At 68.6% G+C, this 55973-nt stretch carries 53 protein-coding genes and 1 pseudogene (2 of these 54 cut by a window edge); 13 read left to right on the plus strand and 41 right to left on the minus strand.

Going from position 1 to position 55973, the window contains the following annotated elements; all coding sequences use genetic code 11:
• The 4 genes in view from M6I34_RS07820 to M6I34_RS07835 are tightly spaced (at most 29 nt apart) and all read right to left on the minus strand, a layout consistent with a single transcriptional unit that may run on beyond the window.
• Positions 1 to 285 carry the beginning of a 2-hydroxychromene-2-carboxylate isomerase gene (locus M6I34_RS07820; RefSeq protein ID WP_272485133.1) on the minus strand. The gene continues 357 nt to the left of window position 1, outside the view, so the window shows 285 of its 642 coding nt (coding positions 1-285); its start codon is at positions 283 to 285; the stop codon falls past the left edge of the window.
• A gap of 5 nt (positions 286 to 290) precedes the next feature.
• Entirely contained in the window at positions 291 to 1289 is a 999-nt protein-coding gene (locus M6I34_RS07825; protein WP_272485134.1) for a PfkB family carbohydrate kinase, read from the minus strand.
• Between the two features lie 29 nt (positions 1290 to 1318).
• A complete protein-coding gene (locus M6I34_RS07830; protein WP_272485135.1) occupies positions 1319 to 2137 on the minus strand; it encodes a MipA/OmpV family protein in 819 nt (272 codons plus the stop codon).
• On the minus strand, positions 2134 to 3303 hold the full coding sequence (locus M6I34_RS07835) for an MFS transporter (RefSeq protein WP_272485136.1): 1170 nt from the start codon (positions 3301 to 3303) through the stop codon (positions 2134 to 2136). Before M6I34_RS07835 ends, M6I34_RS07830 begins: the two co-directional genes overlap by 4 nt.
• 127 nt (positions 3304 to 3430) lie before the next feature.
• Between M6I34_RS07835 and M6I34_RS07840 the strand changes: the two genes are divergently transcribed.
• The 5 genes from M6I34_RS07840 (at position 3431) to M6I34_RS07860 (ending at position 6116) form a co-directional block, all read left to right on the plus strand.
• The gene (locus tag M6I34_RS07840; protein ID WP_272485137.1) at positions 3431 to 4036 is read left to right on the plus strand and encodes a flavin reductase family protein; all 606 of its coding nucleotides are present in this window, start codon (positions 3431 to 3433) and stop codon (positions 4034 to 4036) included.
• Between the two features lie 106 nt (positions 4037 to 4142).
• A complete protein-coding gene (locus M6I34_RS07845) occupies positions 4143 to 4385 on the plus strand; it encodes an AbrB/MazE/SpoVT family DNA-binding domain-containing protein (RefSeq protein ID WP_272485138.1) in 243 nt (80 codons plus the stop codon).
• Between the two features lie 34 nt (positions 4386 to 4419).
• Entirely contained in the window at positions 4420 to 4800 is a 381-nt protein-coding gene (locus M6I34_RS07850) for a PIN domain-containing protein (protein ID WP_272485139.1), read from the plus strand.
• Between the two features lie 28 nt (positions 4801 to 4828).
• On the plus strand, positions 4829 to 5296 hold the full coding sequence (locus tag M6I34_RS07855) for an MAPEG family protein (protein WP_272485140.1): 468 nt from the start codon (positions 4829 to 4831) through the stop codon (positions 5294 to 5296).
• 22 nt (positions 5297 to 5318) lie between these two features.
• A complete protein-coding gene (locus M6I34_RS07860; protein WP_272485141.1) occupies positions 5319 to 6116 on the plus strand; it encodes a 2-keto-4-pentenoate hydratase in 798 nt (265 codons plus the stop codon).
• A 19-nt stretch (positions 6117 to 6135) separates the two neighbouring features.
• Here M6I34_RS07860 and M6I34_RS07865 read toward each other — a convergent pair whose 3' ends face one another.
• The 8 genes from M6I34_RS07865 to M6I34_RS07900 form a co-directional block, all read right to left on the minus strand.
• Positions 6136 to 8655: a solute carrier family 23 protein gene (locus M6I34_RS07865; RefSeq protein ID WP_272485142.1), complete on the minus strand. Its 2520-nt coding sequence runs from the start codon at positions 8653 to 8655 to the stop codon at positions 6136 to 6138.
• An 8-nt stretch (positions 8656 to 8663) separates the two neighbouring features.
• Positions 8664 to 9047: a response regulator transcription factor gene (locus M6I34_RS07870; RefSeq protein WP_272485143.1), complete on the minus strand. Its 384-nt coding sequence runs from the start codon at positions 9045 to 9047 to the stop codon at positions 8664 to 8666.
• Positions 9044 to 10654, minus strand: a complete 1611-nt coding sequence (locus tag M6I34_RS07875) for a sensor histidine kinase (RefSeq protein ID WP_272485144.1) — start codon at positions 10652 to 10654, stop codon at positions 9044 to 9046. The genes M6I34_RS07870 and M6I34_RS07875 overlap by 4 nt, the downstream gene beginning before the upstream one ends.
• Positions 10655 to 10659: 5 nt before the next feature.
• A complete protein-coding gene (locus M6I34_RS07880; RefSeq protein WP_272485145.1) occupies positions 10660 to 11601 on the minus strand; it encodes a TAXI family TRAP transporter solute-binding subunit in 942 nt (313 codons plus the stop codon).
• Positions 11602 to 11771: 170 nt separating this feature from the next.
• Positions 11772 to 12161, minus strand: a complete 390-nt coding sequence (locus M6I34_RS07885; RefSeq protein WP_272485146.1) for a RidA family protein — start codon at positions 12159 to 12161, stop codon at positions 11772 to 11774.
• Between the two features lie 112 nt (positions 12162 to 12273).
• Positions 12274 to 12645 (minus strand): hypothetical protein, encoded by a 372-nt coding sequence (locus M6I34_RS07890; protein ID WP_272485147.1) that lies wholly within the window; start codon positions 12643 to 12645, stop codon positions 12274 to 12276.
• Positions 12646 to 12870: 225 nt separating this feature from the next.
• Positions 12871 to 13935, minus strand: a complete 1065-nt coding sequence (locus tag M6I34_RS07895) for an alpha/beta fold hydrolase (protein WP_272485148.1) — start codon at positions 13933 to 13935, stop codon at positions 12871 to 12873.
• 80 nt (positions 13936 to 14015) lie between these two features.
• Positions 14016 to 14645 (minus strand): hypothetical protein, encoded by a 630-nt coding sequence (locus M6I34_RS07900; protein WP_272485149.1) that lies wholly within the window; start codon positions 14643 to 14645, stop codon positions 14016 to 14018.
• Positions 14646 to 14722: 77 nt separating this feature from the next.
• Between M6I34_RS07900 and M6I34_RS07905 the strand changes: the two genes are divergently transcribed.
• Positions 14723 to 15394, plus strand: a complete 672-nt coding sequence (locus tag M6I34_RS07905; RefSeq protein ID WP_272485150.1) for a class I SAM-dependent methyltransferase — start codon at positions 14723 to 14725, stop codon at positions 15392 to 15394.
• Between the two features lie 45 nt (positions 15395 to 15439).
• Here M6I34_RS07905 and M6I34_RS07910 read toward each other — a convergent pair whose 3' ends face one another.
• Positions 15440 to 15886, minus strand: coding sequence for a type II 3-dehydroquinate dehydratase (locus M6I34_RS07910; protein ID WP_272485151.1), 447 nt, complete (start codon positions 15884 to 15886; stop codon positions 15440 to 15442).
• Between the two features lie 147 nt (positions 15887 to 16033).
• On the opposite strand from M6I34_RS07910, the gene M6I34_RS07915 reads away from it, so the two are divergent.
• A complete protein-coding gene (locus M6I34_RS07915; protein ID WP_272485152.1) occupies positions 16034 to 17065 on the plus strand; it encodes a zinc-binding dehydrogenase in 1032 nt (343 codons plus the stop codon).
• Positions 17066 to 17203: 138 nt separating this feature from the next.
• Here the strand turns inward: M6I34_RS07915 and M6I34_RS07920 are convergent, their stop codons facing one another.
• From M6I34_RS07920 to M6I34_RS07940, 5 genes are all read right to left on the minus strand, one after another.
• Positions 17204 to 17782 (minus strand): amino acid synthesis family protein, encoded by a 579-nt coding sequence (locus M6I34_RS07920; protein WP_272485153.1) that lies wholly within the window; start codon positions 17780 to 17782, stop codon positions 17204 to 17206.
• Between the two features lie 6 nt (positions 17783 to 17788).
• Positions 17789 to 18754 (minus strand): tripartite tricarboxylate transporter substrate binding protein, encoded by a 966-nt coding sequence (locus M6I34_RS07925; protein WP_272485154.1) that lies wholly within the window; start codon positions 18752 to 18754, stop codon positions 17789 to 17791.
• Positions 18755 to 18828: 74 nt separating this feature from the next.
• Complete coding sequence (locus tag M6I34_RS07930; protein WP_272485155.1) at positions 18829 to 19692, minus strand: fumarylacetoacetate hydrolase family protein; 864 nt, start codon at positions 19690 to 19692, stop codon at positions 18829 to 18831.
• 38 nt (positions 19693 to 19730) lie between these two features.
• Positions 19731 to 20288, minus strand: a complete 558-nt coding sequence (locus M6I34_RS07935) for a VOC family protein (RefSeq protein WP_272485156.1) — start codon at positions 20286 to 20288, stop codon at positions 19731 to 19733.
• 32 nt (positions 20289 to 20320) lie between these two features.
• Positions 20321 to 21409 carry an FCD domain-containing protein gene (locus M6I34_RS07940; protein WP_272485157.1) on the minus strand — a complete coding sequence of 363 codons (1089 nt, stop codon included), beginning with the start codon at positions 21407 to 21409 and terminating at the stop codon, positions 20321 to 20323.
• Between the two features lie 482 nt (positions 21410 to 21891).
• Here M6I34_RS07940 and M6I34_RS07945 point away from each other — a divergent pair, with 482 nt between their 5' ends.
• Positions 21892 to 23940, plus strand: coding sequence for a Kelch repeat-containing protein (locus tag M6I34_RS07945; protein ID WP_272485158.1), 2049 nt, complete (start codon positions 21892 to 21894; stop codon positions 23938 to 23940).
• Positions 23941 to 23957: 17 nt separating this feature from the next.
• On the opposite strand, the gene M6I34_RS07950 is transcribed toward M6I34_RS07945, so the two are convergent.
• Positions 23958 to 25703: a PHA/PHB synthase family protein gene (locus tag M6I34_RS07950; RefSeq protein WP_272485159.1), complete on the minus strand. Its 1746-nt coding sequence runs from the start codon at positions 25701 to 25703 to the stop codon at positions 23958 to 23960.
• A gap of 266 nt (positions 25704 to 25969) precedes the next feature.
• Here M6I34_RS07950 and M6I34_RS07955 point away from each other — a divergent pair, with 266 nt between their 5' ends.
• Positions 25970 to 27094, plus strand: coding sequence for a Fic family protein (locus M6I34_RS07955; protein ID WP_272485160.1), 1125 nt, complete (start codon positions 25970 to 25972; stop codon positions 27092 to 27094).
• A gap of 105 nt (positions 27095 to 27199) precedes the next feature.
• Positions 27200 to 29476 (plus strand): molybdopterin-dependent oxidoreductase, encoded by a 2277-nt coding sequence (locus tag M6I34_RS07960; RefSeq protein ID WP_272485161.1) that lies wholly within the window; start codon positions 27200 to 27202, stop codon positions 29474 to 29476.
• A 16-nt stretch (positions 29477 to 29492) separates the two neighbouring features.
• Here M6I34_RS07960 and M6I34_RS07965 read toward each other — a convergent pair whose 3' ends face one another.
• The 10 genes from M6I34_RS07965 to M6I34_RS08010 all read right to left on the minus strand — a co-directional run bounded on the left by M6I34_RS07965 (position 29493) and on the right by M6I34_RS08010 (position 40032).
• Entirely contained in the window at positions 29493 to 30632 is a 1140-nt protein-coding gene (locus M6I34_RS07965) for a mandelate racemase/muconate lactonizing enzyme family protein (protein WP_272485162.1), read from the minus strand.
• Positions 30633 to 30656: 24 nt separating this feature from the next.
• Positions 30657 to 31394, minus strand: a complete 738-nt coding sequence (locus M6I34_RS07970) for an ABC transporter ATP-binding protein (protein WP_272485163.1) — start codon at positions 31392 to 31394, stop codon at positions 30657 to 30659.
• Complete coding sequence (locus M6I34_RS07975) at positions 31381 to 32169, minus strand: ABC transporter ATP-binding protein (RefSeq protein ID WP_272485164.1); 789 nt, start codon at positions 32167 to 32169, stop codon at positions 31381 to 31383. Before M6I34_RS07975 ends, M6I34_RS07970 begins: the two co-directional genes overlap by 14 nt.
• Positions 32166 to 33128 carry a branched-chain amino acid ABC transporter permease gene (locus tag M6I34_RS07980; protein ID WP_272485165.1) on the minus strand — a complete coding sequence of 321 codons (963 nt, stop codon included), beginning with the start codon at positions 33126 to 33128 and terminating at the stop codon, positions 32166 to 32168. The genes M6I34_RS07975 and M6I34_RS07980 overlap by 4 nt, the downstream gene beginning before the upstream one ends.
• Positions 33125 to 33988 (minus strand): branched-chain amino acid ABC transporter permease, encoded by an 864-nt coding sequence (locus M6I34_RS07985; protein WP_272485166.1) that lies wholly within the window; start codon positions 33986 to 33988, stop codon positions 33125 to 33127. Before M6I34_RS07985 ends, M6I34_RS07980 begins: the two co-directional genes overlap by 4 nt.
• An 18-nt stretch (positions 33989 to 34006) precedes the next feature.
• Positions 34007 to 35137: an ABC transporter substrate-binding protein gene (locus M6I34_RS07990; RefSeq protein ID WP_272485167.1), complete on the minus strand. Its 1131-nt coding sequence runs from the start codon at positions 35135 to 35137 to the stop codon at positions 34007 to 34009.
• Between the two features lie 67 nt (positions 35138 to 35204).
• Positions 35205 to 36851, minus strand: a complete 1647-nt coding sequence (locus M6I34_RS07995; RefSeq protein WP_272485168.1) for a hydantoinase B/oxoprolinase family protein — start codon at positions 36849 to 36851, stop codon at positions 35205 to 35207.
• Positions 36852 to 36870: 19 nt separating this feature from the next.
• Positions 36871 to 38943: a hydantoinase/oxoprolinase family protein gene (locus M6I34_RS08000; protein WP_272485169.1), complete on the minus strand. Its 2073-nt coding sequence runs from the start codon at positions 38941 to 38943 to the stop codon at positions 36871 to 36873.
• A gap of 14 nt (positions 38944 to 38957) precedes the next feature.
• Positions 38958 to 39371, minus strand: a complete 414-nt coding sequence (locus M6I34_RS08005) for a RidA family protein (protein WP_272485170.1) — start codon at positions 39369 to 39371, stop codon at positions 38958 to 38960.
• Positions 39361 to 40032: a GntR family transcriptional regulator gene (locus M6I34_RS08010; protein WP_272485171.1), complete on the minus strand. Its 672-nt coding sequence runs from the start codon at positions 40030 to 40032 to the stop codon at positions 39361 to 39363. Before M6I34_RS08010 ends, M6I34_RS08005 begins: the two co-directional genes overlap by 11 nt.
• 110 nt (positions 40033 to 40142) lie before the next feature.
• Here M6I34_RS08010 and M6I34_RS08015 point away from each other — a divergent pair, with 110 nt between their 5' ends.
• Complete coding sequence (locus M6I34_RS08015) at positions 40143 to 41099, plus strand: hydroxyacid dehydrogenase (RefSeq protein WP_272485172.1); 957 nt, start codon at positions 40143 to 40145, stop codon at positions 41097 to 41099.
• Here the strand turns inward: M6I34_RS08015 and M6I34_RS08020 are convergent.
• Genes M6I34_RS08020 through M6I34_RS08030 form a run of 3 tightly spaced genes read right to left on the minus strand, consistent with a single transcriptional unit; the run spans position 41096 to position 44905 of the window.
• On the minus strand, positions 41096 to 42790 hold the full coding sequence (locus M6I34_RS08020; protein ID WP_272485173.1) for a GMC family oxidoreductase: 1695 nt from the start codon (positions 42788 to 42790) through the stop codon (positions 41096 to 41098). The two genes, M6I34_RS08015 and M6I34_RS08020, sit on opposite strands and share 4 nt — an antisense overlap.
• Before the next feature lie 10 nt (positions 42791 to 42800).
• Positions 42801 to 43166: a hydroxyisourate hydrolase gene (locus tag M6I34_RS08025; RefSeq protein ID WP_272485174.1), complete on the minus strand. Its 366-nt coding sequence runs from the start codon at positions 43164 to 43166 to the stop codon at positions 42801 to 42803.
• A gap of 8 nt (positions 43167 to 43174) precedes the next feature.
• Positions 43175 to 44905: a thiamine pyrophosphate-binding protein gene (locus tag M6I34_RS08030; RefSeq protein WP_272485175.1), complete on the minus strand. Its 1731-nt coding sequence runs from the start codon at positions 44903 to 44905 to the stop codon at positions 43175 to 43177.
• A gap of 206 nt (positions 44906 to 45111) precedes the next feature.
• On the opposite strand from M6I34_RS08030, the gene M6I34_RS08035 reads away from it, so the two are divergent.
• The gene (locus tag M6I34_RS08035; RefSeq protein WP_272485176.1) at positions 45112 to 46131 is read left to right on the plus strand and encodes a Bug family tripartite tricarboxylate transporter substrate binding protein; all 1020 of its coding nucleotides are present in this window, start codon (positions 45112 to 45114) and stop codon (positions 46129 to 46131) included.
• Positions 46132 to 46170: 39 nt separating this feature from the next.
• Here M6I34_RS08035 and M6I34_RS08040 read toward each other — a convergent pair whose 3' ends face one another.
• The 6 genes from M6I34_RS08040 to M6I34_RS08065 all read right to left on the minus strand — a co-directional run bounded on the left by M6I34_RS08040 (position 46171) and on the right by M6I34_RS08065 (position 51816).
• On the minus strand, positions 46171 to 46890 hold the full coding sequence (locus M6I34_RS08040) for a Crp/Fnr family transcriptional regulator (protein WP_272485177.1): 720 nt from the start codon (positions 46888 to 46890) through the stop codon (positions 46171 to 46173).
• Positions 46891 to 46918: 28 nt separating this feature from the next.
• Entirely contained in the window at positions 46919 to 47449 is a 531-nt protein-coding gene (locus M6I34_RS08045) for a GNAT family N-acetyltransferase (RefSeq protein WP_272485178.1), read from the minus strand.
• A gap of 128 nt (positions 47450 to 47577) precedes the next feature.
• Complete coding sequence (locus M6I34_RS08050; protein WP_272485179.1) at positions 47578 to 48108, minus strand: hypothetical protein; 531 nt, start codon at positions 48106 to 48108, stop codon at positions 47578 to 47580.
• Positions 48109 to 48161: 53 nt separating this feature from the next.
• Positions 48162 to 48956 (minus strand): hypothetical protein, encoded by a 795-nt coding sequence (locus M6I34_RS08055; RefSeq protein WP_272485180.1) that lies wholly within the window; start codon positions 48954 to 48956, stop codon positions 48162 to 48164.
• Between the two features lie 103 nt (positions 48957 to 49059).
• Entirely contained in the window at positions 49060 to 50115 is a 1056-nt protein-coding gene (locus M6I34_RS08060) for a hypothetical protein (RefSeq protein WP_272485181.1), read from the minus strand.
• 90 nt (positions 50116 to 50205) lie between these two features.
• Positions 50206 to 51816 carry a hypothetical protein gene (locus M6I34_RS08065; RefSeq protein ID WP_272485182.1) on the minus strand — a complete coding sequence of 537 codons (1611 nt, stop codon included), beginning with the start codon at positions 51814 to 51816 and terminating at the stop codon, positions 50206 to 50208.
• A gap of 403 nt (positions 51817 to 52219) precedes the next feature.
• Here M6I34_RS08065 and M6I34_RS08070 point away from each other — a divergent pair.
• Positions 52220 to 52342, plus strand: a pseudogene (locus M6I34_RS08070) (transposase); the annotation flags it as partial.
• A 337-nt stretch (positions 52343 to 52679) separates the two neighbouring features.
• Here M6I34_RS08070 and M6I34_RS08075 read toward each other — a convergent pair.
• From M6I34_RS08075 to M6I34_RS08085, 3 genes are all read right to left on the minus strand, one after another.
• Positions 52680 to 53732 carry a metal-dependent hydrolase gene (locus tag M6I34_RS08075; protein WP_272485183.1) on the minus strand — a complete coding sequence of 351 codons (1053 nt, stop codon included), beginning with the start codon at positions 53730 to 53732 and terminating at the stop codon, positions 52680 to 52682.
• A 300-nt stretch (positions 53733 to 54032) separates the two neighbouring features.
• Positions 54033 to 54383 (minus strand): hypothetical protein, encoded by a 351-nt coding sequence (locus M6I34_RS08080; RefSeq protein ID WP_272485184.1) that lies wholly within the window; start codon positions 54381 to 54383, stop codon positions 54033 to 54035.
• 323 nt (positions 54384 to 54706) lie between these two features.
• Positions 54707 to 55973: the 3' portion of a gamma-glutamyltransferase family protein gene (locus M6I34_RS08085; protein ID WP_272485185.1), read on the minus strand. The gene runs 308 nt beyond the window's last position; only the last 1267 of its 1575 coding nucleotides appear in the window; its start codon lies beyond the right edge, outside the window; it ends in the stop codon at positions 54707 to 54709.

A 55973-nucleotide genomic window follows, 5' to 3' on the forward strand; every position in this document is an offset into this window, starting at 1 on the left:
CAGCGCGAGGCGCAGCAGCGACACGGGGTTGAACGGATGCCGCGCTGGCATGCGCAGCGGCGTGCCCTGCCGGCGCCCCAGCCACAGCACCTGGCGGTAGGTCCAGTCGCGCTTGGGCGGTATCTCGGCCGGGCCCAGGCTGCCGAGCTCGCGCAGCAGCGCCCCGAGCAGCACCGGCCGGCGGACCACCTCGACCTCCATCCCATCGAGCGCGCGCGGCAGCGCGTCGAAGGCGAGCCAGGCATAGGGCGAAACGAAGTCGAGATGGAAGGTGATCGTCTTCATCGGGGTCAGGCCTCGAGTGAGGTTCGAGCTCGATCGGCGAGGAAGGCGCGAACCTCGTCCAGGACGGGGATGCCGTGCCGCCCCCAGGGCCGCGAGCACTTGATCGCCGCGGCAGCATGCGCCCAGCGCGCCCTTTCCGGCAACGGCAGTCCGCGCGCGAGCGCCCAGGCATAGGCGCCGTGCCAGACGTCGCCCGCGTTCAGCGTGTCGACGACCGGCACCTCGAATGCCGGCAGGTGCGATACGGCCTCGTCGGGCGCTTCGCGATCGACGAGCACCGCGCCGCGGGCGCCCAACGTGACGCCGAGCACCTTCGCGTCGGGCAGGTCGTCGGCCAGCTGCCGCAGCGCCTGGGCGTAGCCCCCGACCTCGCCGCTTCCGCCGCTCTCGCCGCTCTCGCCGCTTCCCCCGCTTCCGCCGCTCCCGGCCATCAGCCGCAGCGCGCCCTCCGACAGCAGCAGGTGGTCGGCCAGCGGCATCAGCCGCCGAAGCGCATCGGGCGGCGCGACGTCGGCGTCGAGCACGGTCGGCACGCCGAACTCGCGGGCCCGCTGCAGCAGCGCGTGCGCGCCGTCGACCCAGCGCATGTCCGCGAGCACCGCCGCGGCGCCGGTCACACGATCGAGCACCAGCCCGTCCGTTCCGTCGAAGAAGCCCGGCTCCACGCAGGGCACGACCAGGCGCTCGCCGCGCGCGTCGACCAGCACCGACGAGAACGGAGTGGCCCGGCCCGCGCGGACCTCCACGCCCGACATGTCGACACCGGCGGCGCGCAGATCGGCCTCCACGCTGCGCCCTGCCGGATCGTCGCCGACCCGGCTCAGCAGCGCGGCCCGTCCGCCGAGGCGCGCGACCGTTATCGCCGCCGCTGGCGCCATGCCGGACGCATGCTGGCGTCCCGCGCGCGGAACCAGCTTGACGCCGCCGGCAGGCAGCGCGTCGACCTGGAACAGCGACTCCCAGAAGACCGCGCCGATGCAGAGAATCCGGGGCGCGTCCGCCATCCCGCCTGCGCTCCCGGTCGGCGGCGCGCTCACCGCGACCCCGCGAAGATCCAGGCAACGCCGAGCCCGCCGGCCACGTAAGCGCGAGAGCGCACCAGCGGGCTGTCCTCGAGCGCGGAGGCACCGCGCAGCGAGTCCACCCGCAGGAATCCCCCGAACCAGAAGTCGCCGAAGCGGCGACCGAAGCTCAGCTGCGACTGGATTCCGGCGTAGCCGCCCGGCGCGTCGTAGGCCGGGCGCGCGGCGGTCGCGAACTGCGGCGCAACCGAGTACAGGTAGTCGTGGTATCGATCGTCGCCGTAGAGCAGGCCGAGCGTGAGGTTGAGGTCCGCCCCGGTGTCCATCGCGTTCGGCAGGTTCAGCCTCAGGTAGGGGCTCGCGGTCCAGCCCACGTGCTCGATGCGGCCGTCTCCGAACGCGAAGGCCGCGCGCACCGCGAGCCGCAGGTCCAGCCTCGGCGCGCCGCGGACGTCGCGCTCGCCGACCAGGTGCACGACCAGCTCGGGCCCCGCCTCGCCGGTCGGGTGCAATGTAGGCATGCCCTCGCGCGCCCGATTGCCGCCGCTGCGCAGCGCGATGCCGCCGGTGAAGCTCGCGTCGAGCTCGACCCGCTCGGAATCGAAGAGCCGCGCCACGATGCCGCTGCGATCGATCCGCAGCCGTTCGCTGGTGTAGGTGAAGTACGGAAACGGCAGCACGTAGGCGCTGCCCTCGTCCGATCCGCGATAGTCGGGCAGGTAGACGGCCGCGGCGCCGACGCCGGCCTCCCACTTCGACTGCGCGCCTGCGAGCGGCAGCCAGCAGATCGACGATGCGAGAAGCGCGGCCGCGCAGCGCCGCCCCGTCATCGCGCCGCCTCCCCCTGGCGCGGCAAGCCGAGCGCGAGCCACGCGCCGACCAGGTTGCCGCCCGCGGCGACCAGCACCGCCGCGCCGTAGCCGTCGGTGCGGTCGAACAGCCAGCCGGCCAGCACCGGCAGGCTGATCGCGGCGACGCACCACGCGATGTAGAGCTGGCCCGCGATCCGCCCGAACTCGTTGCGGTGCCAGTAGCGCGCGATCGCGCCGGCCACCGACCCGGACATGAAGCCGTAGCCCATGCCGATCATCGCCAGCGCCGGCACCGCGAGCAGCGGGCCCGGCCAGAACGTGAGCAGCATCGCGCCGGCCAGCGACCACAGGTGCGCGCCGGCGGCGACCCGCGGCATCGGGAAGCGGTCTACCAGCCAGCCGCCGCCGATCCGCGCCGCCGCGATCGCCGCGGTGATCAGCGTCGTCGCCCACAGCGCGAGCGCCGTGCGCCCGCCGTAGGCCTGGATGATCCCCGCAGCCTGGCTCATCACCGTGAGCCCGGCGGCCGCGGCCAGGAAGAACACGACGAACAGCCTCGCGAACAAGGGCCAGCGCCGGTCGATCGCGCCGCCGGCCTGGACGCCGGGATCGCGCATCCGGATGTCGGCCCGTTGCAGCAGCCACGCGGCGAACAGGCAGGCCACGAGCACGGTCGCGCCGAGCCCTGCCAGCGTGGCGCGCAAGCCGAAGGCCGCGATCGTGTAGCCGAACAGCGGCGCGCCGATCATCGCGCCCAGCGGATACAGCGCCACGACGAAGCCGTTGACCAGTCCGCCGCTCGTGGCCAGCGTCTGGTTGACGCCCTGCTGAACCAGGATGAAGCCGACGCCTCCGCCCAATCCGAACATCAGGCCGTAGCCCAGCGCGAGCTGCGCGATGCCGTTTGCGCTGGCCGCCAGCCACAGCCCGAGCGCGCTGCCCGAGCCGGCCAGCACCAGCACCGCCACCGGCGGCAGCCGCCGATAGAGCCAGGGCGACAGGTTCATGCCCGCGGTCAGGCAGATCGTGGCCAGCCCGAACACGAAGCTCATCTGCGCGCGGCCGATGCCGAGCATTTCCTCCATCGGCTTCAGGAACACGCTGAACGCGTAGATCGTTCCGAAGGGCAGGTTCACCGCGGTGGCCGCGGCAACCGCGGCGACGGCGCGCTGTCGGGAGCTCATCGGCTCGCGGGAAGTCATCGGGCTGCGCATGCCGCAACTTAGCTTTTCACCCGGCGAATGGCTATGCTCCGGCCCATCCTTTCCGGGATGACCATCCCGTTTTCCTGGCCGATTTGGCCCCTCCAGCATGAGAAAACCCGTCGCCCTCGCCCACGCCTCCCGCCTTCTCAACCACGGCCCCACCGTGCTGGTCAGCAGCGCGCACGCAGGACGGCGCAACCTGATGGCCGCCGCCTGGTCGATGCCGGTCGAGTTCACGCCGCCGCGAATCGCGGTGGTCATCGACAAGAGCACCTTCACGCGCGAGCTGGTCGCCGCGAGCGGCGCCTTCGCGATCAACCTTCCCTGCCGCGCGCAGGCCGACCTGGCCTTCACCGTGGGCAGCACCAGCGGACGGGATGCGGTCGCGCGCGGCACCGACAAGTTCGCCGAGTACGGCATCGAGGCCTTCGACGGCCCCGAGCTGGGCCTGCCGCTGGTCGCCGGCTGCATCGGCTGGCTGGAATGCCGGGTAATCGCCGAGCCGCACACCGAGCAGGCCTACGACACCTTCTTCGCCGAGGTGGTGTCGGCCCAGGCGGACGCGCGCGTGTTCGAGGGTGGCAAGTGGGCCTTCGGACCCGAGAACGCGGACCTTCACACGCTTCATCACCTGGGCAGCGGCGTGTTCGCGGTGGCTGCGGAGGTGGTGCGAGCGAAGCCGCTGCCCGGTCCGCCCAAGGGTCAATCGTAGTGCGCGCAAGCCGTAGGCCATCCGGCCGATTTCGTCGAGCCGGCGACGGTGCCATGCTTTCCGCGGTGGGCTTGCCCCCACCGGGCGTCCGCATTACTATTTTCAGATGCGTAAGGAGAGCGAGCTGGTCGAGTCCACCGTCACGGTCAAGGGCCAGACGACCGTGCCAGCGCGGGTCAGGGACAGGATAGGCGCCGGGCCCGGCACCCGCCTCGTATGGCACGTGATGCCCGACGGCAGGGTCATCGTCCGTGCCAAGACCCGATCGATCCTGGAGCTCTCCGGAATGCTCGAGCCCCAAAAGGGCAAGCACGTGACCGTGGAACAGATGAACGCCTGGGGCGATTAGGGTAGTCACGCCGGTGCCCGCGCTCGATACCAACGTGCTGGTCCGCTACCTGGTGCGAGACGATGCCACACAGCTCGCAGCGGCAAGGAGGCTGATACGGCGCTGCATTTCGGAAGGACAGGCGCTGCACGTTCCGGTCACCGTATTCCTCGAACTGGAGTGGGTGCTGCGTTCGAATTTCGGCTTCGGAAAGAGCGAAGTGCTTCGGGCTCTTTCCGCCCTGCTCTCCACTGCGGAGCTGAGCTTCGAGTCCGAAACCGCCCTGGAACTCGCGCTCGCCCGCTACACCGAGAGCTCGGCCGACTTCCCGGATTGCCTGCACGTGGCGTTGGCGATCCAGGCCGGCCATCCGCCGCTGTGGACTTTCGACAAGGCGGCAGCGCGGATCGACGGCGCAAGGCTGCTGCGCGGCTGAGCGCCAGTCACCTACCCGGGAGAAAAGCATGGACAAGCTGAGCCTGCACGACCCGCTGTTCGCCACCTACGCCATCGCCGCAACGCTGATGATCCTGAAGACGGTCGGCATGGCCTGGCTCACCGTTTACCGGATGATGGCCGAGAAGGGCGGTTACCGATCGCCCGAGGACCTGAAGAGGACCCCGCTGAACCCTTCGCCCGACCCGCAGCAGCTCGTACCGAACGAGCGGGTGGAACGGATCCGGCGCATCCACCAGAACGACCTGGAGAACATCCCGCTCTTCCTGGTGGCCGGATTCCTGTACGTGCTGACCGGCCCGCCGCTGCTGCTCGCGCAGGCGCTGCTTTACGGCTACGTGGTCTCGCGCCTGCTGCACTTCGCGGCCTACCTGAGCGCGCGCACCCACGACACGCGGGCGACGCTGTGGACGATCGGCTCGCTGATCCTGATCTTCATGACCGCGCGCACGCTGCTGGCGGCGCTCGGCTACTGACGCCCCCGCCCGCCAACCACCCATGACCATCACCACGAACCCCACCGCGGCAGGTGCCGCCTCGCTGGTCAGGCAGCGCCTCGACCTGCACCCGATTCTCGAAGTTCCCGACGCCCCTCGCGACCTGCGATCGGGCTACGCGCTGCAGGCCGAAGCGAATAGGCTCCTCGAGCGCGCCGGCATGGGCCCGCGGGTCGGCCACAAGATCGGCTGCACCACTCCGGTCATGCAGGCCTTCCTCGGCATCCCCAGCCCCTGCGCGGGCGAGGTCTTCGGCAAGACGGTCATGAGGAGCGGCGCGCGCATCCCCGCGAAGGGCTTCGTGCGCGTCGGCGTCGAGTGCGAGATCGCCGTGCGCCTGGGCAGGGACCTGCCCGCGCGGTCGACCGCCTGGGACCGCGAGACCGTCGCCGACGCGGTCGAGGGCGCGATGGCCGCGATCGAGATCGTCGACGACCGCTACGCCGACTACAAGTCGTTGGGCGTGCCGCTGCTGGTCGCCGACGACTTCTTCAACGCCGGCTGCGTGCTCGGGCCCTTGCGCAGGAACTGGCGCTCGCTCGACCTGGCCGCGCTGCAGGGCCGGATGTCGATCAACGGCACCGAGGTCGGGCGCGGCCGGGGCGAGCTCGTGATGGGCCATCCCCTTAACGCTCTGGCCTGGCTGGCCAACGCGCGCATCGAGCACAGCCTGCCGCCGCTCAGAAAGGGCGAGTTCGTGCTGCTCGGCAGCGTGGTGGCCACGCAGTGGCTGAAGGCCGGCGACCGGGTCGAGACGGAGGTCGAGGGCCTGGGCCGTCTCAGCCTGGCGATCGACTGAGCGATCGGCCCGCGCCCCTTCAGTGCTCGAACTCGAGGCCAACCGACCGCGAGTCCAGGATCCGCGCCTTGCACTCGTAACGACGCTCGATCGTTCGCAGCACGCGCTCGAGACTGGCCGAAGTCTCCAGTGGCTGCACACCGACCAGGTCTGCATCGGCCCGAGCGTCCCGCACCACCACCGAGAGCCGGAATTCGTCGAACTGGAGCTCCACCCGAAGCCTCGTGGCGCCCGACACGATCGCGACCTCCTCGCACCACTCCGTGACGGCCGGCGCCGCTCGGTGGATGACGTCGCCACGCGCCCCCCAGCTGGCACCCTGCCGCTCGAAGAATCGCGAGATCCTGTCCCTCGTCGCGGCGTCCACCGAAAGCTCCAGCCGCGCCCGACTCGACACCCCTGCGTTCAGGACCAGGTTCAGGCCGAGCGCCAGGATCGTCGAGATCGCCAGCGGGCTGCCCATCACGGTCACGGCCCAGGCAGGCGCGTCCGCAGCGATGCCCGGCATCACCATCATCCCGACCCCGGCAAGAAGAGGCAGCCCGACCACGTAGTTGCGTCGCGCGTCGAGCATGCGCGACGTGATCAGCTCGGCCCCGGAGGAAACCAGGTGGCAGGCGACGAACAGCAACCCGGCCCCCATCACCGGCGCCGGCATCATCGAGAGTAGCGTCGTGACCTTGGGCATGAAGGCCAGCGCAAGGAACATGCCGGCCACGACCAGGCCGATCGTGCGGGCGGTCGCGCCGGTCGCTGCCGCCAGGCCCACGCTGCCTCCCGAGATCCCGACGCCGGCGCCGCCCAGCGTTCCCGCGGCCAGGTTGCCCAGGCCGCTTGCCACGATGCCGCCGCTCGTCGAACGCACATCGAGCCGCTTCCATCGAGCGTCGTTCGTCTTCTGGCAGCTGGTCACCAGCCCGGCGTCCTTCACGACGGAGGCGAGCACCGCCGCGACGAATGCCATGGCCAGCGCCAGATCGAATCGCAGCGCCTCGGCGGGTAGCGCATGCACCCCGAACAGCGGCACCTCGCCGACCCGCTGGACTGCCGTCTCGTCCAGCATGCCCGCGGCGGCCCCGGCAAGGTAGCCGAGACCCATGCCGGCGGCCGTCGCGTAGAGACGGATCCTGCGGAACGGCAGCACTGAGAGGAGCACGATCGTGCCGAGGGTCAGGGCGCCGACCGCGATGCTGGCGGGCCGTCCGACCGGGCCCCCATCGCCGGCCCCGAAGACCTGCGGCAGCGCGACGGGCACGATCGACAGGCCGACCATCAGCACGACCACACCCGAGACCTCGGGCGGGAACAGCTTGCGAAAGCGCCGCACGAGTTGCGACAGGACGAGGGTGGCCAGGCCCGCGAAGATCGTCATTCCGAAGACGAGACCGAGCCCGCCGAGCCTCGCGGCCAGCAGGCTCGGTCCGAGATAGATCGCGGACGTGACGTACGGGGCGAGAAACCCGGAGCCCACCCACCGGGATCGCAGCGACTGCAGCACGGTCGCGAACGCCATCGCCACGAGCGACATGCTGACGACCGATGCGGCAGTTGCGCGCGATCCGCCGGCTTCGAGGGTGACCAGCACCGGGTAGGCGAGCGACATGACCGCGATCAGGACATGCTGGAATGCGAGCAACAGCGCGATTCCGCCCGGCGGCCGGTCATCGACCGCGTAGATCAGGTCGACCGGCTTCGCGGAGGTCGATTTCAGGGCGCGATCGAGCCGGGCCGCCTCGATGGCTGCCGCGGCATGCGCCGCCATCGAGTTGACCGCCTGCAGCTCGCCGGCGCTGAACTCGCGTCGCGCCCGCATCCCGGCCACCAGCACCCCGAACACCCGGTCGTGCGACCTCAGGGGGCTGCAGACGATCGACTGCAGCACGTTTCGCGCAGCCAGCGATCGCGAGTCGGCGGAAACGTCGTTGACGATCTCGCCGACCCCGGATCGCAGGACCGACGCAATGATGTCGTCCTCGATGTCCCGGGTCGCCCGGTCGTGGAAGGGGTCGCCGCGCCCGGCCACCGTCTCGAGCCGGTTCGTCTCGGGATTGAGCAGCAACACGGTCGTGCTGTCGCAGCGAAGGAAGCGCGCCACCTCCTCGCACAGCACCTGCGCGACCTCGCCCGGATCCGTGGCCCCGATGATCTTCTCCGAAAGGGAGTAGAGCATCGTGACTTCCTTGTAGCGGTCGAGCGACTCGCGGGCGAGCGCGCCTGCCTCGTCGTCCTGCGCAGCCAGCACGCGCAGCAGGCCTGCAAGCTCGCCCGAGCGCGGCCCGTGCACGCGCGCCACCAGGCGGCCACCGGCGCTGACCTCGTGGCACTCGGCAGCGAGCTCGCCGCGGTCGCCGACGACCACCTGTCCGCCGGGATCCGTCACGGCGTGTCCGGGGCCGAGGCGGGCGAGTTCGGCTTCGAGGTGCGCCGCGAGCCCGGGCTTTCTGAGCAGCCGACGCAGGAACCGGCCGGCGGGTCCCGGGCCGGCCGCGTCGCCGGTGCCGGCTTCCCGCACGCCCCCCGGCGCCTTCGGTTCGGGCACGTCGCCCCCTACTCGTCGACGAAGCCCAGCGCCTGGCGCACCGCCGCCAGCAGCGCGTCGGGGTCGAAGGGCTTGATCAGGTAGCCGTTCGCCCCGACCTCCCGGGCCCTGGCGCGGTCGTACTCCTGTCCCTTGGCAGTAAGGAAGATGACATGCGCGTGGCGGGCAGCCTCGTCGCGCCTGAGGCTCTCGCAGACTTCGAAGCCGTTCATGCCCGGCATCATCACGTCGAGCAGCACGACGTCCGGGCGCGCCTCGAGGATCGTCGACAGGGCGGTCGTGCCGTCCGGAGCGACGAGGATCTCCACCCCGTCGTCCTCCAGTTCCTCGATGCTGCGCTCGATCAGGGTCCGGATATGGGCCTGGTCCTCGGCGATCAACACCTTCTTCATGGGTCCGTGCTCTCCTGGGGCTTTTGCGCCTGCTCGTCGAATCCGGGAAGCACGAAGCGGAAGGTGCTGCCCTTGCCCGCCTCGCTCTCCACCCAGATCTCGCCGCCGAAGTCCTTGACGATCTCGCGGCAGATCGGCAGCCCGAGTCCGGTGCCGGTCGGCTTGTCGGTCAGCGTGTCGCCGACTTGCCGGAACTTCTCGAAGATCGCCTCCTGGTCCTCCGGCGCAATGCCGCGGCCGGTGTCGGCGACGCTGAATTCCACGAAGCCGTCGTGGCGCCGCCGCACCGCGCACCGGATCCCTCCCTGCGACGTGAACTTGACCGCGTTCGATATCAGGTTGACCAGCACCTGGATCAGGCCGTCCCGATCGGCGCGCACGGCGCCGACGTCCCCGTCCGCGTCGACCCTGCAGGACAGGCCCTTGGCCGCGAGCAGCGAACTCGTTGCGGCGACCGCTTGCGAAAGGACCTCCGAAGCGTCGACCGGACCGATTTCCCAGCGCATCTCCCCGGCCTCGATCTTCTCGAGATCGAGAAGATTGTTGATCAGCGAAGTGAGGCGCTCGCCCTCGGCCAGGATGATCCCGATGTGCTCGCTCACCTCCTCGACCGCCGGCCCGAGGCTCGCAGGGCCGGACTGGCTGGCCGGACGAATCGTCCGCTCGAGCCGGCGCTGGATCAGGCGCGTGAAGCCGAGGATCGAGGTCAGCGGCGTGCGCAGCTCGTGGCTGACGTTGGTGAGGAAGGCCGACTTCGCCAGGTTGGCCGCCTCGGCCGCCCTGCGCGCCTCGTCGAGGGACCGCTCGTGATCGCGGAGCTCCCGGGTCACCGCATCGAAAACGCCGACCGCCCGGGCCATCTCGCCGATCTCGTCGCGCCGGTCGCGGCCCGGCACCTCGGTCACGCGGTCTCCGGCCGCGATGGCCGAGAGAATGTCGATCATCTGGCTGATCGGCCGGGAGATCGCCCGGCCGACATAGATCGTGATCCCTATCGAAAGCAGGATCACGAGCGCCGCCCCGATCGCAAGCATCCGGGCCAGCCGGGACACCTCCCTCTCGGCGCGCTCGACGGTGGCGAGCGCGGAATCGAGCGATCGCTCGGCGAGCTCGGAGATATAGCCCTGCAGCTGCTGGTAATGCGCCATGATCGTGCTGATCGACATCGTGTCGACCGGCGCCCCGCCGAACATGCGCATGGAGACTGCCCTGTGGATCGTCAGGAAGTCCTCGATGTTCGCGACGACGTCGCCGTGTCCGGCCCCGACGGGACTCGCCTTCACGCTGTCGATCGCGCGCGCGATGTCCTCGTAGCGGTCGAGGATCGATTCGCGAAGATCGCCGAGCACGGGGTCGTCGGGGCCCAGCCGTTGCCGCAGCTGCGCATAGCGCAGCACTGCCGCCTGCACCTCCGAAACGGAAAGCAACAGACGCGTCGTGGTTGTCGTGGCGACCGTGAGGGGCCCCTGCACCACTTCGCGGTAGCTGGCCTGCTGCTTGCGAAGCGCAAGGTCGAACACCAGCATTGCACCGAGCATCAGCACGATGATGATCGATGGCGCGACGAACACGGTCGTCCTGATCGACCACCGGCTCCACGCGCTCACGCCGGTCAATTCGCGAGGCCCTTGGCCCGGAAGAAACTCAGTGCCCCGGGGTGGACCTCGATCGGACGAACCGCCAGTGCCTTCTCGGCACTGATCCCGCGGATCGCCTGGTGCGTTGCGCGGATCTCGTCGAGATTCCCGAAGATCGCCCGCGTGATCTCGAAGATCCGTGTCTCCGGAGCGTCGATCGTCGTGACGAAGTAGTTGTTCAGCGCCGCGGTCGGAACGGGCTCGCTTTGCCCCGGATAGGTGTTGGCGGGAATCTCGGTCGAGAAGAACATCCGCCCGTTCGTCTCGACGATCTCGCGCTCGATCGGCACGATCGCCACCTGCGCGCGAGTGCTCGCGTCGGTGACCGCCTTGACCCCGAGCCCCGCCGAAACGACGATCGCATCGAGCTCGCCCTTCACCAGCAGCTCGACGCTCTCGCCGTAGTGCAGGTACTCGACGTGGAGCAGGTCGGCGTAGCTGAGCTTGACGGCGCCGAGAAGCGCCCGCGCGTTGAGCTCGTTCCCGCTGCGCGCGGCGCCCACCGACACGCGCTTGCCGACCAGGTCGCGGATCGAGGAGATTCGCGCGTCGCGGCGGGCGACGACGTGGATGTAGTTGGGATACGCAGCGGCGACGAGGCGGATCTTGGTGCGGGAGCTCGGAAAGCCCGCCTCCGGGTTGCCCGCCATCGCCTCGGAGAGAATGTCGCCCTGGGCCAGGGCGAGCACGCCGACCCCGCGCTGCAACAGGTTCAGGTTCTCGACCGTGCCCTGCGTGGAGCGCACGGTCACCGTGACGCCCTTCAACTCGCGCTCGAGGATCTCCTTCAGCTTGAGGCCGACCGGATAGTAGACCCCCGCCTTGCCGCCGGTGAGGATCTCGAGCGATTGTGAAGCCGCCGGGCCCGACCAGCACGCGAGCACCAGCGCGACCCAGCACAGCAAGAGCCTGATCATGGCCTCCTCCCCAGGGACCACGATTTTCGGGGCACACCGCCCGCGCCAGGGCGCGCCCGTCACCGGCCGGACGCTCGGTCCCTCGATGCGCCGGCCTTCGGCATTTTTAACCGAGCCGGGAAGCTCTGTCCACGAGTTCCGGCTTCCGCCGGGAGGGCAGGCGTCGGGGACTACCCGACCACCGCGACCACCTCCACCTCGAGCATCAGGTCTTCGTGCACCAGCGCCGGCGTGGCCACCAGCGTGCTGGCCGGCTTGTGACCGCCCAGGTGACGGCCACGGACCTCGCGAAAGCAGCGCACCTTCTCCGAGGTCAGGTCGCGCACATAGACGTTCATCTTCACGATGTCGGAGAACTGCGCGCCGCCGGCGGCGAGTGCGATCTTCAGGTTGTGGAAGACGCGCTCGGCCTGCTCGGCGAAAGTGGCACCGACCACCTTGCCTGACTCGTCGAAGGCGACCTGGCCGGACACGTAGACGGTCCGGCCGCCGGTGACGACAGCGGTGTGCGAATAGCTGCCGGCGGCAAGGCCGGCAGGATTGTGGAACTCGACGGGCATCGGTACTCCTCCGGGGTGGCAGCCGGCTCGGTCGCCTGCCGCTCTGAACCGAAGTATCGCGCCTTTGCCCGGTGTCGAGACAGTGGACCGGACGTGCTGCGGCCCCGGCCCCTCAGGGCGAGCCGTCGGCGAGCCGAGCGGCGCCGGGGTACGACGGCGTCGCCCTCGACCATTCGTGCAACTTCAGGAAGTCGCCGCCGAAGGCCCGATTCTTCAGGGTCTCGTAGACCATCGAGCACCGCATGATCCCGACCGACGTCAGCAGGCCGGTCATCGCGGCCCGGTCGCACGCCAGGTAGGCATGCTTCAGCTCGGCGATCGGGGCCGAGGCGAGCCAGTCGTCGGGCGCTTGCTCCCGCGCCCAATGGGTCGCGGGCCACGCGAGCGCGAGCACGGCCAGGCCGGTCGCGAGCAAGCGGGCGCCGGGATGACAGGTCCGGCGGAACACGCCGCGGTTGAACGAGGGGCAGGTACGAGGGTTCATCGACGTCTCCTTCGGTCGGCGCCGGCGAGATGCCGGAGCCAGCGAAGGAATCGTCCCGATCTTCGGCAAGGGGCGCATGAGGCACCCGTCCCGACGCGGGCGAGCGCCGGGGCGACAGTCGCCCGGAAGGCGGGACCGATGTCCCGATGCCGGACAGCTCGCGCCCCCCGGGCGCCGCCGCGCGTCGGCGATCCGCGGGCCGCCCGGCCCGGCGCATCGCCCGGATCAGCGTCCCGTACCGAACCCGGCGTCGCGCGCCATCACGATCGCCTGCGCGCGCGACGCCACCTCCAGCTTCGCGAACACGTTCGACACGTGGTTGCGCACCGTCTTCTCGCTGATGCCGAGGTGCGCGCCGATCTGGTGGTTGTCGAGCCCGCGCGCGAGCAGCTCGAGCAACTCGCGCTCGCGCCCGGTGAGATCGCCGAACGGACCCGCCTGCGGGGCGGGCGCCGGCAGGAACTCGTGCAAGGCCTCGACCAAGCGCGGCCAGGCCGGTTCGCCGGCGAGCATGAAGTGGTTCGCGCTGTCGAGCAGCAGGAAGCGCGCGCCAGGGATGACCTGCGCGAGCAGGCGCCCCTCCTCGACCGGCACCGCCGCGTCGCGCTCGGCGTGGGCGACCAGTGTGGGGCACGCGACGCGAGACGCCGAGGGCTGCACGTCGACCTCGAACATCGCCTGGGTCAGCACCGCGGCATCGGCGGCGGTGGCCGCCGCGCACTGCAGCTCGTACCACGAACGCAGGTGCTCCGCCGTGCCCTCGGGCTGGAACTGCGTGGCGAACACGCTCATGAAGGCATGGTCCGGTTGCGCCCAACCGACCCTGATCATGTCGAGCATCACCTTCGCTTTCTCGGGCTCGAGCGGAACCGTGGAGCGCCGGTTGCGGCCCCGCGCGTAGGTGCCGTAGAGGACCAGCTTCTCGACCCGTTCCGGGTGGCGGGCCGCGAACTCGATCGCGATCGGCCCGCCCTGGCAGATGCCGATCAGCGAGAAACGATCGAGGCCCGCAGCGTCCACGACCGCGCCGAAATCGCGCACCCAGGACTCCAGCGAGGCCTTCTCCACGTTGCGATCGGAGAGCCCGCAGCCGCGCGGATCGTAGCGCAGCAGCCGGTGGCGCGAGGACAGCGCCTCGAGCCAGGGTCGCCATGCGACGCTGCGCCACTGGTACTCGAGATGCGTGAGCCAGCTCGGAAGCAGGACGACCGGCGGCCCCTCTCCCGAGACCGCCCACGCGATCTCGGCGCCGTCGAAACTCTTGCAGAAGCGGACCTGCTGGTTCGGCATCGTTGCAGCTCTCCGTCGAAGCGGGACCCAGGTCGAGGGTAATGCGGCACGCAGCGCCCGTCCACCCGCCCTCCCGGCAGTCACTGCATCGGGCGGAACCGGAGACTGTCGAGGGTCCGGGCGCATTCGCCGCGCAAGGCGTCGTCGAGCATCGAGGGACTGTCCGCCGCGCGCCGCTCGCTGCAGGTGAGCACCACGTAGTGCGCCGGCGAGGCCGGATGCCGGCAGGCCTTGCCCCAGCTCGTCATCAGCAGCAGCTTGCCGGGCTGGCGAGGGTTGTCGCGCTCCTCCATCCTCGTCTCGAAGCGGACGCAGTCGGTGCCGAGAGCCGCATCCGCATAGGACTCGGTCTTCGAGTCGAGCACCCGGATTCGCCCGGAGGTGGCACGGATCGATCCGTCGACCTCGGCACGAAGGCGCTCGGGGCTGCCGATGTCCGCGCGCGCCGCCGCCCGCATCGCGCTCACCACGAACGAGCTGCCCTGGCGGGCCCGCTCGACGTGGGCCTTGCCGAACACCACCGCGTCGCGTAGCGGCCCTGCGCCGCGCACCCAGTTCGATCCGCCCGGTGGCAGCACGCTGAAGCCGGCCCCCTCGACCGGAACTGCCGGATCGGCCACCGGCGAAAGCGGAGGCGCGGACGCGCAGCCGGCCATCCACGCGCACAGGACCGCGACCGGCCAACGCAGGAACGAGCGATCGGGCAGCATCTCGGGTCTCTCCTCGGATCACGACGGCCAGGGTGTAGGCTGATGCGATTCTGGACCCGATATCCGCGAATGCAAGCATGAAGCCCGTTGCGCTGCACCGTTCGATCCTCGTCGCCCTGGCTGCCGCGATCGGCCTGTCGGCCGGCCCGGCGCTGTCGCAGTCTCCGCACACCCACCAGCACAGCTTCAGCGGCGCCGAGCGCTGGGCCCACGTGTTCGACGACCCGGCCCGCGACGCGTGGCAGAAGCCGCACGAGGTCATCCAGGCGCTGGCGCTGCCGCCCGACGCCTTGGTCGCCGACGTGGGCGCCGGCACCGGCTACTTCGCCGCGCGGCTCGCGAACATGCTTCCCCGGGGCAAGGTCTACGCGGTCGACGTCGAGCCCGACATGGTCCGCTACCTGGGCGAGCGGGCGAAGCGCGAGGGCCGCCCGAACATGATCGCCGTGGCCGGAGCCCCGAGCGACCCGAAGATCCCGGAGAAGGTCGACCTGGTGCTGATGGTCGACGTGCACCACCACATCGACGAGCGGGTGCGTTACTTCCGCGAGATGCAGCGCTACCTGAAGCCCGGCGGCCGGGTCGCGATCATCGACTTCCGCCCCGATTCGCCGACCGGCCCGCCGCGCGCGGCCCGGCTCGAGGCCAGCGTGGTCGTGGACGAGCTCGCGCGCGCCGGCTACCGCCTGGCGCGGGAGCACGGCTTCCTGCCGAACCAGTACTTCCTGGTGTTCGAACCGAAGAGCTGAATCCGGCCCGGGAGCCCGGCCCCCGTCCACGCCCGACGACTTCGATCAGCCGCGCGCCTTCAGCGCGTCGGCCACTGCGCGAACCGCCAGCAGGTAGCCGCCCGGCCCCAGCCCGCAGATCACGCCGGTCACCCCGCGCGAGATCAGCGAGTGCGTGTGCGGCTCGGGCCGCGCGTGGATGTTCGAGATGTGCACCTCGATCACCGGCTGCTTGATCATTCGCACCGCATCGAGCACCGGCACCCGACCGAACGAGAAGCCGGCCGGGTTGATGATCAACGCCGCGTCCTTCTCGAAGGCTTCCTGGATCCACTCGACCAGCTCGCCCTCGTGGTTGGTCTGGCGAAAGTCGCAGTCCAGCCCCAGCTCGGCCGCGAGCTTCTCGGTCATCTCCTGGACTTCGGCGAGCGTGGTCGTGCCGTAGATGTGCGGCTCGCGCTTGCCGAGCATGTTCAGGTTGGCGCCGTTCAGGACGAACAGGGGAGTTGGCATGGCAGTGACGTCTCGCTCGTTGGAATTGGGGCGCCGGCCGCCGGGCGTGACCGCGGACGGCGTGGAAAGCATATAACGCGGGCGTCGCGATAACATCGCACGGAGGGCCCGAGCCGTCACGCTCGTCGCGCGACAGGAGGACAGCGAATGAAGGCGGTGTTCATCACCGGCCACGGCGGAAACGAAGTGGTCGAGGTCAGGGACTGCGAGCGCCCCGCGCGACAGCCGGGAGAGGCGCTGGTGCGGCTGCACGCGGCGACCCTCAACCAGGTCGACCTTTACATGCGCAACAGCGGCGCGGGCATCACCCACCGGCTGCCACAGATCATGGGGCTCGATGGCGCCGGCATCGTCGAGGAGATCGACCCCGACGAGAAGCTGCTGTCGCCCGGGCAACGAGTCGTCGTCTACCCGGGCATCACCTGCGGCCGGTGCGAGTTCTGCCAGCGCGGCGAAGGCGTGCTGTGCACGAAGATGCAGCTGCTGGGCGAGCACCGCGACGGCACCTTCGCGCAGTGGATCAGCGTGCCGGCCCGGAACCTGTTCCCGATGCCGCCGGGCCTGGGCTTCGTCCAGGCCGCCGCGCTGGGGGTCAATCACCTGACCGCGTGGCGAATGCTGTTCACGAAGGCCCGCCTCAGGCCCTGGGAGACCGTGCTGGTGTTCGGCATCGGGGGCGGGGTCTCGCTGGCCGCGATGCAGCTGGCCAAGGCCTATGGCGCCAGGGTGATCGTCACCTCGCGCGAGGACACCAAGCTCGAGCGCGCGCTGGCGATGGGAGCCGACCACGGGATCAACGGCAAGACGCAGGACGTGGCGAAGGCAGTCCTGTCGCACACCGGCGGCCGGGGCGTCGACGTAGTGATCGAGAACGTCGGCGAGGCGGTCTGGCCCTCGGCCATGAAGTCGCTTGTGCGCGGCGGACGGCTGGTCACCTGCGGCGCCACGACCGGCGACCAGCCCCCGGCGGACCTGCGCCGGATCTTCATCCGGCAGTTGCAGATCCTCGGATCCACGCTGGGCGACCTGTCGGAGTTCCGGGACCTGCTGGCCTTCGTCGAGCAGCGTGGCATCGTGCCGGTGATCGACAGCGAGTTCGCGATCGACCGCGTCCACGAGGCGCTGAGCCGGCTCGAGTCGGGCGTGCAGTTCGGGAAGATCGGGCTGGACCTTCGCTAGTGATCTTCACTTTCGGCCTGCTGCCGCTGAGCGGCGTCGCGTCACTGGCGCTCCTCGCTCGCGGGCGCGGGCACCCGCCCGGCAGGTGAAGCGCGCCGCGCCGGGCGAGCGCGCACGCGCACGCGACCGCGGCCGGGCTCAGCGCTGTCCGTCGTGGACGGAGACCTGCTCCTTGGTGAGGCCGCCGATCCGCGCATGGATCCGGCCACCGGTGCCCATCACCAATGCGAAGAGGATCTCGTTGGGGCGCGGCGCATCCTGGATGCCGACTTCCATGCTGTTGAAGTGACTGCGCACGTAGGCAGCGTGGATGTAGTGAAGCGGCACCATCAGCCGATAGCCGGTCGCGGCGACCGCCTTTGCCGCCGGGACGATCGCCTTTGGATCGCCCAGCACCGCGCGCATCGCCCAGCCACCGGCCTCGTGCCAGACGGCCCCGTGCTCCAGCTCGCCGTCCACCCCCACGATCGCGGCCTTGCTGTAGACCTCGACGTTCTCCTTTCCCAGCACGCCGACGAGCTCCTCGGCAAGCGAAGTGCCCAGCGAACGCAGCTCGGCCATGAAGGGCATCAGGTCGGGCTCGTAGCGGCCGGCATAGGGGTTCCGGATCACCGCGCAGGCCGCCGCAAGCTTCAGCGGCCTCTCGGCAACGGGACCGCCCTCGTGGTGGATGGTCTCGATCGTCAGGCTACGTTTTCGAACAGCGATGAGTGACATGGCGGCTCACTGTTTCGGAATGTTGGCGTCGGCCACGACCTGGGACCACTTCTGGACCTGCTCCGTCACCATGGCCTTCATCTCCGCGGGGCTGCTGCCGCGTGCCTCGCCCCCCATGTCCGCCAGCCGGGTCTTGATGGCCGGCACTTCGAGCGCCTTCAGGACCTCGGCGTTGAGTCGATCGACGATGGGCTGCGGCGTGCCGCGCGGTGCCATGAGCCCCGCCCAGGACCGGACGTCGTAGCCCGGCACGCCCTGCTCCGCGACCGTCGGCACATCCGGAAGCCCGGCCCAGCGCTGCGGCCCGGTCGCCGCCAGCGCCCGGAGTTTCCCGGCCTTGATGTTTCCGAGCACGGCAGTGGGCGGCGAGATGATGAATGGCACGTCCCCCGACAGCAGGCCTGCCTGCGAGGCGGCGTCGCCCCGATAGGGCACGTGATTCAGCTTCGCCTTGGCCATCCTCGCCAGCAGCTCGAGCCCCAGGTGATGCGTGCTGCCGATGCCAGCGGTGCCGTAGTTCACGCCACCGGCGGACGAACGGGCATCCGCCAGCAGGTCGCCGAGCCCCTTGTACTTCGAATCGGCGGTCGTGACGATCAGGAACGGGAAGTAGGTGATCGTCGAGATCATCTCGAAGTCTTCGACCGTCCGGTACTGAAGGCTGTTGTACATCGCGCCGGCCACCGCATGGCCACCGGTCGCGAGCAGCAGCGTGTAGCCGTCGGGATTCGAACGAGCGACCGTCGTGGAAGCGATCGTTCCACCCGCGCCGGTCTGCGACTCGACCACGAACGGTTGCCCCAGCCCCTTGCTCATCTCCGCACTGACCACGCGAGCGATCGTGTCGGCGTTGCCGCCGGGCGCGAAGCCCTGCAGGATCTTGATCGGCCGCTCCGGATAGCCCTGCGCAAGGGCCGGCAGCGCGGGCAACGCAAGCACGGCTCCCGCTGCGAGAAAGTTTCTGCGGTCCATCGTCGTCTCCTCGTTCTTGAACGCTTGTCTTCGTTGCGGCGCCCGGCAGGCGCCGCGGGTGCCTCATCTGCGATTCAGGTCTGCGCCACGATCGGATTGCGCAGCACGCCGATGCCCTCGATTTCGACCTCGCACACGTCGCCCGGCTTCATGAAACGGGGCGGCTTGCGGCTCCAGCCCACGCCGGCCGGCGTGCCGGTCGCGATCACGTCTCCCGGAACCAGCGTGAAGATCGCGGAAGCGTAGGCAATCAGCTTCGGAACGCTGAAGATCATGTGGCCGGTGTGGCTGGACTGCATGAGTTCGCCGTTCAGCCGCACCTCGAGCTTCAGGGGCTTGCCGGGCTCGATCTCGTCGGCCGTGACCATCCACGGGCCGAAGCCGCCGGTCGACTCGAAGTTCTTGCCGGACGCGATCTGCTTGGCGTGGAACTGCCATTCGCGGATGCTGCCGTCGTTGTAGCAGGAGTAGCCGGCCACGTGCTCGTAGGCGCGCTCCTCGGGAATGTTCCGGCCTTCCTTGCCGATGATCACCGCGAGCTCGCCTTCCCAGTCGAGCGACTCGGACACCTTTGGCAACACGATCGGCTGGTTGTGCGCGCACTGCGAGCGCCAGACGCGCAGGAAGATCGGCGGCTGCTCGGACAGTTCGCGCTGCATGCCCGCCGCGATCACCTCCTGGTGGTGGTCCATGTAGTTGCGCACTGCGCAGACGATCTTCTCCGGACGCGGAATCACCGGCAGGAAGGTGATGTCCGCGAGCTTCGCATCGGCAGCGCGCCCCGCCACGTGCTTTGCAGCCTCGAGGTACGCGCCGGAGCCGATGTAGTCGGCCAGCGTGGCGTACTGGGGAAAGACCTTCCCGAGGTCGACGACGCCGTCGCCGACGACGGCGCCCCAGGTCTCGCGACCACCATTGATGAAGGAAAGCAGTTTCATTGAGTCTCCGTTGAAAGTTCCTGGATCGGTTCGAGCGATCAGCCGCGCCGCGGGACCGAAGCGGCGGCCTCGAAATCCGCCTGCCACTGGTCGAGCGGCTTGAAGGTGGGATCGGCCCGGCAGATGGCTTCCGTTTCGCGCATCAGTTCGTCGTCGCTCTTGGACAGGTCGAGCGGGTCCCCGTGCGGCTGCGCAATGTAGAAAGGCATGTCGACGTAGACCTCTACCGTGTTGCCCTCGGGGTCATGCATGTAGACGGACAGGGCGTTGCCGTGGTTCAGCCCGCGCACGTTGGTTGCGCCCATCTCCGCCGCAAGGCGGGAAATATCCCGCAGGTGCTGGATGTCGGGCACGGCGAACGAGATCTGCATCACGGTGCTGAAAGTGGCCTCAGGGGGCCGACCCGATGCCAGCACCAGCTGGTGGTGCTGGTCGGGGCTCGCGCTCATGAACACCAGCGTGTTCTTGAAGGTCCGGCCGACCCCGCGATCCGTGATCGTCAGGCCGAAGACCTTGGTGTAGAACTCCACCATGCGCTCGACGTCGGTGACGTAGATGCCGAAGTGCGATGGTGTCGGACGGCTGACTTTCAGCATGAGGTCTCCTCGGGTGCCTGTCTTGCAGGGGCTCAGTGCGATCTCGATCCCGCGGCGGCACGCATCGCGAGATCTACATTGCGCCGCGTGCTCTCGATGTGATCGGCAAGCAGAGCGCAGGCCGTTCCGGCATCACGGCGCAGCGCCGCATCCATCAGCTTGCGGTGCTCCGTCGATTTCCGGCGTCGAACCTGGCGATGACGCGCCGAGTACCGCCGGTAGCGTTCCGCCTGGTCGAAGAGGCTCGCGCTCCATTGCTTCTGGCGCTCCGACGGGCAGGCGGAAAGAAGCGTCATGTGGAAGTCGCGATGAACCCGCGACCAGTCGTCGTCGAGCACGAGAGGGCCGTCACCGAAGCGCGACTCGATCCGCTCGAGCAGGTGGAAGGCCGCGACCACGGCCGCTTCCCAGGCATCGTCGCCGTGCGCGATCGCATCCGCCAGGGCCGGGACGTCGAGCATGAGGCGCATCCGGGTGATGTCCTCGAGATCGGCCAGCGAGATCGCTGCCACCCGGAAGCCGCGCCGCTCGTCCGCGCGCACCAGCCCTTCCTGGGACAGGCGGGTCAAGGCCTCGCGCAGCGGGCTGCTGGAGAAGCCGTAGAGGTGCTGAAGCTCCTCGAGCTTCAGTTTCGCGCTCGACTCGAACCGTCCTTTCAGGATGTCTCCGCGCAGGCGGGCGAAGGCCTGCTCTGCCAAGGTCGGTGCATGGTCGTCTTGTTTTTGCATGACGTTCATTTTATGCACAAAGTTGGGGTCATGACAAATTTCTTGCACAGCCGCCGACCGAACTTGCTCGTAACGGGTCGCCCATCGCTCGCCGGCCCTCACCGGCCAGGCGTCGGTCCAAGTGCCGGTGGTCACCATGTCGCCTGCCCTCAGGTCGGCCGCGCCAGCGCATGAGCGCAGCTCGGCAGCGGAGTGCCCGAGCGCGAGCAGCGGATCATCCAGCACGTTGGCGCCGATGCCCAGCTCCACGAACTCGCCGCTCCGGAACAACTCGACGCGAGCTGCGGCCAGCGCGGTTTCGTAGGCCGAGGCGAGGCCGCCGAAGTCGACGCTGCCAGCCGGCCACGGCTCGCTGCTAACGCTGTGATCGAGGATCTGGCGGGTCGTGAGCATCTTCGGCGGCGCGGTGAGTCCGCAGCCAGAGTCTGCTGGGCGCGGAGCGTCGCGCGCATCCGTATGGGACGTCGATCGACGTTTCGAGGCCCCTCACGCCGAAGCACGGCGGCGATCCTTGCGAGAGTCAGTGGTGCAGAAGGTCTTTCGCGAGGCATGCGGATGGGGGCCAGCACCGCCCGAGCATTTTCAGGTAGGTGCCGTTCAGGACGAATGGCGGGGGCATGGCGGGGACCTCGGGCGGTAGCAAGCGGTCTCCCCGGCTTGACGGGTGTCAAGGAGCCAATGAGTGCCCGAATGCTCTAATCGGTTCGCGTTGGCTTGTTCACCTTCGGGCTTGCGGGCCATGGCCTGCCTCTTGGCCAGGGCAGACACGTCTTTCAGGTCAGACTCGGGGGCGCCAAGTGATCGTCCGGTGGCTCGCAATCGGTTTCATGGCAATGCTTGCCGCATGCGGAGGCGGCGGAGGCGATGATTCCACCGTGATCGACGATCCCGACAAGGTCGGCGCCGGCTGGGTCACGATCGAGGTGCCAACCCCGCCCGCCTATTCGACCGACTCGCCGGGGGTATTTCTCTCGGGCGAGGCGTTCATCAGCCCGACGTGGTCGCGTTGCTGCAGCGGCAGCGCCACCGATACCGGGGTGACCGTCACCTGGTCCAACGCAGCGACAGGCGAGAGTGGCCAGGCCACCCAGCGGGTCAGCTACGTCTGGCTGTTCGGCACGGCGATCCTGGGCACCCACACGTGGTGGGAAGGTATCGACCTGGCGCTCGGCGACAACCCGATCACCGTGACCGCCACCGATCCCTCAGGCAACCTGGGGCGCGCGCGAATCACCGTGACGCGCACGCCGGACACCGTCGCGCCGACGATCACCTCCACGACGCCCGCGAACGGCGCAACCGGGGTGGCGGTCAACGGCTCGCTTCTCGTCGTCTTCAGCGAGCCGATGAACCCGGCGACGATGACTCCGTCGAACATATTGCTCCAGGACGAGTCGGGCGGCGCCGTTGCTGGAACCGTCAGCTACGCGGACCGGGTGGCAACCTACACCCCGGGCTCCCTGCTCGAGACGTCGAAGCGCCATACGGTGACCGTCACGACCGGCGTGAGGGACGAATCGGGCAATTCCCTCGCAGCGCCGTATACCTGGTCGTTCACGACCGGCACCCTGGACCTCGTTCCCCCTACCGTTGCGTCCACGTCCCCGGCGAATGGCGAGACATGCGTGCCGACCGAGGCTCCGGTGTCCGCTCGCTTCAGCGAAACGCTCTACAGGGAGTCGGTGAACGAAAGCAGTTTCCTGCTGAAGGACGCAACGAACCAGCTGGTCAGCGGCTCGGTCGGGGTTGACTACACTGGCACGCTCTACCTGTTCCCCAGGAATCCGCTGGCCAACGCAGCAACGTACACCGCGACGCTCACGACCGGCATCGAGGACCTCGCCCGCAATCCGCTGGCCACGGAGTATTCCTGGTCTTTCACGACGCAGCCCGCAGGCAGCGGCATGTGGGGCACGACATCGACGACCGGCGCGCCGACGCCGAGGACGGGCCACACCGCCGTCTGGACCGGCAGCCGGATGATCGTATGGGGCGGCGGCTACGCGGACGGCGCGAGCTACGAGCCGGCATCCGACGCCTGGTCCCCGATCAGCGGCGCGGCCGCGCCGGAATCGCGCACCGACCACGTCGCCGTCTGGACCGGCAGCCGGATGATCGTGTGGGGCGGCGTCAGGCCTGGCGCATACCTTGACTCGGGCGCGCTCTACGATCCGACGTCGGACACGTGGAGCCCGATGTCGGCATCCGGCGCGCCGTCGCCGCGTTCCTCGGCCACGGCGGTGTGGACTGGCGCCGAAATGATCGTCTGGGGAGGTTACGGCAGCGGCGGCGTGCCCCAGGGCGACGGCGCGCGCTACGACCCGTCGACGAACACCTGGTCGCCGATCTCCGCAGCCGGCTCGCCCAGCCCTCGCGTCTTCCACACGGCCGTGTGGACGGGCAGCGAGATGATCGTGTGGGGAGGGGGCAACACCAGCGGAAGCCTGGGCGATGGCGCACGGTACGACCCGGCTGCCGACGCGTGGTCGCCGATTCCCGCATCCGGCGCGCCGAGCCCGCGGGCAGCACACTCGGCGGTGTGGACCGGGAAGGAGATGCTGGTCTGGGGCGGCAGGAATGCGACGGATCCGCTGCGCTCCGGAGGCAGGTTCAGCCCGGCCTCCGGCTCCTGGGCGCCGATCGGCGAACTCTGCGCGCCCCTGGCCCGCTACGGCCACGTCAGCGTCTGGACCGGGACCGAAATGCTGGTCTGGGGAGGTGGCCAGGCGAACGGCCCGCACTACTCGGCGGGCGGACGCTATTTGCCTGGCACGGATACCTGGCAGGCGATCCCGGTGATCGGAGCGCCCGCCCCGCGAATGGGTCACACCGCGGTGTGGGACGGAGGCGGCATGATTCTCTGGGGCGGCTACGACGTATTCCTCACGAACCTGGACAGCGGAGGACGCTACCAGCCGCAGTGAACCCGGGAGATGCGGACCTAGCGCTGCCGCACGTAACTCCCCGGCGCGTCCTCGATCGGCGCGTAGCCCTTGCGCGGCGCGCCCATCGCGGGAGGCTTGACCCGCACGCCCGAACGGGCCGCGAGCCAGGCCTGCCAGGCCGGCCACCAGGAGCCCTCGTGCTTCGTGGCGGCCTCGACCCACTCGTCCGGCGCCATGTGCGGATCGGCCAGCCCGCGGGTGAGCATGCGGTAGTGCCGCTTAGGGTGCACCGGCCCGCTGATGATGCCCGCGTTGTGGCCACCCGAGGTGAGCAGGAAGGTGAAGTCGTCCGAGCGCACCAGGTTGTCGACCTTGTAGACCGATTTCCAGGGCGCCACGTGGTCGGTCTCGGTGCCCACGACGAACATCGGCACCCGGATGTCGGAGAGCCGTACCAGCCTGCCACCCACCGGGAACCGGTTCGTCGCGAGCTCGTTGTCCAGGTACAGGCGATACAGGTACTCGGTGTGCATGCGCCAGGGCATTCGCGTGCCGTCGGCGTTCCAGGCCATCAGGTCGACCATCGGCGCGCGCTGCCCCTTCAGGTACTGGTCGACAATCGGTTGCCAGAGCAGGTCCTGCGCGCGCAGCAGCACGAAGGCCCCGCTCATCTGGCGGCTCTCGAGCACCCCCTTGCGGTGCATCGTGGCCTCGAGCATCGCGAGCTGGCTCGGGTTGATGAAGAAGGCCAGCTCGCCAGGCTCGGTGAAATCGGTCTGCGCGGCGAACATCGTCACCGAGGCGAGCCGCTCGTCGCGGTCGCGCGCCAGCGCTGCCGCGCCGATCGACAGCAGCGTGCCGCCGATGCAGTAGCCCACCGCGTGGATGCGCCGCTTCGGCACGATCGCTGTCACCGCATCGATCGCGGCGCGCAGGCCCTTCTCGACGTAGTCGTCCATGCCCATCTCGCGGTCGCTCTCGTCGGGGTTCTTCCAGGAGATCATGAAGACGGTGTGCCCCTTGTCGACCAGGTACTTCACCATCGAGTTGCGCGGGCTCAGGTCGAGGATGTAGTACTTCATGATCCAGGCCGGCACGAACAGCACGGGCTCGGCGAACACGTCCTGCGTTGCCGGCGAGTACTGGATCAGCTCGATCAGCTCGTTGCGGAACACCACCTTGCCCGGCGTGACGGCCAGGGTCTCGCCGACCTCGAACGCTTCCACGCCCGCCGGCGCCGCGCCCCGCAGCGTGCGGTCGATGTCCTCGAAGAGGTGCTTCAGCCCGCGCGCCAGGTTCTGTCCCTGCTCGGCCTGGGTCAGCGCCAGCAGCTCCGGATTGGACGCAAGGAAGTTCGACGGCGAGCTCGCGTCGAGCAGCATCCGCAGGGCGAACTCCAGCAGCTGCGAGTGGTACTCGGTGACCCCACCCACGCCGCCGATCGCCGACTTCATCAGCGCCGCGTTGTTCTGGTAAGCGCGGGCATACACGTTGAAGGGAAAGCGCGTCCAGTCGCTGCCGCCGAAGCGGCGGTCGGCTTCGCCTTCGAAACCCTCGGCCGGCGACACGCTCTCGCCGCCCAGCGCCCGCAGCGCGAAGGCCCAGGTATCCTGCGCGCGCTCGAAGGCCTGCTTCTGCAGCGCGGCCTGGCGGCTCGGCGACTGCGCCAGGTGCATCGCCCAGTCGGCCCAGGCGGTGGTGAACGCGGTCGGCGCCATGCCGGCGGTCATCTGCGAGAGCTGCGCGCGAAACTCGCGGTCGAAATCGTGGGTCTCGGGAACGGGCTGGCCCGGCTTGCTCATCGGCGTCTCCCCCTGCTCTGCTCTTGGCTTTGCGGGCAGTCTACGGCAACCCGCACGTCCCGACGCCGGACCGCCACCGTTCGGCCTTCTCCGGAGGCTGCAGCGCGCTATCGGGGAACCTGCAGGCGCGCGAGTGTTCGGGTCATGATCGATAGCCACGCGGCTCGAGCAGGGTCAGGATCTGCCTCGAGACCAACCGGGTCCGGAGCCGCACGAACCACGAGCGCCGACTTGCCCCTGCGGAGAATGGACACCATAATCTCCGCATGAAACGCGGAGATTATCGCTACATCTGGCAGGCCCGCGACTGGCCGAACTGGCGATACGACCTGGCGGCGCTGGCCGACCCGATGGCCGAGGTCAGTCGCGCGCAGGGCTTGCTGATGGGCCGCCTGACAGACGCCGGAATGCCCTTGCGCGATCAGGCGAGCCTGGCTGCGCTCACCGAAGATGCGGTCAAGACCAGCGAGATCGAAGGCGAGCGGCTGGATGTCGAATCCGTGCGCTCCAGCATCGCCCGGCGCCTGGGCCTGGACATCGGCGCGCTGGCCCCGGTGGATCGCCACGTCGAAGGCATCGTCGACATGGTCCTCGATGCCACCGCCAACTGTCATGCGCCGGTATCGCGCAAGCGCCTGTTCGGCTGGCACGCCGCCCTCTTCCCCACCGGCTACTCGGGCCTTGACGAGATCAGGGTTGGCCGCTGGCGCGACGACGCCCGCGGCCCGATGCAGGTCGTGTCGGGCCCGGTCGGCAGGCAGCACGTGCACTTCGAGGCCCCCCCTGCAGATCACCTGGAGGCGGAGACACGGCAATTCCTCGACTGGATCAATGCCCCGCCCGGGGAACCGGCGCTGCTGAGGGCCGGCATCGGTCACTTGTGGTTCGTCACGCTACACCCGTTCGACGACGGCAACGGCCGGATCGCCCGGGCCATCGGCGACCTGCTGCTGGCACGCGCCGACGGCAGCCCCCAGCGCTTCTACAGCCTGTCGGCGCAGATCCAGCGCGAGCGCAAGGCCTACTACGACATCCTGGAGCGCACGCAGAAGGGAACGCTCGACGTTACCGAGTGGCTCGCCTGGTTCCTCGAAACCTTGCACCGGGCCATCGACCAGGCCCAGCATGACCTCGACACCGTACTTGCCAGGGCGCGCTTCTGGCAGCGATGGGGCGCGCAGCCCTTGAACGAAAGGCAGGTGAAATTGCTCAACCGCCTGCTCGACGGCTTCGAAGGCAAGCTCACCACCAGCAAGTGGGCGGCGATCACCAGATGCTCGCCCGATACGGCCCTGCGCGACATCAGCGACCTGCTTGCGCGGGGCCTGCTGCGGAAATCGGACGCGGGAGGACGCAGCACCAGCTACGAGCTGAACGAGCCGCCGCAATAGAAGCCGGCATGGCCCGCGCTGCGCCCGGCCCGGTCCGGCGCACGAGCGCCGCGCGCCAGCGTCGAGCCTTGGCTTAGACTGCCCCCGACACAACCGGAGACGCCGATGATCCAGCGAATTCCCCACTGCGCGCACTGGGGCGCATTCACGATCCTCGTGGACGGCGGGAAGATCGTCGGCATCGAGCCGTTCGACAAGGATCCCGCGCCCTCGCCGATCATCCAGGCGGTCAAGGACTGGATGGATCCGTCGCGCCGCATCGCCGGCCCGATGGTGCGGGAGGGCTGGCTGAGCAAACGCGAAGGCAGCGACCGCAGCGGGCGCGGGCGCGAGCGCTTCGTGCCGGTCGGCTGGGACGAGGCCGCCCGGCTGGTGGCGGGCGAGATCGACCGTGTGCGCCGCCAGCACGGCAACGATTCGATCTTCGCCGGATCGTACGGCTGGACCTCGGCCGGGCGCTTCCACCACGCGCAGAGCCAGATCAAGCGGCTGCTGAACCTGGTCGGCGGCTACACCGGGCACAAGGACACCTACAGCTACGGCGCGGGCGCGGTCATCGCGCGCCACGTGCTCGGCAGCGATGCCGACTACCTCGGCCTGGGCACCTCGCTCGAGGCGGTGTCGAATCACGCCGAGGTGGTGCTCGCCTTCGGCGGGCTCACGCCGCGAACCGCGCAGAACGAGGCCGGCGGCGTCGCGCGCCACACCCTGGAAACGCACCTCCGGCGGCTCGCTAGCCGCAAGGCCCGGGTGGTGCTGGTCTCGCCGCGCCGCGACGACACGCCCGACTGGCTGAACGCGGAATGGTGGCCGATCATTCCCGGCACCGACGCGGCGCTGCTGCTCGGCCTGGCCGGAGAGGTCGTCGCGCGCGGCCGGCAGGACGCGGACTTCCTGTCGCGCTGCTGCAGTGGCTCGGACGAGTTCCTCGCCTACCTGAGCGGGCGCACCGACGGCATCGCGAAGAACGCCGAATGGGCCGCGCCGATCACCGGGCTCGACGCCGACCGGATCCGCAAGCTTGCGGTATCGCTGGGCGGCCGCCGGACCTTCATCTCGCAGAGCTGGAGCCTGCAGCGCGCGGTGCACGGCGAACAGCCCTGGTGGGCCGCGGTGGGCCTGGCCTCGGTGCTCGGCCAGATCGGCCTGCCCGGCGGCGGCGTGGCCTTCGGCTTCGGCTCGACCGCCGGCACCGGCGCCGCGGTCACGCTCGGCCCGTCGCCCGCGCTGCCGCAAGGGCGCAAGCCGAACGCGAGCTTCATCCCGGTAGCGCGCATCGCGGACCTGCTGCTGAACCCCGGCGCGCCCTTCACCTACGAAGGCCGGGAGCACCGCTACCCAGACATCCGCCTGGTCTACTGGGCCGGCGGCAACCCGTTCCATCACCACCAGGACCTGAACCGGCTCGGCAAGGCCTGGCAGCGCCCCGAGACCATCGTCGTGCAGGAGCCGCTCTGGACGCCCACCGCGCAACGCGCGGACATCGTGCTGCCCGCGACGACCTCGATCGAGCGCAACGACATCGCAGGCAACCGGCGCTCCGAGTACGTGCTGGCGATGCGCAAGGCGGTCGAACCCTTCGGGCAGTCGCGCAGCGACTACGAGATCATGCGGCACGTGGCGAGCGAGCTGGGCGTGGAGCAGGCGTTCACCGAAGGCCGCGACGAGATGGGCTGGCTGCGCCACCTGTACGGCGAGATGTCCACCGTGCTGCGCGAGCGGCTAGGGCACGAGATGCCGGCGTTCGACGCGTTCTGGGAGCGCGGCCACGCGCAGCTTGCCTGCCGATCCGGCTACCAGCACATGGCCGACTTCCGCGCGGATCCGAAGGCGCACCCGATCCAGACCGAATCGGGGCGGATCGTGCTCCACAGCAAGACGCTGGAAAAGCTCGGCTATGCCGACTGCCCGCCGCACCCGAGCTGGCTCGAGCCGCCCGAGTGGCTGAACGGCCCGCTCGCCGAGCGCTTCCCCTTCCACCTGATCAGCCCTCAGCCGCCGCTGAAGCTGCACAGCCAGATCGACTACGGCGCGCTGAGCCAGTCGGGCAAGGTGGGCGGGCGCGAGGCGGTCACCCTCAACCCCGAAGACGCGCAGCGGCTCGAGCTGAGCGACGGCGACGTGGCCGAACTGTGGAACGACCGCGGCCGCTGCCTGGCGGGCGTGAGGATCTCGGATTCGATCCGGCAAGGCGTGGCGTCGCTGCCGACGGGCGCCTGGTTCTCGCCGAGCTCGGATGCCCAGGGGGCGATCGAAGACTCGGGCAACCCGAACGTGCTGACGCTGGATCGCGGGAGCTCGGCCTTTTCGGGCGGATGCAGCGCGCACACTTGCCTGGTGGGGATTCGGCGGTACGAACTTGGGGCGTTGCGGGGAAAGTGAGGCGGTCCTTCGTTGGCTAGACGTAACCCGGCCCCTCGATGACGGGATGGGCGCGAATGAACTCCTCATCGATCTCGACACCCAGTCCGGGAGCCTCGGGAGGAAGCACGAACCCCTCCGGATCGACCTCGCAAGCCTTGCTGGTCAGCCGATCGCGAAAGAGGTTTTCCGTCGAGGCATCGGCCTCGTAGTAGCCGCCATTGTCGATGCTGGCCAGGAAGTGCAGCGTCGCCGCCATGTTCAGCCCGGTTGCCGAGGTGTGCGGGTTGATGCGCAGCTTCCAGGCCGAGGCGAGCGCAGCGATGCGCAGCCCCTCGGTCAGCCCGCCGGTCTTCGACAAGTCGGGCTGAATGACCGAGATGACGCCGTCCTCGATTACCCGCTGAAACTCGAACCGGGTGTAGTGATTCTCGCCCGCTGCCAGGGGCGTGGAGCCGAACCCCGCTGCAGCGCGGTAGCTGCGCGCGTCGTGCGGCGGGAACGGCTCCTCGAGCCAGCCGACCCGGAGCGCGTCGAAGGCAGGCATCGCGTGCCGCGCATCGTCCACCGTGTAGTTGGTGTTCGCATCGACGAGGATCTCGATGGACTCCCCGAGAGCCTTGCGGACCGCCTCGACCCGTTCAACGTCCGCCCGCCAGGAGTCACCGACGCGCAGCTTCAGCGCGCGGTAGCCCCGCTCGACCAGTCCGCGCGCCTCGTCGACCAATTGGGCGGGCGGCTGGTAGCCGAGGGAGATCCCCCCTGCATAGGCCGGGATCGGCTTAGAGCGCCCGCCCAGAAGGCGATACAGGGGCCAGCCGACCGCCTTGGCGCGCAGGTCCCAGAGGGCCATGTCGACGCCGCTCAGCGCGATTGCCGATGCCGCACCCATGCCGTGGCTCGAGAGCTGCATCTTGTACACACGCTCCCAGACGCCGACAACGTCGGTGGCCTCCATGCCCATCACCAGATTGGCGAGCGTCGTGTTGATGAGGTGCGCGACGCTTCCGGGCGCCCTTCCATGATGCGCCTCCCCCCAGCCGACCAGACCCTCGTCCGTGCCGATCTTGACGATCACCGTATCGCGCTTGACGGTTCGCCCGATCCCCAGCCGGACGGCGCCGGCACTGGAAACCCGGAAGGACAGAGGGTAGGCCTTGATTTCGCTGATCTTCATCTCAGGAGAACAGTTGATGGTGGGTCATGCGCCGAGGTACGACTCGCGAAGCGCCGGGTCGTTCCGGAGATCCGCAGCCCGGCCGGAAAAGGCGACTCGGCCGTTCTCGAGCACGTATGCCCGATCCGCGATCCGCAGTGCGATGTGCGCGCTCTGCTCGGAAAGCAAGAGGGTCATGCCGCGCTCGCGGATCAGCCTGAGCGTCTCGTAGATTACCTTCACCATGACGGGCGCCAGCCCGAGGGAGGGCTCGTCGAGCAGCATGACGTCCGGCTCGCGAACCATCGCCCGCCCGATCGCGAGCATCTGCTGCTCGCCGCCCGACAAGGTGGCCGCGACCTGGTCGCTCCGCTCACGTAGCCGTGGAAACAATCCGTAGATCTCCTCGATCCGTTTCCCGACCTGGCCCCCGTCACGAACAACGTAGGCCCCCATCAGAAGGTTCTCGTGCACGGTCAGGTCGCCGAAGACCCGGCGCCCTTCCGGAGCGTATGCCATGCCGTGCGCTACCCGGACATCGCTCCTGGCCGCGCCGATTTGCTGACCGCGCAGCAGCACCTCGCCGCGCGGCGCCGGCACCAGCCCCATCAGGGCCCGCATGACGGAACTCTTTCCCGCGCCGTTCGCGCCGAGGATGGCGACGACCTCGCCCTGCCTCACCTCGATGGAAACCCCCTGGACCGCGTGAACCTTCCCATAGAAGACGTGCAGGTCGCGCGTCTCCAGGACCGGGGTCCCGCCATTGGCATCAGCGTTCGGCACTCGTCGCCTCCTCGGTTTCAGCCTCGCCGAAATAGGCGGCCAGGACACGGGGATCGTTGATGACTTCGGCCGAGGGGCCGTCGGCGATCTTCTCGCCGTGATCGAGGGCGATCACTCGCTGGCAAAGCCCGGTGACCATTCGCACGTCATGCTCGACCAGCGCAATCGTCACGCCTTCCTCGTGAACCGATTGGATCAACTCGCGCAACTCGCCGCGCTCGGCGGGATTCAAGCCGGCCGCCGGTTCATCGAGGAGCAGGAGACGAGGCTGCAAGGCGAGCGCCCTCGCAATCTCGAGCCGATTCTGTGCGCCGTACGGCAGGTCCTTGGCAGCAACATCTCCCCAATCGGAGAGTTGGACCCGCTCGAGGCACTCCCGTGCCAGCTCCAGGGCAGCAGCCGAGGCCGCGCGCGAAGAGGAAAGCCCGAAGACGTCGCCGGCGGCCGATCCTCCGCGGCCCTTCATCGCGGCGACCAGGACGTTTTCCAGCACGGTCATCGACCCGAAAAGCCGCTTGTTCTGGAATGTCCGAACGAGGCCGTGTCGAACGATGCCGGCGGCGCCCAGTCTCTCGATCCTCGCGCCGCCGAACGCGATGCGCCCCTGGTCACAGCGATAGATGCCGGACAGGACATTGAACAGCGTGCTCTTTCCGGAGCCGTTCGGGCCGATGATGCCAACGAGCTCGCCCTCGGCGATCTCGAGGTCGACATCCACCAACGCGCGCACGCCCCGGAAAGCCAGGCTCAACTTCGAAGCCTCGAGAAGCTTCATTGCGTCCCCTCCCCGGCCTGCGCCTTCGTACCCCGCCGCTGAACGAGCGTCAGAATGCCTTTCGGGAAGTACATCATCCCGAGCAGCAGGATCAGGCCGTAGACGATCATCCGGAACTCGCCGAAGGGCCTGAGGTATTCCGTCGCGGACTCGAGCACGGCGGTGGCGAAGATCATGCCTTCGAGCGAACGATAGCCGCCGAACATGCTCATCACGAGGAAGAGGACGGACGGCTCGAGGCCGAACATGTCCGGATGGATGTAGCGGACGTAGTGGGCATAGAGGAATCCTCCCGCCCCCGCCCATGCCGCGGACAAGGCCAAGGCCGTGACCTTGGCCCGGTTGACGTCGACCGCGACGGACGAGGCGGCCAGCTGGTCGTCGCTCAGGGCGCGCAGGAACAGCCCGAGCCGGCTGGCGATGATCCGCTTGGCCAGCACGTAGGAAACGGCGGCGAACGCCAGCGCCAGGAAGTAGAACTGATGAGTCGTCTCGAAAGCGTGGCCGCCGATGCTCACTGGCGGGATCGACCTGACCCCCTGCGGGCCGTTCGTCAGATCGATCCAGTTCATCAGGACGATCCAGACGATCTGCTGGATTCCGATCGTGGCCATCACGAAGTAGAGGCCCGCGAGGCGGACCGCAGCCCCGCCGAGCGTAACTGCGAGCAGCACAGTCACCAGGATCGCCGGCGCGAGTGTCGCGATCGGGCTCCAGCCAAAGCCCGTCGTGAGGAGCGCCGTCGTGTACGCGCCGACCCCGAAGAGCGCCCCCTGTGCAAGAGACACCCGCCCGGTGAATCCGGTGAGGAAGCCGAGCCCGATCACCGGCAGCGTGTAGATGAAGACGAAGTTGACGATGTGGACGACGTACTGCGGCGCAAAGGCCGGCAACACGGCAAGAGCCAGCAGCGCGAGCAGCGCCAACGACCAGCGCTTGTACGGTCTTTTCACCTTCACACCTTGATCGGAGTCTCGCGCCCGAGGAGCCCCGTGGGCCGCCAGACGAGCATGATCAGCAGAATGACGAAGGCGACCAGATCCTTGTATGCGGACGAGACATAGCCCCCCGCGAGATTCTCCAGGACGCCGATCACGACTCCGCCGAGGATCGTCCCGGCAACGCTGTTGATTCCACCGAAGACGGCCGCGGAGAAGGCCTTCAGGCCGACCATGTCCCCCATGTCGAAGGCGACGAAGTAGAGCGGTCCGATCAGGACTCCAGCCATGGCCGCGACAGCGAAGCTCAGGCCGAAGGTCGCCCCGATCGCCCGCGTCACGTTCACGCCCACCGCTCCGGCGATTTCGGCGTCGGAGGCAACCGAGCGCAGCGCCCGGCCGGCGCGGGTGTAGCTGAACATGACGTGCAGCAGCGCAACGAAGACAACAGTGCACCCGACGACCCAGAGACTGGCCTCCGGGACGCGGGCCGTCCCGATCTCCACGATCGCCGTCCCGAACACCTTCGGAAAGGGCACCGGCTCGGGGAAGAAGACGCGCACCCCGTTCATCAGGATGATCCCCAAGCCGATCGAGCCGACGATGAACACCTCGTGGTTGTGATAGAGGCGCCGGAACACGACGCGCTCCAGGATCATCCCGAGAACGAAGGCCACCGCCCCGACCGCGACCAGCAGCAACGGGGCGGGCAGCGGCACACGCTCGGCGATCACCAGCCCCAGGAATGCCCCGGCCATGAAGACGTGGCCCTGCGCGAAGTTCACCATCCGCAGCGTGCGGTAGACGAGCGTGAACCCCAGGCCGACGACCGCATAAATGCAGCCGGTGGCGAATCCGCCGATGACGAGTTGCTCGAACATGGCCGCCCCTTGCCAGGCTCACTGACCCTTGAAGGCCTGGAAGGCGCCGCCGCGCACCTCGACCAGGACCGACTGCTGGATCAGCTGACCGGTCTTGTCGAAATGGGCCTCACCGGGCACGCTGAAGATCTTGCCCTTCCAGCCCGAGAAGCACTGGCGCAGCTTCTCCTTGTCGGTGCCGGCGGCTTCCAGGCAGGGAACCGCGATGAACTTGATGGCCCGGTACTCCCATGCCGCCAGCACGGGGCGCGGCGGCTGGGAGCCGCCGCTGAACTCCTTGACATATCGCTCGGCCCAGGCCTTGGCTTCGGGATCGACGTCCTCGTGGAAGTAGGTCGTGAACACGGTCCCTTCCGAGGCCTTCGGCGCCAGCGTCATCAGGTTCTCGTTGGCGAGTCCGCCCGTGCCGATGAAGCGCGCCTTGATGCCGAGGTCGCGCGCCTGGTTCATGATCGCCGGCGCCGCGGGGATGGTCCCGAACACCGCGACGCCATCCGGGTTCGCCTCGCGGATGCGGCTCAGCTGTGCGGTGAAGTCCTTGTCGGCGCTCTGGTAGGAAACCACGCTGACCGGATCGACGCCGAGCTTCTTGAGGTTCTCGACGAAGACGTCGCGATTCCCGACTCCATAGTCGTTGGCGTCGTGGATGATCGCTATCCGCTTCATGCCGAGTCGCTTGACCGCGGCGTCGGCGATCTGCTCGGCCTGCACTGCGTCGGTGAAGATCACGCGGAACGTCCACTTGTTCTTCTCGGTCGTGATCTTCGGGTTGGTCGCTCCGACGACGATGTACGGGATTCCCGCGCGCTCGGCGACTTCCATGTTCGCGAGCACCTGAGAGCTGCCCCAGCCGCCGACGATCAGGTCGACTCCCTCGCTCGAGAGCCGCTGCATGGCGGTGACCGACTGCGCCGGATTGCTCGCGTCGTCGACGACGACCAGCGAGATCTTGCGACCCTTGACCCCGCCGGCGGCGTTGATCTCCTTGACCGCCATCTCGGCGCCCTGGCGGATGCCGATGCCGTAGGACGTCCCCGGCCCGGACATTCCCGCGATGACGCCCATCTTGATGTCCTGGGCCTGGGCGGACGTCGCGCTCGCAAGGACTGCGGCCGCCGACAAGGTGGTGAGTAGTGTTCCGATCTTCATCTCTCGCTCCCTTTGTGCCGAGACGGCACGCTCAAAAAACGGCCCTTCCCGGGGCCACGAGCGCAACTCATGCGGACGTTGCGGTTCCGTAGTCCCGGGCAGCCTCCTCCTTCGATACGTAGCCTTCCGCGACGTCCGCTTCGATCGCCTCGATCGGGCGATCGCGCGGATCACCGAAGCCTCCACCCCCCGGCAACTCGAGCGTGATCTGCTCGCCAGGCCGGATGGTGGTCCTGCCCTTCGAAGGCAGGGGACGCCCGTCCTCGCCGCGCACGGCCCCGGGAGCGCCATCACGCCCGCCCTGGGTGCCGCGAGGCGCGAATCGCACCCGGTCGTACATGCCGGAGAGCGTTGCCGGGCCTTCCGACCTGACCTCGAAGCGGATCACCTGCCCGAGACCGCCCCGATGTCGTCCGGCCCCTCCAGAGTCCGGCCGCAACTCGCGCTGGCGAAGCACGACAGGCGACTCGGACTCGATCACTTCGGTGGCCACGTTCTGGATGCCGCTCGGGAACGAGGTCACCGACAGCCCGTCTTTCGTCCGGCGGGCCCCCATCCCTCCGCAGGAAAAGAACGCGAAGGAGAACGGCTCCTGCCCCGCCTTCATCCCCGATACCTGCGTGACCCACAGGCCGGCGGCGCTGTCGGCCGGAACCTTCTCCGGCAGCGCCTGCTCGAGGGCGCCGAATACCACGGTCGGCAGGAAGTGGCCGACGATGTGGCGGGCTGCGGTGGGCGCTGGATGAACGGGATTCAGCAGCGAGCCTCGCGGCGCCCGGACCTCGATCGGAAGGAAGCTTCCCTCGTTGTTCGGCACATCCGGCGCGACGACGCACTTCACCGCATACGACGAATAGGCGGTCGTGTAGGCCAGCGGCACGTTGATCCCGCGATCGACGCTCGGATCGGTCCCGTCGAAATCGACGACCAGGCGGTCGCCGTCCCGGAACACCGCCACCTGGATATGAAGCGGCTTCTCGAATCCGTCGTTCTCGCAGCCATAGTCGAACCGTCCGGCCGGGAAATCCCGGACGGCGGCCCGCACGGCCGCCTCCGACCTCGACACGATCTCGTCGGAAAGCGCCTCGATGTCGGCGAGTGCGAACTCGCCGAGCAGTTGGGCCAGTCTGCGGGCGGCCACCTCGCCGGCGGCCACCTGCGCGTAGAGATCGCCGATGACCTCCTTGGGCGTTCGCACGTTGGCCCGGATGAACCGGAAGACGTCCCGGTTCTCCTGCCCCCGCACCAGGAACTTGCAGAAGGGAACCTGAAGCCCCTCCTCGAACACGTTCCGCGCGTCGGCGGTCAGGCCGACGCCCCCCACGTCGACCATGTGGCAGCAACTCGCGAAGAAGCCGACGCACCGGCCCTCGTGGAAGGCGGGCGTGACGATGCACATGTCGTTGAGCTGTCCTGCGAGCTTGTAGGGATCGTTCGACAGCAGCACGTCGCCCGGCTCGATCGTGTCGAGCGGGAACTCCTCGAGGAAGAAGCGCATCCCCCTGGCCATCGTGTTCACGTGGCCGGGCGTGCCGGTTCTCGCCTGGGCGACCATGCGGCCCCTGCGGTCGAAGATCGCGGCCGACAAGTCGCCCGCCTCGCGCACGATCGTCGAGAAAGCCGTGCGCATCAGCACCTGCGCCTGCTCTTCCGCGAGCGCGAGAAGCCGATTCCAGAGGATCTCCAGAAGGTACGGAGGGAAGTTGCTTGCCATGGCCCGTTGCCCCTTTCCGTCAATGAACCAGGGTCACCTGGATGAGCCCGTCTTCACGCATCAGCGCGGTGGCATCCGGGCCGACCGTGACGGTCGCGTCGCCCAGCTCGATCAGCGCCGGCCCATGGATCGATTCCCCCGGCTCCATCGAAGGCCGGGGCACGACGAGCGTGTCCATGAACCCTCTGTCCGCGCCGAAGTAGACCAGCCGGCGCGACCGCGAGGCCGCCTTACCCGCCGCGGCGCCGGCTCTCAAGGGCAGATCCGGAACGGGTCCGCGCGCGCTGGCGCGCCAGGTCACGAAGTCGATCGGGGCGTCCGGGCCCTTGACCGCGTTCAGGCGCTCGTACTCGGCACGGAAGCGATCGAGCACCTCTTCGGCCGACACGTCCGGCCAGTCGAGCCCTTCCAGATCCACCTGGACCTCGTGGCCCTGCCCGCGATAGCGCATGTCCACGGAGCGAACCGCAACGATCGCTTCCGGCGGCACCCCGGCGTCGCGCACCTTGCGGCGGCAGTCCTCGATCATCTCGTCGAGGAAGGCGGCGATCTCGTCCCAGCGGGCCTCCGAGACGGGCACGCTCAGGCTTCGGGCCAGATCGAACGAAACCGGCGCGCACAGCATCCCGAACGCGGAGCCCACGCCCGCCTGCCACGGCACGACCAGCTCGCGAAGCCTCAGCGCCTTCGCGACCCCATAGGCGTGAGTGGGCCCGGCGCCGCCGAACGCGACCATCGCGTAGTCGGCCGGGGTGCGGCCGTGCTCCAGCAGGTGAACGCGCGCCGCCGAGGCCATGTTCTCGTTCACGACCTGATGCATGCCCCACGCGGCCTCCTCGACGCTCAGCCCGAGGGGTTCGGCGAGGTGCTGCGCGATGGCCCGCCGCGCCGCCTCCCGGTCGAGGCGCATCTTGCCGCCGAGGAAGCTCTCGGTCCCGATGTAGCCGAGCACCACGTCGGCGTCCGTGACGGTGGGAAGCGATCCCCCCAGGCCGTAGCAGGCCGGGCCGGGCTCGGACTCCGCGCTGTCCGGGCCCACCTTCAGGAGGCCCAGGCGGTCGATTCGCGCGATGCTTCCGCCCCCCGCCCCGATCTCGATCATGTCCACGGCGGGTATCTGGACGGGCAGCCCGCTGCCGTGCTTGAACCGGTAGACGTGCGCCACCTCGAGCTTCCGAGCAACGATCGGAGCGCCGTCGTCGACGATGAACGCCTTCGCCGTCGTGCCGCCCATGTCGAAGAAGAGCACCTTCTGCCGCTCGATCGCCCGCGCGATGTAGGCCGCTCCGATGGCCCCTGCCGCCGGGCCCGACTCGAGCAGCCGCACCGGGAACTGCGAGGCGGTCTCGGGAACCGCCGTCCCTCCGTTGGACTGCATCACGAGCAGGGCCCCGCGGACCTCCATCCGCTCGAGCTTCTCCCGCAGGGCCCGCAGGTAGGGCTCGACGATCGGCGCCACGTAGGCGTTGATCGCCGTCGTGGACGCGCGCTCGTACTCACGGATCTCCGGCGCGACCTCGGACGACAGCGACACGTGCATGCCTGGGGCCATCTCCAGGATGAGGTCGCGAAGCGCGCGCTCGTGCACCGGGTTCCGGAAGGCGTGAAGCAGGCAGATCGCGATCGCGTCCACCCCGTCGGCGAGAAGCGCGGCAATCTCGGCCCGCGCTTGCGCGAGGTCGATCGGCGTCTCCACCGTTCCGTCGGCGAGCACGCGTTCCCGGACCGGACGGCGGAGATGCCGGGGTATGACCGGCTGCGGCTTATCGATGTCGAGATCGTAGAGATCGAACCGGTGTTCGGTGCCGATCTCGATCGCGTCGCGAAAGCCTTCCGTGACGAGCAGCGCCGCGCGCGCGCCGCGGCGCTGGATGAGCGCATTGGTGACGAGCGTGGTGCCGTGCAGGACGCGCGCGATCTGCTCCGCCCGCACCTCGCCAGTGGCTATGAGCTGCTCGATTCCACGCGAGACGCTGCTCGTCGGGTCGTCGTGATTCGTGAGGACCTTCGCGGTCAGCGAACGCCCGGTCTCGACTTCGACCGCGAACAGGTCGGTGAAGGTGCCGCCGATATCGGTGCCGACGAAATACATTGCAGGCCCGTCCGCTATGCGAGGGAGATCGCGCCGAGGCGCTGGGGATCGGCGGCGATGAGGTCGATCTCGACGTCGATGCCCCGAAGCCCTGCCTGGACCAGGGTCCGCGCGGGCAGCGGCGAAGGCACCAGTCGCTCGTAGATCCGATTGAATTCGGGGATGTTCGCGAGGTCGGTCAGGTAGACGGTGACCTTCACGATGTGCTCCAGGCCGAGCCCGGCAGCTCGCAGGATGGCCTGCGCGTTCGCGAAGGTCTGCTCGACCTGCGCGACGAAGCCGGCGTCGATCGGCTGGTTCGTGACGGGCGAGAGGGGCCCCTGACCGGACACGAAGACCAGCGGGCCGACGATCACCGCCTGGGGAAAGGGCCCGCGCCCCTTGGGCGCCTGGTCGGTGCTGACCGTTCGCTTGAGTTCAGGCCGCATCTGCGACACCCTCGTCATCGGCCGGGACGGCCTCATAGGAGACGGCGATGTTCCCGATGTGCTGCCGCATCGCCTCGGCAGCCGCGTCGGGATCTCGCCGCTCCATCGCATCGAGCACGCGATCCATCTCGTGCAGCGACGCATCGACCCGGCCGGGCAGGACCGCGGTCGTGACCCGGACCCAGTGGATCTGGTCGCGCAGGTTCTGGAGGATCTGCGTGATCAGCGGGTTTCCCGCCACCCGGTAGACCAGACCGTGGAACAGGTCGTCGAGGTCGAGGAACTCGTCGAAATGCCCATCGACGCCCGAAGCCTTCAGGGATTCGAACTTCGCCCGCAGCAGCGCCAGTTCGTCGGGCGACACCCGCAGCGCCGCCACGCTTGCGGCGTGCGACTCCAGCAGGAGCCGCAACTCGCTCATGGCGGCGATCTCCTCCAGGGACAGTTTCCGGACGAAGGTCCCGCTCTGCGGCAGCACCCGCACCCAGCCATCCCGCTCGAGGCGCGCCAGCGCGCCCCGGATCGGCGACCGGCCGAGCCGGAGCTCTGCCGCAAGCTTCGTTTCGGAGAGCTTCTGTCCCGGTCGATACCGCAGTTCGAGGATCCCCTCCTTGATCTTGCGGTACGCCTCGGCGAGCCCCGTATGGGAGTGAGTCGTCATCTGAGTGACTAGTTAACTAGTTACTCAGACTCTAGTATCCTTCGACAAACCGGTCAAGCAACATTTCTCCCCGAGAAACCCATCGCCGACCCACGCCGAGGCCCGACCCCATGCGCAAGACAGTCCTCATCACGCACGCGATTCATCCGGACGCCATGAAGCTGCTGCAGAGCGAAGCCGAGGTCCAGGTGTTGTCCGACCCGTCGCCTGCAGGCCTCCTGAAGGAAATCCCTTCCGCCGACGCGCTGCTCGTGCGCATGCCGATCGCTCCCGATGCAATCCGCGCCGGCTCCCGCCTGCGCGTCGTCGCCAGGCACGGGGTCGGCCTCGACTACATTCCCGTGGACACCTGCACTGAACTCGGCATCCCGGTCGTGTTCACGCCGGACGCCAATACCGAATCGGTGGCCGAGCACGTGGTCGGCACGATGATCGCGCTCGGTCACCACATCGCCCGTGCCGACCGGGCAGTGCGGGCGGGCCGCTGGAGCGAGCGCGACACGCTTATGGGCATCGACCTTCGCGGACGCACCATCGGCATCGTCGGTATCGGCCGGATCGGGGCACGGGTCGCGGAAATCTGCCGCCTCGCATTCGGCATGCGCGTCCTCGGTCACGACCCGCACCTCGACGCCGAGACGATCCGGTCACGCGGCGCCGAGCCCCGCTCGCTCGGCGCCTTGCTGGCCGAATCCGACTTCGTGACCCTGCATACCCCGTCGACCAAGGAAACCAGGCACCTCCTGGATCGGCGCGCCATCGGGGCGATGAAGCACGGCGCCTTTCTGATCAATCACGCTCGAGGCGCGCTGGTCGACACCGCCGCGCTCACCGATGCGCTGAAGAGCGGTCACCTTGCAGGCGCCGCGGTGGACGTACTCGAAGTCGAGCCGCCTCCGTCCGACCTCGAGCTGCTGTCGCTGCCCAACGTGATCGTGACGCCGCACAGCGCCGCCCTGACCGACGAGGCGATGCGGCGGATGGGATGCGACGCCGGGGAGGACATCCTGCGGGTCCTGCGCGGGGAAAAGCCGCGCGCATGCGCGAACCCGAAGGTTCTGGGCTAGCAGCCCGGCGACGAATCCCGGATCAGGTCCGCCGCCCTCTCCGCCACCATCATCACCGGCAGGTACATGCCGGCGCGCACGATGACCGGGAAGGACGACGCGTCGACCACCCGGAGTCCCTCGACGCCGCGCACCCGACAAGCCTCGTCGAGCACCGCCATCGGATTTTCCGCCCGGCCCATACGGCAGGTGCAGCTCACGTGATGCGAGAGCCCGGTGTGCCGGCGCACGACCTGCCGCAGCGCGGCCTCGTCGTTCGCGAGTTCCACCACATCAACGATCGAGGCGCCCAGCCCGAATCGCCGAACCGACGGGATGTCCAGCAGGCACCTGGCGAGCCATGCCCGCCACCAGTTGGCGGCGGAACGGCGCGCCAGGCGACGCACCATTTTCCCGTCGGGCAGGAAGACCTGATTGCGCTCACGCGCCACCTCCGGGTCGGCCAGCACGTCGAGCGCGAAGCGCAATCCCGTCACCATCCGCTCGAAATCGCGCGGATCGTCGAGCAGCCCGAAGCGGATGCGCGGCATACCTGCCGGATCCGCGTCGTCGAGCTCCACGCTGCCGCGAGACAGCGGCTGGTAGAGCGCGACGCCCACCGCCCCGATGCGCTCGCCCAGCGGATGCCAGGCGGCCTTGCTGATCGAGACCAGCCCCATGTCGTGCGGCGCGCAGCCGGCCAGCCCCGACGAGAAGCGCAGGCAGTTCTGGCCGAGATCGCGCTGGCGCCGCGACTGCGCGCTCGATGCCGGCAGATGCACGGCGAGCTCGATCTTCGGGTGATTCTGCAGGCCCTGCCCGACGCCCGGAAGGTCGTGCACGACCGCGATGCCCATGGCCTGCAGGCGACGCCCCGGGCCGATGCCGGAACGCATCAGCAGCGCCGGGCTGAAGATTCCCCCGCAGGACACGATCGTTTCGCGAGCGCGCACGGTCGACACGCCGGACGCGTTCCGCGCCACCACGCCCCCGACACGGCGACCGTCGACGAGCAGCCGCTCGACCAGGGTGTCCGGAAGGATGCTCAGGTTCGGGCGGCGCCGCACCGCCTCGGTCAGGTAGGCGCTCGACGCCGACACCCGACGGTCGGGCAGGTTGGTCATCGGCAGCGCGCTCAGGCCGTCGCCGAAGTCGCCGTTGTAGTCGTCGATCCGAGGGTGCCCGCGGCGCAGCAGCGCGGCCCCGACCGCGCGGCTGAACGGCGCCCACTCCCGCTCCGGGTTGCGCCGGACCGCGACCGGACCCGCGTCGCCGTGGAGCGGTCCGTCGAAGTCGAGGTCCGTTTCGAGCTTCCTGAAGTACGGGAGGACGTCGCGCCATCCCCAGCCCGCCGCGCCCTGCTCGACCCAGGCGTCGTAGTCGCCGGGCTGGCCCCGGAATGCGATCGAACCGTTGATGTTGGTGCCGCCGCCCACGCCGAATCCCTGCAGGAAGTGCCGGGCGGCGCGCGGCTGGCCGTTGCCCGGATCGGCGCAAACCTCGGCCACCAGCGCCGGCCACGAGAAGGTCGGATTGCCGAAGGACACCGGCAGCGGATCGCGGATGTCCGGGTGCTCGCGGCCGGCCGGCGCATCGGGTCCGGCCTCGATCAGCAGCACCTTCGACTCGGGGTCCTCCGACAGCCGGCTCGCCAGCACGCAGCCGGCAGCGCCAGCGCCCACCACGACGAAGTCCCAGACGATGTCGCTCATCGGGGCAGCGTCAGAGTCCCGGCGCGATCGCCAGCACCGAGCAGCTCGCGGGCGTGATGCTGATCGGGAAGTGGTAGCGCGCGTCGGGGTCGGGCATCGCGAATCGCACGACCAGCGCCCGCATCACCGACGGCGCATCCGGAATCGGCCCCTGGCGCGCCAGGAATGCCGCGGTGGCGAACGCCAGTTCGTACTCGGCCTCGCGGTGCCCGGCGGCGACGCTCACGGTCTCGCTCAGGCGTCCGCCCTCGTCGGTGACGGTGCGGAACAGCGTGACGGCCTCCCCGGAAGGCAGGATCCGTCGCAGGACGACCTCGAGCCCGCCGGCGTGCCCGCCGCGCACCGCGTCGAGCGCATGACTTGAAATGACGGCCATGGCGTGCCTCACTCGATCGACGACTTGTCGCGCTTGCTGGTGACCGCGCCGATGATCGGCGTGATCACCCCCTTGGCCTTCACGTTCACGCAGGCAGGCTTTCCGCTCGCGAGCGCGCGCTCGATCGCGGGCCTCAGGTCCTCGAGCCGCTCGACGAGTTCGCCGTGCCCGCCCATCCCCTGCACCATGCTGTGGAAGGGGATGTCCCGGAAGTCGGTCGCGTAGTGCGAGCCGTCGGGGAACAGGCGCTCCTGCTGCTGCGAGATGCAGTCGAGCCCGCCGTTGTTGTCGATCACGACCACGATTGGCAGCCTCTCCTGGAACGCCAGCTCGAGCGACATGCCGCCGCACATGAAGGCGCCGTCGCCGCTGACCAGAACGACCCGCGCCTCCTGTTGCGTGTTCTTCACCGCCAGCGCCATCGACACGCCGACCCCCAGGATGCTGAAGCTGCCGGGGTGCAGGATTCCCGCCAGCCGCTTGCCCTGCGCCCCGTGGACCTTCACACCGATCTCGGCCCAGAAGTGGGTGTTGCCACCGTCGTAGACCAGCCAGTCCTTCTCGCCGAGGACCGACTGCACCGCCAGCGACAGCTGCAGCGGATGGATCCGGCCGTCGTCGCGGCTGTCGAGGTCCAGCTCCACGAGCGTCTTCTCGACCCACTCGTCGCGCCATCGCCGGTTCTGGTCGAGCCACTCGGTGCCGAGCGACCACCGCCCCCGCGACTTCAGGCCGGCGAGCGCCTCGAGGAAGGCGGCCGGATCGCTCAGCAGGGCTTCGTCGGCCGAGCGGTTGTACTCGAGCTCCTCGTGCGAGCCGTTCACGCACACCAGCTTCGTGGACTTCGGGAACAGCCCCGTGTTGCCGAAGTCCATCTGGTTGTCCAGCCGTCCTCCGACCAGGATCGCCACGTCGCAGGCCTGCAGGGCCGGCGCGGAAGGCGGGTACTGGTGGACGTCGGCCAGGCCCATGTACGCGCTCGCGTTCTCCGGGATCATCTTGCGGTGGCCCGGCATGTTCAGGATCGGAATGTTCAGCTCGCGGCCGGCGGCCTCGAGCAGGGACTCGGCGCCCGACCACCACACGCCGTGGCCGCCGATCAGGACCGGCCGCTTCGCACCGGCGATCAGCGCGAGCAGCGACTCGAGCCTCGCGGGCTCCGGCCAGGCACGGGGCACGGGCCTGGCGCCGCGGTCGAACGGACGCTCCTCGCGCCCGGCGTCCTCGGCGAACGACGAGAACATCACGTCGACCGGCACGCTCAGATGCACCGGCCCCGGATAGCCGCTCAGGGCGATCTGCCACGCCCGGTCGACGAACTCGCCGATGCGGTTGCCGTCGTCGACGCTCGCGCTGTACTTGGTGAAGGGCAGGGCCATGGCCACCGTGTCCACTTCCTTGAAGCCGCCTGCGCCGCGGCGCCGGAACGTGCTCGCCGAGGTCACGAAGATCACCGGCACGCGCTCGCCCCAGGCCTCCATCATCGCGCCGGCCGTGTTGGGGCTCTCGGGGCCCGCCAGGCAGACCGCCGGCTTGCGCGTGATGCGGGTGTGGGCGTCCGCCAGGAAACCGGCGACCTGCTCGTGCGGGCAGTTGACGACGCGCATCCCGCACTCCTTGAAGCCCTCGAGCGCGGGATTGCAGAAGCCTCCCGACAGCGTGAAGACGTGCTCGACCCCCTTCTCGCACAGCGCGCGGGCGAGCAGCTTGCCCCCCCTGATCTTTCTTTGCTCGGACACCGGCTCCCCTCCGTTGCGATCGATCGGCGGAACCGGCAGGCGCACTGCCCGCCGATCCGCTGGCCATTGTTCGCAAGGCCATGGCCGGCCGCCATCGCCGATCGGCCCGAAGTGTCCAAACCCTGACAGAGTCGCCGCGCTTCGCCGATCGGCCGCGGCCCGGCTCGCGCATAGTGAAGCCTCCCAAGCAGAACGCAGGAGACAGCATGAAACGCCCCATCTCCCCTCGCCGGAGCCGCGCGCGGCCCGACCTCTCGCGGCGCAGCCTGCTGGTGGCCGGCGCCGCCGGCCTGTCAGGGTTGCCGAGCGCGTGGGCCGCCGGCCAGCCGGACTTCCCGAGCAAGCCGGTGAACGTGATCGTGCCCTTCACGCCAGGCGGCGGCGCGGACATCGACGTGCGCCTGCTGACCCCGGGCATGGGCAAGTCGCTCGGGCAGCCGATCGTGGTGGAGAACGTCAGCGGCGCCGGCGGGACGATCGGCGTCCACAAGGGCACGCGCGCGCCCGCGGACGGCCACACGCTGTTCTACGGCTCGCCGAGCGAGACCGTGCTGATGCCGATGATCAAGCCGGAGCTGCCGTACCGGACCGAGGACCTGCTCGCGGTCGCGCTGTCGGGCTTCACGCCACTGGCCTTCTTCACCCGCCCAGACCATCCGGCGCGGGACATGGACCAGCTCGTCGACTACGCGGGACGCAACCCGGGCAAGGTCACCTTCGGCACCTCGGGCATCGGGTCCTTCCAGCACCTAGCCACCGAGCTGGTCAAGAGCAGGACGGGCACCTTCATGCTGCACATTCCCTACCGCGGCGGCGCGGGGGTGGTCGCCGACGTGATGGGCGGGCAGCTGGACTTCGGCGTGGTGGTCGTGCCGGTCGTTGCAGGACTGTCAGCGCAGGGGCGGGTCAAGGTGCTGGGCGTCTCGTCGCCCGAGCGCTCGGCGGTCGTGCCGAACGCGCCGGCCTTTGGGGAGAGCAAGGCCCTCGCGGGCCTGGACCTGCAGACCTGGGGCATGTTCTTCGCGCCCAAGGGCGTGCCGGAGCCGGCGCTGCGCCGGCTCAACGCCGCGATCGCGGCAGCGGCCCAGGCGCCCGCAGTGATCGAGCAGCGCAGGAAGATGGGCACCGTGGCGGCAAGGCCGATGGACCCCGAGCAGGCGCAGGCCTTCCTGCTGGCCCAGCGGGACCTGTACCGGCCGGTCGTCGGCCGCATCAAGTTCGAATGAGGCAACGCCCCGGCGCCCGCGAGGGCGAGGCCGCGCGGCTCAGCCGTTCGCGCAGGCCTTCAGGGCGTCCAGGTCCGTGATCGTGATCCGCGAGTAGGACATCCTGATGCAGTCGCGCGCCTGCAGTTCACCGATCGCCGCGTTGGCCCGCTGCCTGCTGATGCCAAGCATGTCGGCCAGGTCGGCCTGCGAGATCCTGACGTCGAGCAGCACCTCGCTCGCGCGCGGCAGGCCGTAGAGTCCGGTCCAGCTCAGCAGCAGCCTGGCCAGCCGCGCCTCGACCGGCAGCGAAGGGTCGGCGGCCAGGCGGTCGTAGAGAACGCGGCTTCGGAACGCGAGCTGGCTCTCGCAGGCGCGCACGATCTCGGGGTGCCGGGCCCGCATGGTCATCACCACGGCGCGCGGGATCATCATCACCCTGCAGGCCTCGCGCGCCTTCAGGTCGGTGACGTGGCCGCCGCCGTCGAGCAGCCCGATGAAGCCCACCAGGTCGCCCACCTGCAGGTAGCTCACCAGCAGCCGATTGCCGTCGTGGCGCGTGATGCTCGACTCGAGCGAGCCCTCGATCAGGATGCCGAGCGCGTCGAACGAGCCGCCCCGCCGGGTCAGGTACTCGCCCTTGTCCAGCGTTCGCACCTGGCCGGCCTCGATCAGCGCGTCGAGCACGCCGGGCGGACAGTCCCGGAAACCCAGCGCGCGGCCGAGCAGGGCGCGCGACAGGGTGATCAGCGAAGAAGAAGATTCGCTCGGGGCCGCCATGGAGCGGCAGTGTACAGCGCGGGTAGCACTAGCCGATGTCCTTGGTGAAGTAGTGCAGGTAGGGCCGGAGCATCGGTTGATCGATGTACGTCGTCGTTTCGATCGGCCCCTTCACCTCAACGAAGCCGAGCTTCGGATAGAGGCTGCGCATCTCGACATTGGGCGTCAGCGTATCCGCGACCAAGCGCTTCAGGCCCATCTTCCGCGCCGCTGCCTCGCGAGCCTCGATCAGGCGACGGCCGGTGCCGGTGCCCCGCGCGAGGTCGGTCACGAAGACCCGCTTCAACTCCCCCGTGTCCTGGTCGAGACGCTTCAGCATCCCGCAGCCGACGATCCGGCCGGCGTCGTCGCGCGCCACGACCAGACAGCCATTCGGGGGCAGATAGTCGCTCGAATTCGCCCAGAACTCCGCGAGAGCGCTTTGCGGCGCGGCAAGATCGATCTCGAAACCCATGGCCCGCATCCGCTGGACGATGAGTTCGTAGTACTGGGCCAGGATGTCGTTGAGCTCATCTCTTGGCGGCAGGCGGTCGCACAAGACGATGTCGATGTTCTTCATCGTTTCCCGCTCCTTTCGACATTGGGTTGACGGGCACATCCGAGTCGGTGTGAGCAGGCGGTCGTCAGGCTCCCTGGCTGTTGACTGCCGGCAGCGGAGGTCATCCGACGACTGTCAGTGCAGGGCCGTCACGGTTTTTCGATTTGCCCACCGAGAGCGGCGAACGCAGTGCCGATGCGGTTGATTTCCCCCAATGCGCGACGGTGGGTGGCCACATTTTCAGAGTCCCAGCCGAAGCCGCCGAACCTGCACCAGGTCCAGGTGCTTTCGGCGACGGTGAAATTCACCGATCGGTAGCGGCCGCCCGTACCGGTGACGAGAAGCCTCAGCTTGCCATAGGGAAAGGTCTGGCCGTTGCGGAGCGTCATCGAACCGTTGTTGATTGCGCCGCACCTCTCTCCTGCGTCCACAGGCGTCGCGACCAGCCCGGCAGGCGCCTTCCAGTTCTGCAGAAAGGACAAGGCCACTTCAGTCGGCATTTCACCGATCGCACTCGTGTCCGGTCTGACGGGGAGTGTGGGGTCACACCCAGCGAGCAGGCTGCAAAACAGGGCGGCGGTGGCAATCGTATGTTTCATGGCTGAGTCTTCGAGTTTCTCGCGGGTGAAGGCACGCTGGTGATGGGCGTGGAGAGCAAGACGACGGTTGCGGCCCGACATGTCCTTTCGAGGGGTATCGTCGCATTCCAGTCTCCGGCAAGGCCATGCATCCATCAACCCCGAGGGCCGCCGGCCTGCGGCACGCGTTGCGGCTCGAGATACCGGCGGCAGTCGTCACCTTCATTGCTCTTGGCGGCGCAGCGTTGCCGGTTTTCGCGTTCGATTTCGTCAGCGTGCTGCCGGAGCTTGCCTTTCATCTGTGGAACGGCGCCCGCTTCCGGCATGGTCCCGGGGAATCCTGAACACAGTCGTCGCACCAGAAGGGCGGGAGGCTGTCCGTCAGGCTTCCTCTCGAAAGCGCGATATTCCTCGCGCGGAATCTGCACGGCACCGTCTTGCAACTGAAGCACCGCAACGCGCTCGTTCTCCCCCTTCAGCTGCCAGTCGAAATCGATGTTGCGCCCATCGGCACACTGTGCGCGACCGCGCCGCGGCCCCTGGCCTTCAATGCCGCTGCCGTCGGATGGGCAACGATAGCTGCCATCCGGACCGAATTCGATGCGCGTATACGGGCCCGTGCAGGCGCCAAGGTCGATGTCGACATTATCCGGAACGGTATAACTGTTGACGTAACGCTCTCCTGGAGAAAAGTGCCTCCCCTGGCGGAAATGCTTGGGCGGCTTGCAGGGATAGGCCGTCCCGCCGCGGTGACACCAGAAGACATAAGTGCGCACCGCGCAGTTGTTCACCAGGACCTTGCGTGTCTTGCCTTGCCGGGCAGGATCGCTTTCGGAGACGAGCCGTATGCAATCCTTCATGTCGCCGGCGAATGCGTCCGAAGACGTCGCCGCATATACAGTCGCCAATGTCATCAGGGCCAACAGGGCAGTCGATACGCTGCGGTTCATGGCGCGGCGCCGGCTTGAGCGGTGCGTGGATGGAGCAGACGAAGGCATTTGATGATGATATCCACGCAAGACAATGTTTCTCTTGCGGCAGAAGATAGACGGCTCATTTGCGACTGGAAAGTGCCGCGGTCGATACGTCCTGAAGCTCGACACCATCGATATTCAGGCCGTTGATCCGAATCCGGTTTCCGTTCCTGAGAACCGTCACGACGAATGGATTGACGAGTCCGGGGGCACCTGCACCGGGTCCGGTCCCGGCGGCGCGGCTGGCGAGTCCCATCAGAGCGGCCTTGTTTCGGACCTTGAACTCGCGGTTCGCTTCGGGGACGAGCACGCTCACGACGACATCGTCGGCTTCCAGACCGCTCTGCGCGCCGCCGGATCCCGAGGCGACACTGACGACTCTGACCACAGTCGGGCCGAGCCCGGATATCGTCGACATCGTTTGATCGGACGGGCCCGCAGCCGCCGCAGCCGGCCCCCGGTACACCACGATGCCGGGGCCGAGCGCCGCCGAGTCCGCGGCGGTGGCCGAGAGTTCGTTGCCGGTGAGCTTGCCCGGTTTGAGGTCAATGCGCACTCCCGCCGGCGTCAATGCATACAGGGTAGGACCGGCGAGCGCGTCAGCGCCATCATCAACGCTCACCACTGCGTATCCCCACTCGGTATTCACGCGCTTGATCTCTCCCACGCGCACGGATGCCGCGAGCATCGCGGCATGTGCAGCCTCGCGCTGCCGACGGGCTTCCTCTGCGCGACGTGCGGCAGCCTCCCGCGCCTCCTTCCGCTCGAGGATGTTCGACAGCATGGCAATCGCCGGCTTGTAGTTGCGGGCCCTCGGGCCGGCGCCCTCGACGTAACGCTTGAGCGCCGCCTCGGCCTCTTCCGCCTTGCCGAGCGCGTTGAAGGCGTTGCCCTCGAAGAAATCGAACTCCGGGTTGAGCGGGCGGTTCATCGCGCGGGCATCGGCGATCAGCTTGAGCGTCAGTGGGTGATTCTCGACCTTGATGGCTTCCACCAGTCGATGCTTGATGACGTCGAGTTGAACGTCGGCGGATACATCCTGCGCAAGCAGGTTCGGAGAGGCGGCAACCAGGATGACAGCGGCTGCCAGCGCCACTCGCTGCGGCCCGCGAATCAGCAGATCCGTGATCTTCATGTGCAGGGAGTTCCGGAAATTTCCAATCGACATTCAGACTGCGTCCAACATGAAAAACACCGGCGACTCCGCGTGCCAGCGCCGCATCGGCTACCGGATGCTGCGGCAGGTCGGATCGCCGCAAGCGCTGCTGCACTGGGCCCGGGCGGAATCCATCGATTCGGCCTTGTTGCAGGCGTAGGCCTCGATGAAGCGCTTCTTGGCGGCCAGGCATGCCTGGCTGAGATAGGTGATGACATGCACCACGGCGTTGCGTGTCGTCACCTCCCCTTCGAAATGGGTCAGCCTGTTCCGTACCTGACAGTCGGGCCTGAACTCTTCACGCTGCACGTTGGACAGCGCGTTCACCGGCTCGGCCGACGGGGGCCTGATCGCGCTGTTGGCAGGGTTGGCGGCGATTTCACCCGGATTGAATCCCGGTACGGCTGCTGCCGGAGAGGCGTTCAATGCCGCGGCCACCGCGGGCGGCGGCGGGGTATTGTTCAGCTTGCCCTGCGCAATGAGTTGCTGCCGGCCGGCCTCGCTGCGCTGTACCGACTCGCGGTAAAGCCGTTGCCCCTCGGTCATGCGTTGCGGCTGCGAGGCCAGTGCCAGGCGGTTCTGCTCCTCGATCTCGGCGAGTCGCTGATTCATGCCCTGGTTCATCGCGGCGGAGTATTCCGCAAAACCCGCACCCGCATTGCCGCGTGCAATATTGGCGCCGAGCCGGCCCGCCATCTCTCCTGCGTTCTGGAGGCCGGCGCGATGGCCTGCGACGCCGAGAACGGTGCCGGCGACGAGGCCGGCTATCAGGCGGCCACTGCGCGACGATTCGGCCTCTGCCTGACGGCGGCGTTCCGCTTCCGCAAGGCGCTGGTCGACCTGCTGATGCGACTGCGAGACTTCGAACAGCAGCTTGTTCTGCATGGACTGCTGCTCTATCAGTCCATTGCGCAGGCTTTCCGCATGCGCGACGTAAGCCTTTCGCTCACGCTCCCGGTCACGCAAGCTGAGCGCGTCGCCCAGGGCGTCATCGATCCGGGAGCCCGAACCTGCGCTGGCAACCGGCGAAGCACCGGCTGGACCCGGTTCCAGCGCCGCTTCCACGCTGTCCGGGCGCGGCGCAGCTGCGGTGGTGGCGGGGTGCAGCGGCGCTGCATGCGTGGCTGCCGTGCTCCCCAGCAATGCGTCGACATCCAGGCCCGCAACGGCCGGGCCCGGACCTGATGACGGAGGGGTGGCGGGCGCGGCGACAGGTGGCGGCGCATCCAGCAGGCCACCGACATCGATGGCCGGTCGGCTATCGCCGGCAGCCTGACCGGCTGGCGCGGAAGAGGTTACCCGGCCGTCGAGACTGCCATTCTGTCCGTTCTGGCTGTAGCGGATCCGGTACGACCAACTGAAGGGTCGGCTGGAGTCGTCGGCGAGCGCCAGCCTCTTGAGGGTCTTTTGCGGAATGGCATCCAGATAAATGTAGCCCCGAATCGCGTCGCCCGCCGAGCCGCTTCGCAGATTGGCGTGGGACAGGATTTCGAGCCCGTCGATGCGCATGCCTGCCTCGCTTGCCGACACAGACAGTTCGTGCGCGGCCTGCATCGACACCCCGTGCAAGGGCGGGGCTGGAGCCTGGAGTTCGACGACCTGCACAATCAGCCCGCCCCGCTGCTCACGGGCAATGATCTGGCCGGCCTGTGCAGTCAGGCAAGACAGCACGGATGCCATCGCGACCCCCAGGGCGAAAGCACGGAGGACCGCATGCGTCGACTGCCCTATCAATCGATACCCCAATTCACGGTCTGCACGACACGTTCGACACTTCGTCTGGACACCTGCCAGCGATTCCTGAAGACGGACATCGCTCGATCAATGCGGCAATGAATCGAACAGAAGCACATGACCGGTGCTCCTGCAACCCGCCCGTCGACCGAAGCTACTGAATGGCCTTTTCATCGGCAACATGTCCGGCGGCCTCACTCGACAAACGGCCGCATTTGCCAGTCATCCGGGGGCTTGATTGACAATATTCTAGTCAAGCTCCAGTCCGCTCTGCGACGCCCTGACCTGTCCCAGCTCTTCGAACCACTGAATCCTGGAAAGACGGCTCTTCTTCGCGAAGAAAGAGCCGATGAGAAAGAGCCGATTCACCGAGGAGCAGATGGTCGCCATCCTCCGGGAAGCCGAGAAGTCGACCGTCGCCGCGGCGGCCAAGCGCAACAAGGTCAGCGAGCAGGCGATCTACGCCTGGCGATCCTGAAGTGGCTCACCGAGAACAAGGTGGAGACCGCCCACATCGATCCGGGACTTGTCCGAGAGGCGCAAGAAAGTCGAAGACGATCTATTCTCGCTGTCGACGCTTCTCGGACGTTGAACTGCTCAGGCTCGACGGGCGCCAACTACGCGAAGCTGCCTTGCATGAGGCGTTGCCCGAACGACAACGTGCGACCCTCGAGCGACGTTGACCGCGCTGAGTTCATCGCTCCCGATGCAGTCGCTCGGGTGCCCTGATCCATTTCGCCGGACGATTGAAGGTCTCTTCGTGCCATGCGTTCCGGTCACACGGCTTCCAGCGGCATTCTCACGGACAATCAACGCGGCGGCGGCAGATCCTCGCCAAGCAGGCGCCGGCCGAGCCAGCCGGACATGCGCCCGACCTGGCCGAGCCAGCCGAACCTGTGCCCGGCATCCATGCCGTCTCGACTGCCGACGCGGATCGGCTTGACCTCGGCCAGGGGGCTGGCGCGCCGGGCCACCTCGAACGAGAACACGTAGAACGGCTCCTGGCCCATCCGCAGGTCGGTGATCGTCAGCCGACCGTCGTGCTCGCGCATGCGGAAGAAGCCCCTGCTGATCCAGGCGACGCTGGCCACGGCTGGGATTGCTGCAGTCTCCGCGTACAGCGCGGCATCGCGGGAGAACCGGTCGAAGCGGATGTCGCGGCCGCGATCCAGCAACGAATAGAACCCCTCATCGTAGCCGTCCGGGTACATGGCTACGACCCGCCACAGCACCGTGTTGAACGGCGCTGGCGTGACCAGTACGCGCTCGGGCCGCATGCCGCGCTCGGCCAGCTGCTCGCGCACGATGCCGGTGACATGCGTCTGCGCGAGCAAGGCCCAGCCCAGGTAGGCGGTCGAGAGCGCGAGACCGATCCGGTTCCAGCGCAATCGGCCCGGGCCGCGCGCGAGCAGCGCCGCCGCGATCCCGAAAAGCAGCGGCAACGTGTACAGCGGATCGACGATGAAGACGCTGCCCAAGCCGAACGGGTGATTGCTGAACGGCAGCGCGAGCTGCGTGCCGTACACCGTGGTCGCATCGAGCAGCGCATGCGTGACGAGCACCAGCCAAACCGCGCCCCACCAGCGCGCGAAGCGCTCGGTGAACCGCGGCCCAGCGCGATCGACGCCGGCGACTGCTGCGGCGATGAACGGTGAGGCCACGCTCTGCCAGAAGATCGAGTGCGTCTCGGCGCGGTGCATCGTCATGTTGCTGACCGCGTCGCCGTAGTCGACCAGGGCGTCTAGATCGGGCAGCGTGCCGACGACGCCGCCCAGGAGCGCAGCCTTCCAGGGCGCCGTGCGCCGACCCATCGCGGCCAGCCCGACCGCGGCTCCGAGCGCGAACTGTGATACAGAGTCCATGACTCAGCAGACTACAGCCTACGGACCGCCGACGTGCGAACCTCGATTACCGCTCCGCGGCGCGAGCCCGATCGGCACATCTCGGTCATCGATACGCGTTGGCGAAGGGCGGCTTCCTGGCCTCTCATCGAGCGAGGCGCATAGGGGGCATATGCAACGCGCTCATCCGAAGGTGGTCGCACGAAGGCGGTCATTTACAGGTACGCAGTGCTCGCCAGAAGTCGCCAATGCCGACCTTTCCGGTGCACCGCGTCTCTACCGCGGGATGGCGATCGCCGTGCAGCGCAGCGCACCGAGGCGCTATCCGCCGCGCCGGTGCGACAGAGTCCAGAGCGCAAGCGCGATTGTCAGACCCACCAGTACGAAGAGCGTAACGCGCGGCGCATCGCCCTGGGCGGGATTGGTCAGACCGTTCATCGCGAGGAACGCGAGGTTCAGGCCCAGATAGGCGGCGACCGCCGCGAAACCGGCGCTGCGGACGCGCGCAACACCCGATAGCGACCACACGGCCCAACCGCCGATGATCACGTTCGACAGGATGCGGATCAACTCGGCCTGGCCCGTTGCGACATGCACTGCGACATCGATTAGCTGAATGACGACGACGCCAAGGCCGAAAAGCAAGCCGGTCTTGCTGCTGGTGGTTTCCATGCCCTCCCTCCATTCGACCGGCAATTCCCGGTTGGCCGGATGCTGGCGAGCTTACCTGAAGCCTGCAGTGGGTGTGACGTGTCCACCCAAGCCAGTCTGAGTTGGCGCGTGTTTGGCACGTATCCGATCGTCTGAATCGCCGCGGTCAGCGTTAGCCGAGACTCCCGGCAGTCAGTCCAAGGATCGCTTCGCTGAAACGACAGGCACTCGCGTGCTGTCGCGGAGGCCTACTGCGCGCTGCTTTTCCGACCGTCGACTTGCTGTCCCACGAGCCCCATCAAGAGGCTGACTTCGGCGGCTTCGCATCGACGGCCGGCAGTCGATCAGCCTTCCCCCGCCACCGCGTCGCCCCAGGGCGTGTAGACCTCGGTGCAACCGCTGTTGATGCCCCCGCCCCGGGCGACGCCTGCCGGACAGGCATAGGCGTACGGATAGACGTGGCGGCGCGCGGTGCTGGTCGGCAGCGTTGCCGCCAGCGCCTCGAGCGTTTCCGCCGGCAGCGTCGGGTCGGCGATGATCTCGTCGCCGCCGCTGACATCGATGCGCGGCTGGTGAAACGCGGCTTCGAGGTCCATGCCGTGGTTCGTCATGAACGAGACCAACTGCATGACCGAGCCGAGGATCTTCCTGCCGCCCGATGCGCCGACGGCGAACTCGCGGCCATCGGCGGTTCGCCCGATCACCGGACAGTAGTTCGTCAGGCAGCGCTTGCCGGGCGCGAGTGAATTCGGCTTGCCCGGCTCGGGGTCGAACCACATGATGCCGTTGTTCAGCAGCAGGCCGGTGGACGGCGACGTGACCTTCGAGCCGAAGATCGACAACAGGGTCTGCGTCACCGCGCACAGGTTGCCCTGCGCGTCGACGACACTGAAATGCGTGGTGCAGCCCGGACTCGCCGGCGACTCATGGTCGCCCATGCTGGCGAGCCGATCGTCGAACGCCTCGTCGAGGGCGAGCGCCATCGCGCGATAGGCCGCGGCATCGGGCGGCCCGTCGTTCAGCTGCGCGCGGTTCAGGTTGCCCAGGGCGCGCAGGAAAGTGGGGCCGCCCGTCAGGTCCGGCGCCGCGAACACTTCCCCCTTGCTCCAGGCCATGTGCAGGGGCTCGACCATCGACGCCCGGTAGCCGGCCAGGTCATCGAGGCTCAGGCAGCCGCCCTTGGCGCGCACGTCGTCGACCAGGGCCCGCGCGATGCTGCCGCGATAGAACTCCGCGGGGCCCGCCTCGGCCAGGGTCTCGAGCGTGCGCGCCAGCGCCGATTGATCGAGCCGCTTCTGCTCCACCGCGGTCCAGCCGCCGACGATCGGCCACTTACCGTCCTGCAGGAAGCAGGCCGCGGTGTCCGGATCTTCGGACAGCGCCTGCGCATTGGCGCCGGTCAGCAAGGCCGAATACCAGTCGACCAGCATGCCCTCGCGAGCCAGCTGCGCCGCGGGCTCGACGAGCCGCCGCCAGGCGAAGGTTCCGAAGGCCTGGTGCGCCATCTCCAGCCCGGCCACCATGCCGGGCACCGCCACCGCGGTGGCGCCCTTCACGTTTCGATCACCGACAACGTGCGGCCACGGGAACAGGTCCGACGAGACCGCCTGA

The organism is Zeimonas sediminis, assembly GCF_023721795.1.
Classification (GTDB): domain Bacteria; phylum Pseudomonadota; class Gammaproteobacteria; order Burkholderiales; family Burkholderiaceae_E; genus Zeimonas; species Zeimonas sediminis.

Coding starts and splice junctions, on each gene's coding strand:
- M6I34_RS07825 (WP_272485134.1), bottom strand. CDS start 1,289: ATGGCGGACGCGCCCCGGATTCTCTGCATCGGCGCGGTCTTCTGGGAG.
- M6I34_RS07830 (WP_272485135.1), bottom strand. CDS start 2,137: ATGACGGGGCGGCGCTGCGCGGCCGCGCTTCTCGCATCGTCGATCTGC.
- M6I34_RS07835 (WP_272485136.1), bottom strand. CDS start 3,303: ATGAGCTCCCGACAGCGCGCCGTCGCCGCGGTTGCCGCGGCCACCGCG.
- M6I34_RS07840 (WP_272485137.1), top strand. CDS start 3,431: ATGAGAAAACCCGTCGCCCTCGCCCACGCCTCCCGCCTTCTCAACCAC.
- M6I34_RS07845 (WP_272485138.1), top strand. CDS start 4,143: ATGCGTAAGGAGAGCGAGCTGGTCGAGTCCACCGTCACGGTCAAGGGC.
- M6I34_RS07855 (WP_272485140.1), top strand. CDS start 4,829: ATGGACAAGCTGAGCCTGCACGACCCGCTGTTCGCCACCTACGCCATC.
- M6I34_RS07860 (WP_272485141.1), top strand. CDS start 5,319: ATGACCATCACCACGAACCCCACCGCGGCAGGTGCCGCCTCGCTGGTC.
- M6I34_RS07870 (WP_272485143.1), bottom strand. CDS start 9,047: ATGAAGAAGGTGTTGATCGCCGAGGACCAGGCCCATATCCGGACCCTG.
- M6I34_RS07880 (WP_272485145.1), bottom strand. CDS start 11,601: ATGATCAGGCTCTTGCTGTGCTGGGTCGCGCTGGTGCTCGCGTGCTGG.
- M6I34_RS07885 (WP_272485146.1), bottom strand. CDS start 12,161: ATGCCCGTCGAGTTCCACAATCCTGCCGGCCTTGCCGCCGGCAGCTAT.
- M6I34_RS07890 (WP_272485147.1), bottom strand. CDS start 12,645: ATGAACCCTCGTACCTGCCCCTCGTTCAACCGCGGCGTGTTCCGCCGG.
- M6I34_RS07895 (WP_272485148.1), bottom strand. CDS start 13,935: ATGCCGAACCAGCAGGTCCGCTTCTGCAAGAGTTTCGACGGCGCCGAG.
- M6I34_RS07900 (WP_272485149.1), bottom strand. CDS start 14,645: ATGCTGCCCGATCGCTCGTTCCTGCGTTGGCCGGTCGCGGTCCTGTGC.
- M6I34_RS07905 (WP_272485150.1), top strand. CDS start 14,723: ATGAAGCCCGTTGCGCTGCACCGTTCGATCCTCGTCGCCCTGGCTGCC.
- M6I34_RS07910 (WP_272485151.1), bottom strand. CDS start 15,886: ATGCCAACTCCCCTGTTCGTCCTGAACGGCGCCAACCTGAACATGCTC.
- M6I34_RS07915 (WP_272485152.1), top strand. CDS start 16,034: ATGAAGGCGGTGTTCATCACCGGCCACGGCGGAAACGAAGTGGTCGAG.
- M6I34_RS07920 (WP_272485153.1), bottom strand. CDS start 17,782: ATGTCACTCATCGCTGTTCGAAAACGTAGCCTGACGATCGAGACCATC.
- M6I34_RS07925 (WP_272485154.1), bottom strand. CDS start 18,754: ATGGACCGCAGAAACTTTCTCGCAGCGGGAGCCGTGCTTGCGTTGCCC.
- M6I34_RS07930 (WP_272485155.1), bottom strand. CDS start 19,692: ATGAAACTGCTTTCCTTCATCAATGGTGGTCGCGAGACCTGGGGCGCC.
- M6I34_RS07935 (WP_272485156.1), bottom strand. CDS start 20,288: ATGCTGAAAGTCAGCCGTCCGACACCATCGCACTTCGGCATCTACGTC.
- M6I34_RS07940 (WP_272485157.1), bottom strand. CDS start 21,409: ATGCTCACGACCCGCCAGATCCTCGATCACAGCGTTAGCAGCGAGCCG.
- M6I34_RS07950 (WP_272485159.1), bottom strand. CDS start 25,703: ATGAGCAAGCCGGGCCAGCCCGTTCCCGAGACCCACGATTTCGACCGC.
- M6I34_RS07955 (WP_272485160.1), top strand. CDS start 25,970: ATGAAACGCGGAGATTATCGCTACATCTGGCAGGCCCGCGACTGGCCG.
- M6I34_RS07960 (WP_272485161.1), top strand. CDS start 27,200: ATGATCCAGCGAATTCCCCACTGCGCGCACTGGGGCGCATTCACGATC.
- M6I34_RS07965 (WP_272485162.1), bottom strand. CDS start 30,632: ATGAAGATCAGCGAAATCAAGGCCTACCCTCTGTCCTTCCGGGTTTCC.
- M6I34_RS07975 (WP_272485164.1), bottom strand. CDS start 32,169: ATGAAGCTTCTCGAGGCTTCGAAGTTGAGCCTGGCTTTCCGGGGCGTG.
- M6I34_RS07985 (WP_272485166.1), bottom strand. CDS start 33,988: ATGTTCGAGCAACTCGTCATCGGCGGATTCGCCACCGGCTGCATTTAT.
- M6I34_RS07990 (WP_272485167.1), bottom strand. CDS start 35,137: ATGAAGATCGGAACACTACTCACCACCTTGTCGGCGGCCGCAGTCCTT.
- M6I34_RS07995 (WP_272485168.1), bottom strand. CDS start 36,851: ATGGCAAGCAACTTCCCTCCGTACCTTCTGGAGATCCTCTGGAATCGG.
- M6I34_RS08000 (WP_272485169.1), bottom strand. CDS start 38,943: ATGTATTTCGTCGGCACCGATATCGGCGGCACCTTCACCGACCTGTTC.
- M6I34_RS08005 (WP_272485170.1), bottom strand. CDS start 39,371: ATGCGGCCTGAACTCAAGCGAACGGTCAGCACCGACCAGGCGCCCAAG.
- M6I34_RS08010 (WP_272485171.1), bottom strand. CDS start 40,032: ATGACGACTCACTCCCATACGGGGCTCGCCGAGGCGTACCGCAAGATC.
- M6I34_RS08015 (WP_272485172.1), top strand. CDS start 40,143: ATGCGCAAGACAGTCCTCATCACGCACGCGATTCATCCGGACGCCATG.
- M6I34_RS08020 (WP_272485173.1), bottom strand. CDS start 42,790: ATGAGCGACATCGTCTGGGACTTCGTCGTGGTGGGCGCTGGCGCTGCC.
- M6I34_RS08025 (WP_272485174.1), bottom strand. CDS start 43,166: ATGGCCGTCATTTCAAGTCATGCGCTCGACGCGGTGCGCGGCGGGCAC.
- M6I34_RS08035 (WP_272485176.1), top strand. CDS start 45,112: ATGAAACGCCCCATCTCCCCTCGCCGGAGCCGCGCGCGGCCCGACCTC.
- M6I34_RS08040 (WP_272485177.1), bottom strand. CDS start 46,890: ATGGCGGCCCCGAGCGAATCTTCTTCTTCGCTGATCACCCTGTCGCGC.
- M6I34_RS08045 (WP_272485178.1), bottom strand. CDS start 47,449: ATGAAGAACATCGACATCGTCTTGTGCGACCGCCTGCCGCCAAGAGAT.
- M6I34_RS08050 (WP_272485179.1), bottom strand. CDS start 48,108: ATGTCGGGCCGCAACCGTCGTCTTGCTCTCCACGCCCATCACCAGCGT.
- M6I34_RS08055 (WP_272485180.1), bottom strand. CDS start 48,956: ATGAACCGCAGCGTATCGACTGCCCTGTTGGCCCTGATGACATTGGCG.
- M6I34_RS08060 (WP_272485181.1), bottom strand. CDS start 50,115: ATGAAGATCACGGATCTGCTGATTCGCGGGCCGCAGCGAGTGGCGCTG.
- M6I34_RS08065 (WP_272485182.1), bottom strand. CDS start 51,816: ATGGCATCCGTGCTGTCTTGCCTGACTGCACAGGCCGGCCAGATCATT.
- M6I34_RS08075 (WP_272485183.1), bottom strand. CDS start 53,732: ATGGACTCTGTATCACAGTTCGCGCTCGGAGCCGCGGTCGGGCTGGCC.
- M6I34_RS08080 (WP_272485184.1), bottom strand. CDS start 54,383: ATGGAAACCACCAGCAGCAAGACCGGCTTGCTTTTCGGCCTTGGCGTC.